Annotated in this window: 54 protein-coding genes (2 of these 54 cut by a window edge); 28 read left to right on the top strand and 26 right to left on the bottom strand. The window is 64.3% G+C overall.

All coding sequences use genetic code 11. The features are described 5' to 3' along the window. From EUU22_RS23190 to EUU22_RS23180, 3 genes are all read right to left on the bottom strand, one after another. Positions 1-639, bottom strand: partial view of a GNAT family N-acetyltransferase gene (locus tag EUU22_RS23190; RefSeq protein ID WP_129334328.1) — the 5' portion only. The gene continues 54 nt to the left of window position 1, outside the view; 639 of the gene's 693 nt are visible here — the first part of the coding sequence; the start codon lies at positions 637-639; the stop codon falls past the left edge of the window. Between the two features lie 81 nt (positions 640-720). Next, on the bottom strand, positions 721-1,419 hold the full coding sequence (locus EUU22_RS23185) for a tellurite resistance TerB family protein (RefSeq protein WP_129334327.1): 699 nt from the start codon (positions 1,417-1,419) through the stop codon (positions 721-723). Between the two features lie 84 nt (positions 1,420-1,503). Next, complete coding sequence (locus EUU22_RS23180) at positions 1,504-2,142, bottom strand: 2-dehydro-3-deoxy-phosphogluconate aldolase (protein ID WP_129334326.1); 639 nt, start codon at positions 2,140-2,142, stop codon at positions 1,504-1,506. A 157-nt stretch (positions 2,143-2,299) separates the two neighbouring features. Here EUU22_RS23180 and EUU22_RS23175 point away from each other — a divergent pair, with 157 nt between their 5' ends. The 4 genes from EUU22_RS23175 to EUU22_RS23160 all read left to right on the top strand — a co-directional run bounded on the left by EUU22_RS23175 (position 2,300) and on the right by EUU22_RS23160 (position 4,908). Next, entirely contained in the window at positions 2,300-2,788 is a 489-nt protein-coding gene (locus tag EUU22_RS23175; protein WP_129334325.1) for a CYTH domain-containing protein, read from the top strand. Next, on the top strand, positions 2,772-3,680 hold the full coding sequence (locus EUU22_RS23170) for a CHAD domain-containing protein (protein WP_129334324.1): 909 nt from the start codon (positions 2,772-2,774) through the stop codon (positions 3,678-3,680). The genes EUU22_RS23175 and EUU22_RS23170 overlap by 17 nt, the downstream gene beginning before the upstream one ends. Before the next feature lie 87 nt (positions 3,681-3,767). After that, complete coding sequence (locus EUU22_RS23165) at positions 3,768-4,463, top strand: helix-turn-helix transcriptional regulator (protein WP_129334323.1); 696 nt, start codon at positions 3,768-3,770, stop codon at positions 4,461-4,463. A gap of 70 nt (positions 4,464-4,533) precedes the next feature. Continuing rightward, positions 4,534-4,908 carry a VOC family protein gene (locus EUU22_RS23160; RefSeq protein WP_129334322.1) on the top strand — a complete coding sequence of 125 codons (375 nt, stop codon included), beginning with the start codon at positions 4,534-4,536 and terminating at the stop codon, positions 4,906-4,908. Positions 4,909-4,985: 77 nt separating this feature from the next. Here EUU22_RS23160 and EUU22_RS23155 read toward each other — a convergent pair whose 3' ends face one another. The 4 genes from EUU22_RS23155 to EUU22_RS23140 form a co-directional block, all read right to left on the bottom strand. Continuing rightward, positions 4,986-5,765 carry a MetQ/NlpA family ABC transporter substrate-binding protein gene (locus EUU22_RS23155; RefSeq protein ID WP_129334321.1) on the bottom strand — a complete coding sequence of 260 codons (780 nt, stop codon included), beginning with the start codon at positions 5,763-5,765 and terminating at the stop codon, positions 4,986-4,988. Positions 5,766-5,800: 35 nt separating this feature from the next. After that, positions 5,801-6,469, bottom strand: coding sequence for a methionine ABC transporter permease (locus EUU22_RS23150; RefSeq protein WP_129334320.1), 669 nt, complete (start codon positions 6,467-6,469; stop codon positions 5,801-5,803). Further along, the gene (locus tag EUU22_RS23145; protein ID WP_129334407.1) at positions 6,459-7,499 is read right to left on the bottom strand and encodes a methionine ABC transporter ATP-binding protein; all 1,041 of its coding nucleotides are present in this window, start codon (positions 7,497-7,499) and stop codon (positions 6,459-6,461) included. The genes EUU22_RS23150 and EUU22_RS23145 overlap by 11 nt, the downstream gene beginning before the upstream one ends. A gap of 397 nt (positions 7,500-7,896) precedes the next feature. Further along, positions 7,897-8,529: an NAD(P)H-dependent oxidoreductase gene (locus EUU22_RS23140; protein WP_129334319.1), complete on the bottom strand. Its 633-nt coding sequence runs from the start codon at positions 8,527-8,529 to the stop codon at positions 7,897-7,899. Positions 8,530-8,689: 160 nt separating this feature from the next. Here EUU22_RS23140 and EUU22_RS23135 point away from each other — a divergent pair, with 160 nt between their 5' ends. Then, a complete protein-coding gene (locus EUU22_RS23135) occupies positions 8,690-9,088 on the top strand; it encodes a winged helix-turn-helix transcriptional regulator (RefSeq protein ID WP_129334318.1) in 399 nt (132 codons plus the stop codon). Positions 9,089-9,164: 76 nt separating this feature from the next. Here EUU22_RS23135 and EUU22_RS23130 read toward each other — a convergent pair whose 3' ends face one another. From EUU22_RS23130 to EUU22_RS23100, 7 genes are all read right to left on the bottom strand, one after another. Then, on the bottom strand, positions 9,165-9,722 hold the full coding sequence (locus tag EUU22_RS23130; protein ID WP_129334317.1) for an NADPH-dependent FMN reductase: 558 nt from the start codon (positions 9,720-9,722) through the stop codon (positions 9,165-9,167). A 56-nt stretch (positions 9,723-9,778) separates the two neighbouring features. Next, positions 9,779-11,152, bottom strand: a complete 1,374-nt coding sequence (locus EUU22_RS23125; RefSeq protein WP_129334316.1) for a GH1 family beta-glucosidase — start codon at positions 11,150-11,152, stop codon at positions 9,779-9,781. 269 nt (positions 11,153-11,421) lie between these two features. Beyond that, on the bottom strand, positions 11,422-12,594 hold the full coding sequence (locus EUU22_RS23120) for a Gfo/Idh/MocA family protein (RefSeq protein WP_129334315.1): 1,173 nt from the start codon (positions 12,592-12,594) through the stop codon (positions 11,422-11,424). Positions 12,595-12,776: 182 nt separating this feature from the next. Further along, positions 12,777-13,829 carry a sugar phosphate isomerase/epimerase family protein gene (locus tag EUU22_RS23115; RefSeq protein ID WP_129334314.1) on the bottom strand — a complete coding sequence of 351 codons (1,053 nt, stop codon included), beginning with the start codon at positions 13,827-13,829 and terminating at the stop codon, positions 12,777-12,779. Between the two features lie 130 nt (positions 13,830-13,959). Further along, positions 13,960-14,904 carry a substrate-binding domain-containing protein gene (locus EUU22_RS23110; protein ID WP_129334313.1) on the bottom strand — a complete coding sequence of 315 codons (945 nt, stop codon included), beginning with the start codon at positions 14,902-14,904 and terminating at the stop codon, positions 13,960-13,962. Positions 14,905-14,970: 66 nt separating this feature from the next. Beyond that, the gene (locus tag EUU22_RS23105; protein WP_129334312.1) at positions 14,971-15,981 is read right to left on the bottom strand and encodes an ABC transporter permease; all 1,011 of its coding nucleotides are present in this window, start codon (positions 15,979-15,981) and stop codon (positions 14,971-14,973) included. Between the two features lie 63 nt (positions 15,982-16,044). Further along, entirely contained in the window at positions 16,045-17,571 is a 1,527-nt protein-coding gene (locus EUU22_RS23100) for a sugar ABC transporter ATP-binding protein (RefSeq protein ID WP_129334311.1), read from the bottom strand. Between the two features lie 178 nt (positions 17,572-17,749). On the opposite strand from EUU22_RS23100, the gene EUU22_RS23095 reads away from it, so the two are divergent. Both EUU22_RS23095 and EUU22_RS23090 read left to right on the top strand, forming a co-directional pair. Beyond that, the gene (locus EUU22_RS23095; RefSeq protein WP_129334310.1) at positions 17,750-18,769 is read left to right on the top strand and encodes a LacI family DNA-binding transcriptional regulator; all 1,020 of its coding nucleotides are present in this window, start codon (positions 17,750-17,752) and stop codon (positions 18,767-18,769) included. A 132-nt stretch (positions 18,770-18,901) separates the two neighbouring features. Next, positions 18,902-19,654 (top strand): Crp/Fnr family transcriptional regulator, encoded by a 753-nt coding sequence (locus tag EUU22_RS23090; protein WP_129334309.1) that lies wholly within the window; start codon positions 18,902-18,904, stop codon positions 19,652-19,654. A gap of 7 nt (positions 19,655-19,661) precedes the next feature. On the opposite strand, the gene EUU22_RS23085 is transcribed toward EUU22_RS23090, so the two are convergent. Continuing rightward, a complete protein-coding gene (locus EUU22_RS23085) occupies positions 19,662-20,384 on the bottom strand; it encodes a cysteine hydrolase family protein (RefSeq protein WP_129334308.1) in 723 nt (240 codons plus the stop codon). 245 nt (positions 20,385-20,629) lie between these two features. Between EUU22_RS23085 and greA the strand changes: the two genes are divergently transcribed. Then, the gene (gene greA / locus EUU22_RS23080) at positions 20,630-21,112 is read left to right on the top strand and encodes a transcription elongation factor GreA (protein WP_129334307.1); all 483 of its coding nucleotides are present in this window, start codon (positions 20,630-20,632) and stop codon (positions 21,110-21,112) included. A 217-nt stretch (positions 21,113-21,329) separates the two neighbouring features. Here the strand turns inward: greA and xylA are convergent, their stop codons facing one another. The 5 genes from xylA to EUU22_RS23055 all read right to left on the bottom strand — a co-directional run bounded on the left by xylA (position 21,330) and on the right by EUU22_RS23055 (position 28,285). Then, a complete protein-coding gene (gene xylA / locus EUU22_RS23075; protein WP_129334306.1) occupies positions 21,330-22,640 on the bottom strand; it encodes a xylose isomerase in 1,311 nt (436 codons plus the stop codon). Positions 22,641-22,806: 166 nt separating this feature from the next. Next, positions 22,807-24,261, bottom strand: a complete 1,455-nt coding sequence (gene xylB, locus EUU22_RS23070; RefSeq protein ID WP_129334305.1) for a xylulokinase — start codon at positions 24,259-24,261, stop codon at positions 22,807-22,809. A gap of 22 nt (positions 24,262-24,283) precedes the next feature. Further along, on the bottom strand, positions 24,284-25,309 hold the full coding sequence (locus EUU22_RS23065; protein WP_129334304.1) for a LacI family DNA-binding transcriptional regulator: 1,026 nt from the start codon (positions 25,307-25,309) through the stop codon (positions 24,284-24,286). A 161-nt stretch (positions 25,310-25,470) separates the two neighbouring features. Next, positions 25,471-27,060 (bottom strand): DHA2 family efflux MFS transporter permease subunit, encoded by a 1,590-nt coding sequence (locus EUU22_RS23060; protein WP_129334303.1) that lies wholly within the window; start codon positions 27,058-27,060, stop codon positions 25,471-25,473. Between the two features lie 19 nt (positions 27,061-27,079). Next, positions 27,080-28,285 carry an HlyD family secretion protein gene (locus tag EUU22_RS23055; protein WP_129334302.1) on the bottom strand — a complete coding sequence of 402 codons (1,206 nt, stop codon included), beginning with the start codon at positions 28,283-28,285 and terminating at the stop codon, positions 27,080-27,082. A gap of 189 nt (positions 28,286-28,474) precedes the next feature. Between EUU22_RS23055 and EUU22_RS23050 the strand changes: the two genes are divergently transcribed. The 5 genes from EUU22_RS23050 (at position 28,475) to lysS (ending at position 35,539) form a co-directional block, all read left to right on the top strand. Beyond that, positions 28,475-29,155, top strand: a complete 681-nt coding sequence (locus tag EUU22_RS23050) for a TetR/AcrR family transcriptional regulator (protein WP_129334406.1) — start codon at positions 28,475-28,477, stop codon at positions 29,153-29,155. Between the two features lie 107 nt (positions 29,156-29,262). Further along, positions 29,263-30,018 carry a TerC family protein gene (locus EUU22_RS23045; protein ID WP_129334301.1) on the top strand — a complete coding sequence of 252 codons (756 nt, stop codon included), beginning with the start codon at positions 29,263-29,265 and terminating at the stop codon, positions 30,016-30,018. A gap of 167 nt (positions 30,019-30,185) precedes the next feature. Beyond that, positions 30,186-31,958: an SLC13 family permease gene (locus EUU22_RS23040; protein ID WP_129334300.1), complete on the top strand. Its 1,773-nt coding sequence runs from the start codon at positions 30,186-30,188 to the stop codon at positions 31,956-31,958. A 459-nt stretch (positions 31,959-32,417) separates the two neighbouring features. Further along, the gene (gene gltX / locus EUU22_RS23035) at positions 32,418-33,875 is read left to right on the top strand and encodes a glutamate--tRNA ligase (protein ID WP_129334405.1); all 1,458 of its coding nucleotides are present in this window, start codon (positions 32,418-32,420) and stop codon (positions 33,873-33,875) included. Between the two features lie 167 nt (positions 33,876-34,042). Beyond that, positions 34,043-35,539 (top strand): lysine--tRNA ligase, encoded by a 1,497-nt coding sequence (gene lysS, locus EUU22_RS23030; protein ID WP_129334299.1) that lies wholly within the window; start codon positions 34,043-34,045, stop codon positions 35,537-35,539. A gap of 81 nt (positions 35,540-35,620) precedes the next feature. Here lysS and EUU22_RS23025 read toward each other — a convergent pair whose 3' ends face one another. Beyond that, positions 35,621-36,295, bottom strand: coding sequence for a hypothetical protein (locus EUU22_RS23025; protein WP_245485262.1), 675 nt, complete (start codon positions 36,293-36,295; stop codon positions 35,621-35,623). Between the two features lie 205 nt (positions 36,296-36,500). Between EUU22_RS23025 and EUU22_RS23020 the strand changes: the two genes are divergently transcribed. The 5 genes from EUU22_RS23020 to arsA all read left to right on the top strand — a co-directional run bounded on the left by EUU22_RS23020 (position 36,501) and on the right by arsA (position 41,814). After that, positions 36,501-37,391 carry a metal ABC transporter substrate-binding protein gene (locus tag EUU22_RS23020; RefSeq protein ID WP_129334297.1) on the top strand — a complete coding sequence of 297 codons (891 nt, stop codon included), beginning with the start codon at positions 36,501-36,503 and terminating at the stop codon, positions 37,389-37,391. 2 nt (positions 37,392-37,393) lie between these two features. Next, complete coding sequence (locus tag EUU22_RS23015; RefSeq protein ID WP_129334296.1) at positions 37,394-38,275, top strand: manganese/iron ABC transporter ATP-binding protein; 882 nt, start codon at positions 37,394-37,396, stop codon at positions 38,273-38,275. Continuing rightward, on the top strand, positions 38,259-39,116 hold the full coding sequence (locus EUU22_RS23010; protein WP_129334295.1) for a metal ABC transporter permease: 858 nt from the start codon (positions 38,259-38,261) through the stop codon (positions 39,114-39,116). Before EUU22_RS23015 ends, EUU22_RS23010 begins: the two co-directional genes overlap by 17 nt. After that, positions 39,113-39,970, top strand: coding sequence for a metal ABC transporter permease (locus EUU22_RS23005; protein ID WP_129334294.1), 858 nt, complete (start codon positions 39,113-39,115; stop codon positions 39,968-39,970). Before EUU22_RS23010 ends, EUU22_RS23005 begins: the two co-directional genes overlap by 4 nt. A gap of 89 nt (positions 39,971-40,059) precedes the next feature. Further along, positions 40,060-41,814: an arsenical pump-driving ATPase gene (arsA, locus tag EUU22_RS23000; RefSeq protein ID WP_129334293.1), complete on the top strand. Its 1,755-nt coding sequence runs from the start codon at positions 40,060-40,062 to the stop codon at positions 41,812-41,814. A 20-nt stretch (positions 41,815-41,834) separates the two neighbouring features. On the opposite strand, the gene EUU22_RS22995 is transcribed toward arsA, so the two are convergent. Then, positions 41,835-42,734 (bottom strand): DMT family transporter, encoded by a 900-nt coding sequence (locus EUU22_RS22995; protein ID WP_129334292.1) that lies wholly within the window; start codon positions 42,732-42,734, stop codon positions 41,835-41,837. 209 nt (positions 42,735-42,943) lie between these two features. On the opposite strand from EUU22_RS22995, the gene EUU22_RS22990 reads away from it, so the two are divergent. From EUU22_RS22990 to EUU22_RS22955, 8 genes are all read left to right on the top strand, one after another. After that, the gene (locus EUU22_RS22990; RefSeq protein ID WP_129334291.1) at positions 42,944-43,852 is read left to right on the top strand and encodes a LysR family transcriptional regulator; all 909 of its coding nucleotides are present in this window, start codon (positions 42,944-42,946) and stop codon (positions 43,850-43,852) included. A gap of 282 nt (positions 43,853-44,134) precedes the next feature. Next, a complete protein-coding gene (locus EUU22_RS22985; RefSeq protein ID WP_129334290.1) occupies positions 44,135-45,295 on the top strand; it encodes an ABC transporter substrate-binding protein in 1,161 nt (386 codons plus the stop codon). A gap of 154 nt (positions 45,296-45,449) precedes the next feature. Then, entirely contained in the window at positions 45,450-46,439 is a 990-nt protein-coding gene (locus tag EUU22_RS22980; protein WP_129334289.1) for an ABC transporter ATP-binding protein, read from the top strand. Then, on the top strand, positions 46,436-47,386 hold the full coding sequence (locus EUU22_RS22975) for an ABC transporter permease (RefSeq protein ID WP_129334288.1): 951 nt from the start codon (positions 46,436-46,438) through the stop codon (positions 47,384-47,386). The genes EUU22_RS22980 and EUU22_RS22975 overlap by 4 nt, the downstream gene beginning before the upstream one ends. Then, a complete protein-coding gene (locus EUU22_RS22970) occupies positions 47,376-48,188 on the top strand; it encodes an ABC transporter permease (protein WP_129334287.1) in 813 nt (270 codons plus the stop codon). The genes EUU22_RS22975 and EUU22_RS22970 overlap by 11 nt, the downstream gene beginning before the upstream one ends. Positions 48,189-48,216: 28 nt before the next feature. After that, positions 48,217-49,641 (top strand): gamma-aminobutyraldehyde dehydrogenase, encoded by a 1,425-nt coding sequence (locus tag EUU22_RS22965; RefSeq protein ID WP_129334286.1) that lies wholly within the window; start codon positions 48,217-48,219, stop codon positions 49,639-49,641. A 242-nt stretch (positions 49,642-49,883) separates the two neighbouring features. Continuing rightward, the gene (locus tag EUU22_RS22960; RefSeq protein WP_129334285.1) at positions 49,884-50,201 is read left to right on the top strand and encodes an antibiotic biosynthesis monooxygenase family protein; all 318 of its coding nucleotides are present in this window, start codon (positions 49,884-49,886) and stop codon (positions 50,199-50,201) included. A gap of 139 nt (positions 50,202-50,340) precedes the next feature. Then, positions 50,341-51,048, top strand: coding sequence for an SH3 domain-containing protein (locus EUU22_RS22955; RefSeq protein ID WP_129334284.1), 708 nt, complete (start codon positions 50,341-50,343; stop codon positions 51,046-51,048). A 63-nt stretch (positions 51,049-51,111) separates the two neighbouring features. Here the strand turns inward: EUU22_RS22955 and tal are convergent, their stop codons facing one another. From tal to EUU22_RS22940, 3 genes are all read right to left on the bottom strand, one after another. Further along, positions 51,112-52,068, bottom strand: coding sequence for a transaldolase (gene tal / locus EUU22_RS22950; protein ID WP_129334283.1), 957 nt, complete (start codon positions 52,066-52,068; stop codon positions 51,112-51,114). Between the two features lie 124 nt (positions 52,069-52,192). After that, positions 52,193-53,095: a methylated-DNA--[protein]-cysteine S-methyltransferase gene (locus EUU22_RS22945; protein WP_205687962.1), complete on the bottom strand. Its 903-nt coding sequence runs from the start codon at positions 53,093-53,095 to the stop codon at positions 52,193-52,195. A 69-nt stretch (positions 53,096-53,164) separates the two neighbouring features. Then, the gene (locus EUU22_RS22940; protein WP_165351277.1) at positions 53,165-53,659 is read right to left on the bottom strand and encodes a DUF2244 domain-containing protein; all 495 of its coding nucleotides are present in this window, start codon (positions 53,657-53,659) and stop codon (positions 53,165-53,167) included. 22 nt (positions 53,660-53,681) lie between these two features. Between EUU22_RS22940 and nth the strand changes: the two genes are divergently transcribed. Continuing rightward, complete coding sequence (gene nth, locus EUU22_RS22935; RefSeq protein ID WP_129334281.1) at positions 53,682-54,458, top strand: endonuclease III; 777 nt, start codon at positions 53,682-53,684, stop codon at positions 54,456-54,458. Here the strand turns inward: nth and EUU22_RS22930 are convergent. After that, the gene (locus EUU22_RS22930; protein WP_129334280.1) at positions 54,439-55,026 is read right to left on the bottom strand and encodes a TetR family transcriptional regulator; all 588 of its coding nucleotides are present in this window, start codon (positions 55,024-55,026) and stop codon (positions 54,439-54,441) included. The two genes, nth and EUU22_RS22930, sit on opposite strands and share 20 nt — an antisense overlap. Positions 55,027-55,106: 80 nt before the next feature. Here EUU22_RS22930 and EUU22_RS22925 point away from each other — a divergent pair, with 80 nt between their 5' ends. Beyond that, positions 55,107-55,227 carry the 5' end (the start) of a VOC family protein gene (locus EUU22_RS22925; RefSeq protein ID WP_129334279.1) on the top strand. Its footprint extends 305 nt past the window's final position, so only the first 121 of its 426 coding nucleotides appear in the window; the start codon lies at positions 55,107-55,109; its stop codon lies beyond the right edge, outside the window.

Here is a 55,227-nt window from a genome sequence, read left to right as displayed (position 1 = left end):
CCGGCCTTCAGCATCGAAATTGTCGGGGTGCAGCCAGGTCTCGAACGCCGCCTTCACCAGCGGCCAGTCGCCGTCGATGATCGAAAACCAGGCGGTGTCGCGGTTCTTGCCCTTCGAAAGCATGTGCTGGCGGAACACGCCCTCGAAGGTGAAGCCGTAACGGCGCGCGGTCGTCTTGCTCGCCTCGTTCTCGTTGTGGCACTTCCACTCGTAGCGGCGATAGCCGAGATCCTCGAAGACGTGCTTCGCCATCAGGTAATGGGCCTCGGTCGCAAGCGGCGTGCGGCTCATCGCCGGACCGTGGGCGACGCCCCCCACCTCGACGACGCCGTTAGCCGGGTCGGCGCGCATGTAGTTCGCCATGCCGACGATCTTGCCGGAGGCATTGTCCCGGAAGACGTGCGTGAGCCAGCCACCCTTGGTGCGGGCATTGTCGAGCCAGCTCTCGAAGTCGACGATGCTGCCGAAGTCCGGCTGGGTGAAATAGGTGAGAAGCGGATTGATGCCTATGCCACCGAGGCCGTCCCAGAGAGCCTGGAGGTGCTTGTCCTTGTCATAGGGCTCGACCGTCACAAAACGGCCTTCGAGCCTTACCGGCGTCGGCGCCGGACAGCCTTTGAATGTCGATAGATCGCGCATGCCTGCCTCACGGAATGTTCCGGCAAAGCAGTAGGCCAGCCGCCCGGCAAAGGCAACCGGCCATCCGAAGGCGTCATGACCTCAGACGGTGGCACCCGCGACTGTCGCCTCGATATGGTCGACCAGACCGTCGGCAAGGCCGAGCCGTCCGGCGAGCATGTCGAGATAGCCGCGTTCGGCCCGGCTGTCCGGATCGATCGCGAGCCGCGACGCCGTGAAGAGCTCCACTTTCTGGGCTTCGGTCTTTGCCGCCGCCACCAGCGCCTCGACATCCGTCGGCCGGGCGAGCTCCTCGGCGATGAAGGCCTCGGCCTCCGCATCGAGCGCGGTGGAGTGGATCTTGTCCAGGATGCGGGCGCGCTCAGCATCATCGACGTGACCGTCGGACTTGGCGGCCGCGATCATCGCCCGGACCAGCGTCAGCGCAAACTCGTTCCCCGCGGCCGTGGCCTCCGGGCTGAACGGCGAATCGGCCGGCGGGGGAAGCAGAACGGGCTCTGAGGCGGCGGGCGCCGTCTGCGGCGCCTTGCCGGCCTGATAGTTCTTGTAGGCCTGGTAACCGAGACCTGCGATCGCGGCGAGGCCGCCGATGGTCGCGACATTGCCGGCGAGCTTGCGTCCCGTCTTGGTGCCGAGAACAGCAGCGAGGATCGCGCCGGTTGCGAGCGGATTGTCCTTGGCGAGCCGGGTGATGTCGCCTGCCTTTTCCTTGACCGTCCCGGTAGTCCCTGGAACCTGCGAACCGAGGAATTGATCCAGAAGCTTCTTCGCGTCGAGCATCGCCATCTCCGTGTTGTGCACTCGTTCAACGCTACATAGGTAGCCGATCGTGACAATGCAAAGATGGCGACGCCGCCTGCCCGATCAGCCCCGCAGAGCCGCCGCCTCCGAAGCAAGCCGGGTGATGCCTGCCCAGTCGCCGGCGGCGACCATCTCCTTCGGCGCCACCCAGGAACCGCCGACGCAGACGACGTTCGGCAGCGACAGATAGTCCATCGCGTTCTTGAGCGAAATGCCGCCCGTCGGGCAGAAGAGCGTGCCGGCGAGCGGCGACGACAGCGCCCTCAGGTAAGCGGCGCCGCCCGCCTGTTCGGCGGGGAAGAATTTCAGGACCTGATAGCCTTCCTCGCGCAACTGCATGACTTCGCTCGCGGTCGCAGCACCGGGAAGCAGCGGAATATCCGAAGACCGCGCGGCGTGGATGAGCTCGCGCGTCGTGCCGGGGCTGACGATGAACTGCGAACCGGCTTCGACGGCCGCTTCGAAATGCGCGGGATTGAGGATCGTGCCTGCGCCGACGACCGCACCCTCGACTTCGGCCGCCACGCGGCGTACGGCTTCCAGCGCGGCATCGGTCCGCATGGTAATCTCGATCGCCTTCAGCCCGCCGGCGACCAATGCCCGCGCGAGCGGCACCGCCGTCGCCGCATCCTCGACGATCAGCACCGGCACCACCGGCTGCAGTTTCAGGGTCGAAAGAAGCTTTTCGGTTTTGGCGCCCATGGTCCGGCTCCCTTTCTTAAAACGATTGAAATTGACAGATCGATATAGCGACAGGCCCGCCTTGTCGAGACAAATGCGCACGCTCATGCCCGCGCCGTTTGACGGATTTCAGACTTCCTGTACGGTAACCCCGCAGGGCGGAAACCGGAACGGGTCCATGGCCAAGGAGATAGAGCGGAAGTTCCTCGTGGCAAACGACGATTGGCGGGCGCTCGCGACGACCGCGACGCCGATGCGTCAGGCCTATGTCGTTCTCATGCAAGACCGCTCCGTCCGCGTGCGGACGAAGAATGGCACCTCGGCGCAGCTGACGGTCAAGATCGGCCAGAATTCGCTGATCCGCGACGAGTTCGAATATCCGATCGCCCTCGAGGACGCCGAGGAGATGATCGCACTTGCCGTCGGCAACGTGATTGAAAAGGTGCGTTACACCGTCGAGCATCACGGCTTCATCTGGGAGATCGATGTCTACGAGGGCGCCTACCAGGGATTGGTGATCGCCGAGGTGGAACTGCGCAACGAAAGCGACGCCCCGTCCCTGCCCCACTGGATCGGGCGGGAAGTGACAGGAGACCGGCGCTATTCCAATCAGGCTCTGGCGACCGAGAAGCTGCAGCAGGACGCGCTTTATGGCCTACCGAATTAGGCCGGACCGTCCCTTCACCAGGGAACTGCGCAAGGCGGCAGGCGGGCAACTCGAGCGGGCAATCACCCTCATCACGGAGCAGCCCGAGGGCCTGCACGAAGCCATCCATCAGGCCCGCCGGAAGCTGAAGCGCGTGCGCGCGCTCTACCGTCTGGTGGCGGCGGACGCGAAGGATTTCCAGAAGCAGGAGAACACGCGCCTGCGGGAAACCGCCCATGCCCTCTCATTGGTGCGCGATGCGACCGCCCTCATCGAGACCGCGGCCTATCTCGAAGACCATGCGCTCAACGCCGAGGAGCGGGAGGCGCTCGCTCATGCCCGGACGGCCCTCACGGCAAGAAGGGACGCCATGTCGGAGAACGAAGTCGACCTTCCACAAAAGGCGGAAGCCGCCGTCGTGGCATGCCGCGACGCGATCCGGGCGCTCGACGAGCTTTCCTTCGACGACGGCCGGCAGGCGACGGCGAAGCGCATTGCCGGGGGATGGCGGAGCAATCTTTCACGCGCGAGAGACGCCGGCGCGGCCTGCCGGACAGATGCCCACGAAGAAGTCTTCCACGAGCTGCGCAAATGCGCGCAGGACTATTCGATGCACCTCGCCCTCCTGCGCGACCTGTGGCCTTCCGCAATGGCCGCCAAGCTCGCTGAGGCCAAGGCGCTCGTTGCCGTCCTCGGTCACGAACACGATCTGGCGCTACTGGTCGCCCTTCTCGACCGTGAGCCCGATGTCCTGAACGGCGGCGCGGAGCTTGCACACCTGTTGGGTGCGGTCATCCGCCAGCAACAGGCGCTGCGGCGCGAGGCGCTGGAGAGCGCCGAACGCCTCTTCGCCGATCCACCGAAGGCCGAAGCCCGCATCATCGAGGCCCTCTGGCTCGAAGCCAGCCGCTGAGTGCGATGTTTTCCTCCGGCTCACGGACTGGTCAAATGCGTGGAGTTGCCCTATTCCTGCTGACAAAATCTGCCAGCAGGAATACCGATGAGCCGTTCCGAACGCCTCCTGCAACTGCTTCAGGTCCTGCGCCAGCATCGCCGGCCGGTGAGCGGCCGCGTGCTTGCGGAAACGCTCGGCATATCGCTGCGCACGCTTTACCGCGACATCGCCTCGTTGCAGACGCAAGGCGCCGACATCGACGGGGAAGCCGGCGTCGGCTACATGCTGCGCCCCGGCTACATGCTGCCGCCCCTGATGTTTTCGCCGGAAGAGATCGAGGCGCTCGTCCTCGGTTTCCGCTGGGTGGCGAGCCGCGGCGACGGCGGGCTTAACGACGCGGCACACAATGCCCTTGCCAAAATCGAGGCGGTGCTGCCGACCGATCTCCGGCAACACCTCTCGACATCTGGCCTGATGGTCGGGCCCGGCGGAAAGACGAACGACGGTATCGTCGACGTCGCGCTGGTGCGGCAGGCCATCCGCGCCGAGCACAAGCTGCGGATAGGTTATCGCGACGGCGACGGCAGCTCGAGCGAACGGGACATCTGGCCGATTGCGCTCGGCTATTTCGACAGCCAGCGGATCATCGTCGCCTGGTGCGAGATGCGCGAAGGCTTCCGCCATTTCCGCACCGACCGCCTGACGGCGCTTGAGAACCTCGCCGTGCGCTACCCGAAACGAAGGCTCCAGCTCGTCCGCGAGTGGCGGCAGTTGCAGGGAATAAGTGCGCCTCCGTTCTGATGCTGACAAAAATTGGCAGCAGCTTCACATAAAGTCCGGTCATTCCGAAACGAAAACCAGAGAAACGGAAATGACTGCACGAGCCTACGCCCTCCTCTATGTCGCCAACCCGATGAAAAGTGCCGAATTCTACGGCCGCCTCCTCGGCAAGGCGCCCTTCGAGGCACACCCGACCTTCGTCAGCTTCGAAATCAACGACGGGCTGCTGCTCGGCCTTTGGTCGACGTCGAGCACCGACATATCCTCGCCGACACCCGCCGGCGGCAGCGAGGTTGGCCTCGTCGTTGCGACACCCGCCGACGTTGACCGCCGCTTCGAGGAATGGAAGCGCGCCGGCGCGACGATCCTCAATGAGCCGGCGGACATGGTGTTCGGCCGCACCTTCCTCGCCGCCGATCCGGACGGCCATCGCCTCAGGGTGTTCAACGAAGGCGACGCGAGCTGACGGCGCAAGCGCCACGCTGAAACGAAAACCCCCTCCGCGAGGAGGGGGCTCTGTCGTCTGCCGATTGTCCAGAAGGATCAGAACGCCGGGATGAGGGCGCCCTTGAATTCCTCGTTGATGAAGGCCTTGATGCTGTCGTCATGATAGGACTCGACCAGCGTCTTCACCCAGGGCGCGTCCTTGTCGGCGGTGCGCACCGCGATCACGTTGGCATAGGGCGACTTCTCGCCTTCGATGGCGATCGCATCCTTCTTCGGGTGCAGGCCGGCTTCCATCGCGTAGTTGGTGTTGATCACGGCGGCGTCGACGTCGTCCAGCGAGCGCGGCAGCTGGGCGGCGTCGAGCTCAGCGAACTGGATGTTCTTCGGGTTCTCGGTGACGTCGGCCGGACCGACCTTCAGGCCGGCTTCGGAGTTGACCTTGATGAGCCCCTTCGAGGCGAGCACGAGCAGCGCGCGGCCGCCGTTGGTCGGGTCATTCGGGATCGCGACGGTCGCACCGTCCTGCAGCTCGTCGAGGCTCTTCACCTTCTTGGAATAGACGCCCATCGGGGTGGTGATGGTCGTGCCGACGCTGACGATGTCGAAACCGCGGTCGGCGATCTGGTTGTCGAGATAGGGTTGATGCTGGAACGAGTTGGCATTGAGGTCGCCGTCTGCCAGCGCCTGGTTCGGCACGACGTAGTCGGAGAACTCGACGATATCGATGTTCAGGCCCTTCTTCGCAGCGATTTCCTTGACCTTTTCCATGATCTGGGCGTGCTCGCCGGCGGTCACGCCGACCTTGATGTCTTCGGCGAGCGCCGCACCGGCGGAAAACAGGGCTGCGATAGCGGCAGCGACGATCAGTTTCCTCATTGTCTTTTCTCCTTGGGTTTCCTGAAAGGGAGGTTTCAGTTCTTTCGGCTGCGCTTGTCGAAGCGCCGGGCGAGCGCATCGCCGGCGCTCTGCACGGCCTGGACGAGCAGGATGAGCACGACGACGACGGCGAGCATCACTTCGGGCATGAAGCGCTGGTAACCATAACGGATGCCGAGATCGCCGAGCCCGCCGCCACCGACCGCGCCGACCATGGCGGAGTAGCCGATGAGGCTGACGACCGTCAGTGTCAGCGCGAGCGTGATCCCGGGCCTGGCCTCGGCGAGCAGCACCTTCATGACGATCTGGACTGGTGTCGCGCCCATTGCACGCGCCGCCTCGATGAGCCCCTTGTCGACCTCGCGGATCGCCGCCTCGATCAGGCGGGCGATGAAGGGAATGGTCGAGATCGTCAGGGGAACGATCGCGGCGATCGTGCCGATCGAGGTGCCGGTGATGAACCGCGTCAGGGGAATGATCGCAACCACGAGGATGATGAAGGGCGTCGAGCGCAGCGCGTTGACGACCAGACCGACGATGCGGTTGGTGAGCGGCGCCTCGAAGAGCTCTCCCCTGCCGCTGGTCGCGAGAAAGATCCCCATCGGCAGGCCGACGAGCGTGCCGATGAGACCGGCGGCAGCGACCATCTGCAATGTCTGCAGCAATGCCTTGAAGAGAAGGCCGGCGAGCATGTCAGGCGCCATAGCCGAGCACCTCCGTGGTGAGACCGGTTTCGCGGTAGAAGCGCCCTGCCCGCTCCAGCGTCGCCGCGTCGGCAGGATAGGAAACGACGAGCGAGCCGAACGGCTCGCCGGCAATCTCGTCGATCGCACCCGCAAGGATGTTGAGGTCGGCGCCGATCTCGGCGGCGAGCCGTGCGGTCAGCGGCTGGAAGGCCGTCTCTCCGAAGAAAATGAGCCGCACGAAGGCCCGGTCGCCGGGGTTCGGCGCGCTGGCGAGATCGCTGCTGATCCACTCCGGCAGTTTCACGCCGACCGCGGCCGAGAGCAACGCCCTCGTTGTTTCGTGCTGCGGGCGCGTGAAGACATCGAAGGTCCGCCCCTGCTCGACGATGAGACCCTGATCGATCACCGCCACATCGGAGGCGATGGTCTTCACGACCTCCATCTCATGGGTAATCAAGAGCACGGTGAGGCCAAGCTCGCGGTTGATCCGCTTCAGGAGATCGAGGATGGATTGCGTGGTCTCGGGGTCGAGCGCCGACGTCGCTTCGTCGGAGAGCAGGAGCTTCGGCTCCGTTGCAAGCGCCCGTGCGATCCCGACCCGCTGCTTCTGCCCGCCGGAAAGCTCGGCCGGATAGCGCTTCGCCTTGTCGCCGAGGCCGACCAAGTCCATCAGCGGCCCGACCTTCGCCTCGATCGTCCGGGCGTCGACGCCGGCGATTTCGAGCGGCAGCGCGATGTTGTCGCGCACGGTGCGCGAGGAAAGCAGGTTGAAGTGCTGGAAGATCATTCCGATCTGCCGCCGCAGCGATCGCAGGCCCGCCTCGTCGAGCGCACCGACATCGACGCCGTCGACCGTCACGCGGCCGGTGGTGGGTGTCTCCAGTCCGTTGACCAACCGGATCAGTGTCGACTTGCCCGCCCCGGACCGGCCGATGATGCCGGTAATCGAACCGCGCGCCACGGCAAAGTCCACACCGGCGAGCGCGGAAAACGTGGGACGGCCGGCGCTGCCGCCGAAGCGCTTTGTGACACCTTCGAACGTCACCATCGGCTGCGTGCCGGCCTTCGGGAGATGTGCGACGACCGACATCACGCCCCCTCCGGCACGAGCGAGATCCCGCTGCTTCGTCTGTTCATGAAATTTCTCTTCGGTAGAAGGCCGCAAATGGGCCACGGATGGGCGTTCTCTCGGTACTTACCGCGAGCAACACATTCGACGCATGAGACGCCGGTCTACCATTCCCTACCATTCCCTTTCAAACTCGCGGCCTGCATAGGTGCCATGCATCCGCGAACGATGGCCTCTTATCGCACCATCATACCGGCTTGCCGAGCGACGTTATTTCCCTCTTCCGCCTTACGGCGCAAAATATGACCAAACGTCCCTGGATAGCCACAGGCGTTCAGGCGCGCCGCCTTGGGAGGATACGGCGCGCCTTCGTCGTTCAAGCGACGACGCTGACGAAGCTGTCCTTCGGACGACGAACCTTCTTGAGGTTTACCAGCCAGTCGCTTTCCACCTCACGGTAGCCGAGCGGCATGATCGTCACCGAGCGAAGGCCGCGTTCGCGCAGACCGAGGATTTCGTCGAGCTTGTCCGGCTCGAAGCCTTCCATCGGTGTCGCATCCACGCCCTCGAACGCGGCAGCCGTCAGCGCCAAGCCAAAGCCGATATAGGCCTGCCGGGCGGCATGCTGGAAATTCACCTCCGGATCGCGCTGCGGGTAGTTGTTGAGCAGCATCTGACGGTAGTTTTCCCAGCCCTCGTTCCTGAAGCCGCGCTCCTCATTGACGAGGTCGAACATCTGGTTGATCCGCTCGGGCGTGTAGTTGTCCCAGGCGGCGAAGACGAGCAGGTGCGAGCCGTCGGTGACCTGAGCCTGGTTCCAGGCGACCTCGCGAATGCGGGCGCGCACCTCCGGGTTGGTGACCACGATCACTTCATAGGGCTGCAGGCCGCTGGACGTCGGCGCCAGCCGAGCAGCTTCGAGTATCCGCTCGACCTTGTCGTCGGGGACGACCTTGGTCGGGTCCATCTTCTTGGTCGCGTAACGCCAGTTGAGCTTGTCGAGGAGCATGAGAGTACCTTTCTGGTCTGGTGGTTTCCGAAGCGCCGGCCATTCTGGCGAGGCACCTTCTGAAACCTGGTAACGAAACGTAACCAGACCTAAATATGTAACTCTACACGAGACACAAGAAGGCACATGCGTTATACCAAGTCACATGGAGGTAAGTGTAATGTGTTCGAGCTTTGACCCAGGCAAGTGTCCGACCGTCAGCGAAATGCTGTCACGGCTCGGCGACAAATGGACCGTTCTCATCATCATGGTGCTCAGAAACGGCCCGCAGCGCTTCAGCGACATCAAGCGCACGGTCGTCGGTGTATCGCAGCGCATGCTGACGCTGACGCTGCGCGCGCTTGAGCGCGACGGCATGGTGCGTCGAACCGTCTACGCGACGGTGCCGCCGCGGGTCGAATACGAACTGACCGAACTCGGCCGGTCCTTTTCCGAGCCGATCCAGGCGTTCGGCGGCTGGGTTTTCGAGAACTATAACCAGATCCACGCCGCCCGCGCCGAATTCGATGCCCGCAGCGAGGCGGAACGCGGTAACGACAAGTTGATCAAGATCGGTTGAACGAAGTTCGCCGCCCGGCCTCGAGGCTTCCCGTCGAGCGGGCGTCTCAGAGGGAGCGAACGTCAATGCGCCCGCACTATCGTGACGCCGGGTTCACAGAAACCACGTCCGCGAAACGCACAAGGGCTGCGCGAATGGCGTCTTCCGTCTCCGGCGCGCCGAGAATGGCCGCGATTTCGTCCTCCGATTTGCCGAGCAACGGCACGCGCAGGAAGGTCTCGGGTCTGAGATCGGTCGCGATCGTCTTCAGCACTTCCGTCAGCGCTTCCAGCGCGAAATCGCCCCGATGCGAGGCATGCACGAGCATGACGGGCTTGCCGGGGATTTCGAAGCGCGACACCAGCCAGTCGAGGGCGTTCTTCAGCCCACCCGGAATGCCGTGGGCATATTCCGGCGCGCTGACGATCAGGCCGTCCGCCGTCGCGATCTCTCGCGCAAAGGCCAGCACCGGCGCGGGCGTAAGATCGCCTTCCAGGTCGGGATTGAAGATCGGCAGCAGGCCGATCAATCCGGAGATTTCGACCTCCACGCCGTGCGGGGCTAGACGCCGGATCGCTTCGAGCAGCGCGCGATTGGTGGAGCGTGTCCGCAAGGAACCGCAGAGCGCGTAGAGGCGTTTGGCCGGGACCGACATGTGGGCGTGCCTTTCAGGAGAATCGGAGCGCCATCATCTCACGTCGGCCGACCGTGTCACCCCGCCTTGAAGTTTCCCTTCGGAAACTGCGAGGCGAGAGCGCTGTACCATTTGCCGCTCTTCTTCACGATACGTTCCTGGGTCTCGTAATCGACATAGACGAGACCGAAACGCATGCGATAGCCCTCCGCCCATTCGAAATTGTCCATAAGGCTCCAGGCGAAATAACCGCGCATCGGAAAACCTTCGCGGATCAGATCGGCGACGACGCCGAGGTGCTCGGCGTAGTAGTCGAGCCGCGGCTGGTCGTCGACCTCGCCGTTCTGCGGGCCCATGTTGTAGCAGGCGCCGTTCTCGGTGATGTAGCAGGCGGGCAGATCGTAGCGGTCGTAAAGCTCGGTGACGAGCGACTTCAGCGCCGGTGCGTAGACCTCCCAGCCGATATCGGTCTTGACCTTCGAAACCGGCGGAGCGCCCGCGGTCGCCGGAAACTCGGCGTCGGGCACAGGATCGGCGGCAACCCGCATCGGCGTGTAGTAGTTGAGCCCCCACCAGTCGAGGCTCTGGCCGATCACCTCCATGTCGCCATCCTCGATCGCCGGCATGCGGCCGCCCAGCGCGTCCATGAACTGATCGGGATAGGCGCCATTGAAAACCGGATCGAAGAAGACGCCGTTGTGGAACTGGAAGGCGCGCTCGACCGCCGCCTTGTCGGCATCACTGTCGGAAGCCGGGATCACCGCGTGCGCGTTGATGACGAGGCCGGCCGGCACCTGCGGCGCCACCTGCCGGATGGCGTCGATCCCGAGGCCGTGGGCGAGGTTGGTGTAGTGGAGTGCGTGCAGCGCCGCATCCATGTTCCGCTCCCCCGGCGCATGCACCCCGTAGAGATGGGAGAGCCAGACCGAGCACCAGGGCTCGTTGAAGGTCGCGACGGCATCGAGCCGGTCGCCGAGCCGCGCCATCACGATTTTCGCATAGCGGTGGAAGGCATCCGCCGTCGAGCGCGCCGTCCAGCCGCCGTCACCCATCAGCACCAGCGGCAGATCCCAGTGGTAGAGTGTCGCGAAGGCCTTGATGCCCCGCGCCTTCAGTCCGTCGAGCAGCTTGTCGTAGAAATCGAGGCCCTTCTCGTTGACACGGCCCGTGCCCTCGGGGATGACCCGGGGCCAGGCGATCGAGAAGCGGTAGGCCGAAACGCCCATCTCCTTGATGAGGTCGAGGTCCTGTTCCCAGCGGTGGTAATGGTCGCAGGCGACATCACCGTTATGCCTCTGGTAGACGCGTCCCGGCATGTTGGAAAAGGCATCCCAGATCGACGGCTTGCGGCCGTCCTCCTTCGTCGCCCCTTCGATCTGAAAGGAGGCTGTGGCTACCCCGAAAACGAAATCGCCGGGGAACCGTTCGGCAAGCTTCTTCGGATCGATCATGGAAACACCCCGTCACTCTGGATCACAGCACGCGCGGCCGGAAGGGATGGCGCACGGCCTGCGCGAAAACATCGAAAGCGGTTTAAACCAATCCGCAACGGGGAAAAAGACCGCCGGACGAAAAACTGCAACGTTGCAGTTGAACGACACCCTCCCCTGAAGGGGAGGGTCGGACCGCAGGTCCGGGGTGGGTGGGGAGACTGCGGCTTTTCACCCCCACCCGCCGCTTCGCGGCGACCTCCCCCCTCAAGGGGGAGGTGGATGAACAATCACACCCTCACCCACGCCCCGTTCTGCTTCGACGAAGCGATGCAGGCCTCGACGAAAGCGACGCCCCTCACCCCGTCGTCGATGGTCGGATAGACCACGGCGGGATCGACCGCCGTACCGGAGCGGGCAGCCGTGATGGCGGCAGCCGCTTCCGTGTAGATCGTCGCGAAGGCTTCGAGATAGCCTTCCGGATGGCCGCTCGGAATGCGGGTGACGCGCGCTGCGGCCGCACCGGCGCCGGCGCCCGCACGGGTGATGAGCTGCTTCGGCTCGCCGAGCCGGGTGAACCAGAGATAGTTCGGATCGGCCTGCGTCCACTCGATGCCGCCGCGGCTGCCGTAGACGCGCAGTTTCAGCCCGTTCTCGTGGCCGGTCGCAACCTGGCTGCACCAGAGCATGCCCTTCGCCCCACCCTTGAAGCGCAGCATGACATGGGCGTTGTCGTCGAGCTTGCGCCCGGAAACGAAGGTATGGACGTCGGCCGCCAGTTCATCGAGCTCCAGCCCGGAGACGAAGCAGCCGAGATTGTAGGCATGCGTGCCGATGTCGCCAGTGGAGCCGCCCGCCCCCGACTGCTTCGGGTCGGTCCGCCACGCCGCCTGCTTCTGGCCGGTCTGCTCGATCGGTTCGGCGAGCCAATCCTGCGGATACTCCATCTGCACGACGCGGATTTCGCCGAGTTCGCCGTTGAGTGCGAGTTCCCGCGCGTGGCGAACCATTGGATAGCCGGTGTAATTGTGGGTGAGGATGAAGAGCGCGCTGCTCTTGTCCGCCACCTCTTTCAGTTTCTTGGCGTCCTCCAGATTGGAGGTCAGCGGCTTGTCGCAGATGACGTGGATGCCGCGCTCCAGGAAAGCCTTGGCGGCCGGATAGTGCACGTGGTTCGGCGTGACGATCGACACGGCCTCGATGCCATCGGGCCTTGCCGCCTCCTTCTCCGCCATCTCTTCGAAGGAACCGTAGCAACGCGCCGGGTCGAGGCCGAGTTCACGGCCCGAAGCCAGCGACTTCTCCGCCGTCGAGGAGAGCGCGCCGGCTACGAGATCGAAATGATCGTCGAGCCGGGCGGCCATCCGGTGCACCCCACCGATGAAGGCGCCCTGCCCGCCGCCCACCATGCCAAGCCTGATCTTCGCCGTCCGCATTCCCTCGTCCTTGCCTTCGATTGCCATGGTGTTGTTCTCCTTAAGATGAGTGAAAGCCCCCTCTGGCTCCCGCCATCTCCCCCACAAGGGGGGAGAGCGATCGCCGCCATGGTCCCGCTCGTAGTGGTAAGGTCACCGTAGAGCTCAAACGTTGGCGGCAAAGCCCCTCCCCCTTATTGGGAGGGGTTGGGGAGGGGAATAAGCGCCTGTTACAGCCCCAGCATCCGGCGGTTGGCCGCCTCGTCGGTGCCGCCGGAGGCGAAGTCGTCGAAGGCCTTCTCCGTCACGCGAATGATATGCGCCTTCACGAACTCGGCGCCTTCACGCGCGCCGTCTTCCGGATGCTTCAGCGCGCATTCCCATTCGACAACCGCCCAGCCGTCGAAATCGTTCGCCGCCATCTTCGAGAAGATCGCACCGAAATCGACCTGGCCGTCGCCGAGCGAACGGAAGCGGCCGGCCCGCTCGACCCAGCCCTGATAGCCGCCATAGACGCCCTGCCGGCCGCTCGGGTTGAACTCCGCGTCCTTGACGTGGAACATCTTGATGCGGTCCTTGTAGATGTCGATGTTGTCCAGATAGTCGAGGCATTGCAGCACATAGTGCGACGGGTCGTAGAGCATATTGGCGCGGGGGTGGTTCTTCACCCGCTCGAGGAACATCTCGAAGGTCACGCCGTCATGCAGGTCTTCGCCGGGGTGAATTTCGTAAGCGACGTCGACGCCCTGCTCCTCGGCATAGTCGAGGATCGGCAGCCAGCGCTTGGCGAGTTCATCGAAAGCGGTTTCGATGAGCCCGGCCGGCCGCTGCGGCCACGGATAGACAAACGGCCAGGCGAGCGCACCGGAGAAGGTCGCATGCGCCTTGATGCCGAGGTTACGGGAGGCCTTCAGCGCGTACTTGACCTGCTGCACCGCCCATTCCTGCCGCGCCTTGGGATTGCCACGCACTTCCGGCGCCGCGAACCCGTCGAAGGCCTCGTCATAGGCGGGATGAACTGCAACCAGCTGCCCCTGCAGATGAGTGGAAAGCTCGGTCACCTCGACGCCGTTCTGCCGCGCGACACCGGCAAATTCCTCGCAATAGTCCTTGGATTCGGCCGCCTTTTTCAGATCGATCAGCTGTCCCGCCCAGGTCGGCACCTGCACGCCGGCATAGCCCTTCTCGGCGGCCCATTTCGTGATTCCGTCCCAGGAATTGAATGGCGCCGCATCGCCGGCGAACTGCCCGAGAAAGATGCCAGGCCCCTTGATCGTCTTCATGAATGCTCCTCCACATCTGCAACGTTGCCGTTAACAATCACAGCATTATACGCCGGAGACAACCGGCCAGATTTCGCGGGATGGCCCGCCCGGAATATCCGGGCAGGCGCAGTCTCGTTCGCGCCCGTGATCAGAATGGCGAGTCCGGGAAGTAGTAGTTCTTGGCATTGCCCGACGTGATCAGGGTCGCATCCAGCGTATAGGTGCCGTGCACGGGAACCTGGTCGTAAATGGCGGCCGCCGTCAGCTCCATCGCGGTGCCGACCATCGCCGGCGGATAGAGCACGTCGACCGGGATCATCTTGTCGCCGTCCATGACCTTCTTGATCATGTCCTTCGAACCGGCGCCGGCGACGACATACTGGATGTCGGTGCGCTTGGCCTGTTCGATCGCCTGCAGCACGCCGACGGCCATGTCGTCGTCCTGGCACCAGACCACGTCGATCTTCGGGTATTTGGTCAGGTAGTCCTGCATGACCTTGAAGGCGTCGTCGCGGTTCCAGTTGCCGAACTGTCGGTCGAGGATCTTGACGTTCGAGCCCTTGATGCCCTCGTCGAAACCGTCCTGTCGCTGCTGGTCGATCGGGATCGGCAGGCCGCGGATGACGACGACTTCCGCGTCGGGCGTGTTCTTGGCGATATACTCGCCGGCGACGCGGCCGAGCGCCGGGTTGTTGCCGGCGACATAGAGATCGCGGACAGTGGCATCGTTGACGCTCGGCGCCCGGTCGACGATCGAGACGAACGTGCCCTTGTTCTTCACTTCCTTGATCGCGTTGACGAGCGGATCCGGATCGGTCGGCAGGATCACCAGTGCGTCGATCCCCTGCGTTTCGAGGTCCTGCAGGGCATTCGCCTGGCTCGCCGGGTCGGGCGAGGTCTTGACGATGACGTTGAGGCCGGGATGCTCCTTCATCAGAAGCTCGGCCACACGGTTCGCGTGGTAGACGACGCCCGCCGTCCAGCCGTGGTCGGCCGCCGGAATGGAAACGCCGATCGTCTTTGCATCCTGGGCGTGGGCGGCGCCGAACATCGCCGTCATGGCGACGGCAAGGCCCAAGAGTCTCTTGTGCATGTCTTTCCTCCCGATAGTCACTGGGGTGTCGGTTTGCGAGCGGGCCACCCCTTCAGCCCGGCCCTCTCACGGTCTGCGCGTCAGCGAGCGCTGGACGAGCATCGCGATGATGATGATCGCGCCCTGGATGGCCCCGATCAGGTATTCGCTGATGAAGTTGGAGAGCAGCATGATGTTGCCCACCAGTTCGAGGATGAAGGCGCCGCAGATGGTTCCCCAGACACGTCCGACGCCGCCTTTCAGCGCGGTGCCGCCGATGACGACGGCGGTGATCGCCTGGAGCTCCCAGAGAATGCCGGTGGTCGCCGACGTCGAGCCGAGGCGCGGCACGTAGAGCAGCACCGCGATCGCCACGCAGATGCCCTGGATGACGAAGGCGAGCGTGCGCACCCTGTCGACGCCGATGCCGGAGTAGCGCGCCACCTCGCGGTTCGAGCCGACGGCGACGACGTGCCGGCCATAGCGTGTGCGATAAAGGATGAAGGCAGCGATCGCCGTGACCGCCAGAATGACGAGGATCGGAACCGGCACACCGAGGATAGACCCGAAATAGGCCGGCCGGTACATCTCCTGGATCTCGGGCGAACGCAGCGTGATCGCGCCACCCTGCGAGAGCCAGGTGGTGAGGCCGCGATAGATGCCCATGGTGCCGAGGGTGGCGATGAACGGCTCGATGCGGCCGACCGTCGTGATGAGGCCGTTCGCCAGCCCGCAGAGCGCCCCGATGACCGTGGCGAGCGTAACCGCGGCGGCGAGCAGCAGCGACGGGTCGGCAATCGCCCCAGAATTCAGGAAAAGGATCATCAGGCTCGCCACGAAGGCGACCATCGAGCCGACGGACAGGTCGAGATCGCCGGACGAGATCACGAAGGTCGCCCCGACCGCGATGATCGCGATGAAGGCACTGCGCGTCGCGACATTGGCGAGGTTGTTGATACCGATGAAGTTCGGATTGACCAGTGCACCGACGACCAGCAGCAGGGCCAGCGCCGCGAACGGCGCGACCGCCCTCAGATCGATGCTCCTGCGTCCCTTGCGAACAGCCGCAACCGCTCCACCCTCTTCACTCCTCGACATCGTCACTCTCTTCCTCCCGGCCGGCGCGTCCTGCGGCCGGCATCCTCTCTTGTCCGATCCCGATCAGCCCGCCAGTTTCCGTTTCAGGCCGGCGGCGTAGCGCATGATCACCTGTTCGGAGACCTCCTCGCCTTCCAGCATCCCGACGATCCGCCCCTCGCGCATCACCGCGACGCGGGTACAGAGCCCGATCACCTCCTGCATTTCCGAGGAGACGACGATGATCGAGCGCCCCTCGCGGGCGAGCGCGGCGATGAAGTGGTAGATCTGCTGCTTGGTGCCGACGTCGATGCCGCGCGTCGGCTCGTCGATGATGATGACGTCCGGTTCGGTTTCCATGATCTTGGCGAGCAGCAGCTTCTGCTGGTTGCCGCCGGACATCCGCCCGACCATGACGTTGTCGTCGCGCACGCGGATGTCGAAGCGGCGGCGGGCACGCGCGAGTGCCTCAGCCTCGCTCGACGGGTCGAGATAGCCGTGCCGGACATGCCGGTCGAGCGACTGCAGCGTGAGATTGGTCGCCATGCCCTCGCCGAGCAGCAAGCCGCGGCCCTTGCGGTCCTTGGTCATGTAGGCGAGGCCGTTCGCCTTGGCCGAGAGGAAATCGCCGGAGCCGATTGCATGTCCCTTGAGCACGACCTCGCCGGACAGGCGCGGCCTGAGGCCCGCGACCGCCTCCATGAATTCGGTGCGGCCGGAGCCGATAAGCCCGGAAAAGCCGAGCACCTCACCCTTGCGCAGCTCGAAACTCGCATCCTTCACATATCCCGTGGTCAGCGAACGCACCGAGAGCGTGACCTCCTCGTCCACATCCGGCTCGTGCTTGGCGGGATAGAGGCTCGCGAGCTCGCGCCCGACCATCAGCTGTGCCATCGACTCGGCATCGAGCAGTGATGTCGGCGCCGTCTTGATCCACTGGCCGTCGCGCAACACCGTCACCCGGTCGGTCAGTTCGATGACCTCGTCCAGCTTGTGGGAGATGAAGACGAAGCTGGTGCCCTTGGCGCGGAGCTTGCGCACCTGGTCGAAGAGGATGTCGGTCTCGTCACGCGAGAGCACAGCCGTCGGCTCGTCCATAAAGACGACCCGCGCGTCGCGGCTGATCGCCTTGGCGATCTCCACCATCTGCTTGTCGGCGACCGAGAGCGACGAGATCGGCGCATCCTCGTCGATCGACGAGCCGAGGATGTCGAGGACGCGTCGCGTCTCCTCGCGCATGAACCGGCGGTCGAGCACGCCGAAGCGGGCCACCTCGCGGCCGAGGAACAGGCTCTCCGTGACGGTGAGGTGCTCGGCGAGATTGAATTCCTGATGGATGAGCACGATACCGAGCGCCTCGGCCCGGCCGTTCGAAGGAAGGGTGACCGACTGCCCGTCGAGAAGGATCTGCCCGGAGCTCGCCTGCTCGAAGCCCGTCAGGATTTTCGCGAGCGTCGACTTGCCCGCCCCGTTCTCGCCGATCAGCGCATGGACCTCACCCGGAAGCACGTCGAAATCCACGCTGAAGAGCACCTGCACCTCGCCGAAGATCTTCGAAATGCGTTCAGCGGCAAGCACCGGCACGGCAATACCGCCCTCATGGCTGTTCATGCTGTCCTCCCCGCGGCTCCTCCACCGCTTATGTTGCATTGTGTAAACCTTTACACTCGGTATGTAAAGGTTTACATCTTCCGAAATGTGGGGATGACCACTACCGGGCCGGCTTTCGCCCGAAAGGAGCCGGCGATAATGTCGCGAGCGATTCCGGAAGGATAAGGGGGCTCCGCCCGTGTCGAACATCACGCCCGCAACGATCGAGGACGTCGCGCGTCTCGCCGAGGTTTCGATCGCGACCGTCAGCCGGGCGATTCACACGCCGGAGAAGGTCGCCAAATCGACGCGCCAGCGGGTCAACCAGGCGATCGCCATCACCGGCTACACCACCAACGCCATGGCCCGGTCGCTGCGCATGGGCCGCTCCAACATGATCCTGGTGCTGGCACCGGACATCGGCGACCCGAACTTTTCGAGCATTCTGGTGGGGCTCGAGAACGAGGCGCGCGCCCATGGCTACGGCGTGCTGATCGGTCATACCCAGAACGATCCCGAACGCGGGCTCGAATACCTGAAATTCCTGAGTTCCGGCCAGGCGGCCGGCCTCGTGCTCTTCACCGGCCACGAGCCCTTCGGCCATCAGGCGCTCGGCCAGCGGCTGCCTCCGACCGTCGCCGTGTTCGAGCCGGTCTTCGGCGCGCGGACCTCGTATGTGGGCGTCGATGACGTGGCCGGTGCCCGCAAGGCCGCCGAATACCTGCTCTCGGCCGGCCATCGCTCGATCGCCTTCATCGGCGATTCGAAAACGCGCCTCGGTCAGGCACGCCGCCGCGAGGGCTACGACGTCGCGCTCAACGCGGCACGCATTCCGGCCGACAGACGGATCATCGTCGAGGGCGACGGCACGACGGAAAGCGGCCGCCTCGGCCTCGAACAACTCTTCATGCGCGACACGCTGCCGACCGCCTTCATGTGCGTCAACGACGCGACCGCGGTCGGCGTGATGAACGGGCTCGCTGCCCGCGGCTACGACCTGCCGCGCGACTTCTCCGTCATCGGCTTCGACGACGTGCCGCAGGCGACCTACCTGAACCCGGCGCTCACCACCATCCGCCAGCCGCGCACGGCGATCGGCAGGCAGGCGATGGCCCTGCTTCTCGAAACGCTCGCCACACCGCTCTCCGAACCGAAGGAAATCCTGATCATGCCCGACCTCGTCGTCCGCGGTTCGGTGACGGCGCCCGCGAGAAGGTGAAGGGGAGCAGGCCGGCGTAGTTAAGTTGCGATCACGCAACGCAGCCGGTGATTTGATGCAGGTCATTCCAGGCTGGCGCAGACAGGCTAGAAAAGGCAAAGTCCAAGCCCATTGCCGGAGAGACAAGCGGGAATGCCGTGTCCAGTCGAAGCGCTGGATGATTTCGCCTTCATTCGCGAAATGCGTCCGGAAACGCGCAAGCGTCTCAGTTCCAAGATTACGCTGACAGCCTTGCCACCCACGGCCAGCGTTCTACGCCTCGGCGACGTGGTGGACGGCGTTTATCTCATCCGCTCCGGCAGTATTCGCGTCTATTATCTTGACGCCGACGGTCGCGAAGGAACCCTCTATTGGATCGAAGCCGGACAGAGCTGCATCCTGGCTTTGAACAGCCTGTTCACGGAGATTCCTTACCCCGCGTGGGCAGAGGCCGAGGCAGACGGCGTCGAGATCCTCACGGTTCCGGGGCCACTCTTTCGTGAACTTTTTGCCGGCGAGCCTTCTGCACAGCGTTTCCTGTTCGAGCAGCTGTCGGAACGGGTCTTCGAGTTGCAGAAGTTGTTGGAGCGGACCATGCGCCTGCCGCAGGAACAGCGGCTCATCCTTCTGCTTCTGGCTCACGCCGATGAGAACGGAACTGTCCATTTGTCTCAGGAGAAGCTGGCGCGGCATCTGGGAACCATTCGTGAAGTCGTGGCCCGCCTTCTGCGCCATCTCGCAAGTCAGGGGCTCGTCGCAACTGCGCCGCGCCAGATACGGCTGCTGGACAGGCGCAAGCTCATGAAAATCGCTGCGGCCGAAGATGAAGCGGCCTTGCCTCTGTGGCCCGCGATGCCTCGATGCGGTACGGCGCCCGGACAAGTCCGAGCGCCGCTGACCGACTGATCTCGGTCTACTTGCGCAGCGCGTCCACGGCGTCCTTTGTGGTCAGGACGCCGTTGGCGATCATGCCGTAGTTGACGAGCGCGGCCTTGTAGGCATCGGCGCCGGGAGCCGCGACGGCATCCTTCACGACATAGACCTTGAAGCCGTTCTCCATCAGCGCGCGCATGTGCGAGTCCACGCAAAGGTTGGCGACCATGCCGCCGAGGATGACGGTGTCGATGCCGCGAGCACGAAGCTGGTAGATCAGGTCATTGCTTTCCGGCCCGTACATCTTGTGCGGAGCCACAACGATTGTCTTGCCGTCGTAGATATAGGTCTTGTACGGCTCGTAGAAATCGGCACCGGATCCTTCGAAGCCCTTGGGATCGTTGAGCGACACGCGCTGCAACGCCTTCATGTCGAGAAGCTGGCGCTGCAAGGCCCCTGCCTGCGACCAGTCCACGTCGAGTGCGTTGTAGACCAGCGGGTCGACGGCGAGCGCGACGCCGCTCGACTTCGCCGTCTTCATCAGCGTCTCGATGTTCTTGATCGTGCCGAGCTCCTTGAGATTGTCGGCGAGAAGGCCGTAGAGCTTTCCGTTCTCCGCCAGAAAGTCGTTCTGCGGATCGGTGATGACGATGGCGGTGTGCGCCTTGTCGAAATGCGGGAGAGCGGGCTCGGCGGCGGAAGCAACAGCCGCCGAGAATGCGAGCGGGAGGCCGACTGCAAGCGAGAGGAGGAGATTTTTCATTGTCATTGTCCTTGATAAGCTGATGATATCGGTCATCGCTCGTCCGTGGACGCTATCGATGACGCCGAACGGTTACGCCTCTCGCCAAATCGCCGATGTAACAATTGTTGCGTCCCGAAAGCCGGTCGCCTATCCCGCGATTTGCCCGCCCGACCCCGCCTGTCGTATAGACTATCTGTTCGCCATCCGGGGCACTCACCCCGAGCGCAGCATTGTCACCGCGAGAAACGGAACGGAGATCGAGTTTGAGTGTCGCTTTCGTCAAGGAAGAGAGTGCCGAGGCGGCATCGGAAACGCTTTTGCCCGACCGCCCGATATCGCCACATCCGAACCTCGTGACGGAGGCGGGCCTGAAGGCGCTGGAAGCTCAGTTGCAACAGGCCCGCGAGGCCTATGAGGCGGCCAACACGATCGAAGACGTCAACGAGCGGCGCCGGCAATCGGCGAGCCCCTTGCGGGATCTCCGCTATTTTTCCGAGCGGGTGCGCACGGCCCAGCTCGTTCCGCCGCCGGTCGCGACGGAGACGGTCGCCTTCGGAAGCCGGGTCACCTTCGAGCGCAGCGACGGGCGGGTGCAGACCTACCGGATCGTCGGCGAGGACGAGGCCGACCCGAAGGCCGGATCGATTTCCTATGTCTCCCCGGTCGCGGCGCTGCTTCTCGGCAAGGCCGTCGGAGACGTCGTCAGCGTCAACGGCCAAGAACTGGAGATCACGGCGATCGCATGAGGTTGCCGTCATGCCGGCCTTCGAGCCGGCATCCAGCGCGATCAAGTCCTTGATCGCCGAAAGACTCTTTCACGGCGCAGACGCGCCGTGGCTGGATGCCGGGTCAAGCCCGGCATGACGGCGAATGAGGAGCCGCGGCGGCGGCAGCAGTCTCTGTCAGTGGTTCAGGGCCGGAGCGCATGCACGCCCGGCCCATCTTTCACTTCGGCCTTCCGCCTCAAACGTAGCGGTTGACGACGTTCTCCAGATATTCCTGACGGCCCGACTTCGGCTCGGGATTGATGTTTTCCCGCTCCACCATGCCGGCGATCTCGTCGAGGGAATATTCGCCACGCAGCATCTTCTGCGCTTCCGGGCTCTCCCACCTGGCGTAGCGCTCCTCGAGTGGCTTCGAAAGCGCCCGGTCCTCGATCATCTTCGCCGCCGCCTTGACGCCGCGGGCGCAGCAGTCCATGCCGCCGATATGGCCGATCAGCAGGTCCTGCGGATCGAGCGACTGGCGCCGCAGCTTGGCGTCGAAGTTGGTGCCGCCGGTCTTGAAGCCGCCGCCCGCAAGGATGTGGTAGTAGGCGAGCGCCATTTCCGGCACGTTGTTCGGGAACTGGTCGGTATCCCAGCCGGACTGGTAGTCGTTGCGGTTCATGTCGATCGAACCAAAGATGCCAAAGGCGTTCGCCATGGCGATCTCGTGCTCGAAGGAATGGCCGGCGAGGATCGCATGGCCCTGCTCGATATTGACCTTCACCTCGTTTTCCAGCCCGTTCTTCTGCAGGAAGGCATAGACGGTGGCGACGTCGTAGTCATACTGGTGCTTGGTCGGTTCCTGCGGCTTCGGCTCGATCAGGATCGTGCCCTTGAAGCCGGTCTTATACTTGTATTCGACGACGAGGTTCAGGAAGCGGCCGAGCTGGTGGAGTTCGCGCGTCAGGTCGGTGTTGAGCAACGTCTCGTAGCCCTCGCGGCCGCCCCAGAGCACGTAGTTCTCGCCGCCGAGCCGCTGGGTCGCGTCCATGCAGGTCTTCACCGTCGCCGCCGAGAAGGCGAAGACGTCCGGATCGGGATTGGTGGCAGCGCCCGACATGAAGCGGCGGTTGGAGAAGAGGTTCGCCGTGCCCCAGAGCAGCTTGACGCCGGTCTCGGCCTGCTTCTTTTCGAAATAGTCGACGATCTCGCCGAGGTTGCGGGTGTTTTCCGCGAAGTTCGTGCCTTCCGGCCGCACATCCGCGTCATGGAAGCAGTAGTAGGGCACGCCGAGAAGCTGGAAAAATTCGAAGGCGACGTCAGCCTTGAGCTTCGCCGCTTCCATCGTGTCGGAGAACCACGGCCGCTGGAAGGTCTGGCCGCCGAAGGGATCGCCGCCCGGCCAGGTGAAGGTGTGCCAATAGGCGATCGCGAAGCGCAGATGGTCCTCCATCCGCTTGCCGGCGACGACCTCATCGGGGTTGTAGTGGCGGAAGGCGAGCGGATTGGTGCTCTCCGGGCCTTCGTATTTCACCTTGGCGATATCGCCGAAAAAGCCTGTGCTCATGGGTAGTCCTCCTTTGTGCGTGTTCGAATGCCGTGAAAGTCGCGTTTCTGGCTCCCCCTCACCCTGCCCTCTCCCCGCTGGGGAGAGGAGGGTCCCGGCGCCTGCCGCAGATCTCTTCTCCCCAGCGGGGAGAAGGTGCCGGCAGGCGGATGAGGGGGCGCCCCTGTCAATGAGCCAGCGATTTGATCGCCGGATAGAGCGCCCGGTAGCGCCGGTAGGCGTCCTCGTAGGCGCCCGCCAGACCGGCGACCGGCCCGATCGTTTCTGCCGTCTTCGGCGCCGTGCAGACGGAAAGCGGGTTCGCTCCCGTCGCTGCGATCAGGCCGAGGCGGGCGGCGCCGAAGGCCGCGCCGAAATCTCCGTCGGCCGGGACGTCGACCGGAATGCCGAGTGCGGTGGCGATCGAGGCGAGCCAGTAGCGCGAGCGCGAGCCGCCGCCGATCGCCGTCACCCGTCTGATCGTCGTGCCGGCCGATTTCAGCGCCTCGAGATTGTCGCGGATCGCGAACGTCACGCCTTCAAGCACGGCCTGGGTCAGCACTGCGCGCGCGCTCTCATGGCCGAGGCCGATGAAGGCGCCGCGGATCTTCGCGTCGTTGTGCGGCGTGCGCTCGCCGGAGAGGTAAGGCAGGAAGGTGACGCTGCCCGGCGCCTTCAGCATGTCGCCGAGTTCGGCCGTCAGCTCCCCCGCAGACTTGCCGGTGACGCCCGAATGCCAGTTCAGCGCATCGGTTGCCGAGAGAATAACACCCATCTGGTGCCAGGTTGCGGGCAGCGCGTGGCAGAAGGCGTGCACGGCGCTCTCGGGTTTCGGCAGGTAGCTGCCGTTCGCCGCAAAGAGCACGCCGGAGGTGCCGAGCGAGACGAAAGCCTGGCCTTCCGCGACCGTGCCCATGCCGCAGGCAGACGCCGCATTGTCGCCGGCACCGCCGGCAACGACGACACCCGCCGCCATCCCCCATTCGCCGGCAAGCTCGGCCCGTAGCCGTCCGGCCTCGTCGGTTCCCTCGACCAGTCCCGGCATCTGACTTTCCGACAGGCCGGTGGCCGAGAGCAGCTCCGCCGACCACCGGCGCGCGCCGGTGTCGAGCCAGGACGTGCCAGCCGAATCCGACATGTCGGAGAGATATTCGCCGGTGAGCCAGAGCCGCAGATAGTCCTTCGGCAGCAGCACCTTCGCAACCTTGCCGAAGACGTCCGGCTCATGCTTCGCCACCCAGGCGAGCTTCGGCGCGGTGAAGCCGGGGAAGACGATGTTGCCGGTGATCGCGCGGAACCGGGGATCGGCGTCGAGCGCCGCCGCCTCGGCATGGCTACGGGTATCGTTCCAGAGAATGCACGGCCGTAGGACCCGGTCCTCGGCGTCAATGAGCGTCGCCCCGTGCATGTGGCCGGAGAGCCCGATGCCCTTCACTGCCGCGAGCTCGGCCGGATGCTTCGCCTTGAGGCCGGCAACCGCTTCCCTGGTCGCCCGGATCCAGTCGGCCGGATCCTGTTCCGACCAGCCGGGATGCGGCCGCGAGACGTCGAGCGCGCCGGTCGCCGAGCCGACGACACGCTGGTCGCCGTCGATCAGCATCGCCTTGACGCCCGAGGTCCCCAAATCCAGGCCGAGATACATGTGTCACTCCATCCTTTGGCCGTTACGGCAGATTGTCCCGCAGAAAGATGTCGAGACGGATGCGCTCCTGCGCCTCGACGACCGATTGCCCGTCCGCCGTCGCCTTCAGGACGCGGATCGCGCTTCTGACCTCATGGCCGGCATCCTGGTTGAGCACCGCGTCGATCAGCCCGTCCGTCAGCGCTGCCCGCGTCGTCTCGGTGAGCTCGTGGGCGATCACCGCCGGCCGGCGATCGCGGCGCACCTCTTTGAGGAGACGCATGAGACCGCGATTGCCGGCCCCGAGGCTGTAGATGCCGGCGATGTCGGGGTGGGCGGCAAGTGCTGCGCGCAGCACCTGTTCGGCGGTCGCGGGGTCGTCCCGACCTTCGAGAACGGGCAGCAGATGCAGATGGCCGAATTCCGCAGCCATGACGGCGCGAAAACCCTCGAAGCGCTCCCGATGGTCGCGCACCATCAGCGAACCGGCGAGAACCGCGACGCTGCCCGCTTCTTGTCCGAGAAACCGCCCCATGAGGCTCGCCGCCGTGCGGCCGGCCGCAATATTGTCGATCCCGGCATAATGCTGACGCGTCGACCCCGGCAGGTCGGAGACCACCGTCACGACGGGGATGCCCTCCCCGGTTAGTTCGTCGACGGCGGCACGCACCTCCGGCGCATCAACTGCCACCAGCGCGACGCCGGCGGGTCTATCCCGACCCGCCTCCCTCAACGCGGCGACCAGCGCCGGCGGATCGAAGGCGGGAACCTCGATGATGCGGATCGCCAGCCGTTCGACCGCCGCCCGGGTGACCGCGTCGCCGACGGCCGCCGCGAGCCCCCGCATGAAGGAATTGTCGTTGGAAGGCAGGATGAAGGTCAGCGGATAGACGCGGCTCTTCGCAAGATTGGCCGCGGCCATGTCCCGGACGAATCCCAGTGCCGCAACGGCGGCATCGACCTTCGCGCGCGTCTCCTGCCGCACGCCGGGCCGGTTGTTCAGCACCCGGTCGACGGTCGCGAGGCTCACGCCCGCATGGATGGCAATGTCGTGGACGGTTGGCTTCATGTCTCCTCCGGCGCGACTCTGTACCGGAGTTCTTGAGGTACGTAAATCATATTCTGAGATACGTACCTCACAATTTTCAAAATGCGTGCCGGAAAAAAGAAGGACCGTCGCTTTGAGGGCGACGGTCCAGGGCGCTGCGGTGGATCTTGGAGGTAGGAGGATCAGTGGCCGCTGCCGGCGGGCGCCGCTGCGGCTGGCCGCTTGATCAGCAGGGTCAGGAAGATCAGCGAGAAGAACAGGAGCGTGAGCCCCATGAAGACGTCGATGAAGGAGAGGAGCCACGACTGCTGGGTCACCACGCCTGCGAGCTTCTTCACCGCCGCCGAAGCGCCGTCGAGGCCATAGCTGTCGTAATTGCCGCCGACGTTGTTCAGCCAGTTGAGTGCCGCCGGATTGCTCCAGGTGATGTGCTCGGAAAGGCGGGCATAGTGCTCGTCCGAACGTTGGGTCAGCATGGTGTTGATGATCGCCAGGCCCACCGCACCGCCGAGATTGCGCGTCAGGTTGAAGAGACCCGAGGCATTCTTGATGCGTTCCGGCGGCAGTGTTCCGAGCGCGATATTGTTGATCGGCACCATGCAGAGCATCAGCGAACAGCCGCGCAAGATCTGCGGCAGTAGGAGTTCATAGAAGTCCCAGTCAGCGGTCATGCCGGTCATGAGCAGCGTGCCGGCGGAGAAGCCGCCGAAACCGATCATCATCATCACGCGCGGATCGAGCCGGCTCGACAGCGCTCCGGCGACGGGTGCAGTCAGGAACATCGCCGCACCCGAGACGAACATCGTCTCGCCGATCATCAGCGAATCGTAGCCGCGGATACGCCCGAGATAGAGCGGATAGAGGTACGTGAGGCCGTAGAGGCCGACGCCCATGACGAAGGAGAAGAGCGAGCCAAAGGCGAAGTTGCGGTTGGCGAAGGCCCTGAGATCGACGACCGGGAACTCCACCCTGAACACCCGGTAGAAGAATACCGCCGCCCCGATCAGCATCGCGATCGTGCCGAGAACGATATGCTCGTCGTTGAACCAGTCCTTGTTGTTGCCCTCTTCCAGCACGTATTCGAGCGTACCGAGGAAGAGCGCCATGGAGGCGAGCCCCCACCAGTCGAACTTCTTGAACAGGCTGAGTTCGGGCTCGTCGAAGTCGATGAGGCTCCAGGTTACGGCGGTCACCAGGATGCCCGGAATGACGTTGATGAGGAACAGCCAGTGCCACGACATCGCATGGCTGATATAGCCGCCGATCGTCGGTCCGATCGTCGGCGCGAGCGTCGCAACGAGGCCGATGATGGGCGAAACGATGTTTCGCTTGGAGGGCGGGAAGATCGTGAAGGCCGCGGCGAAGACCGACGGGATCATGCCGCCGCCGATGAAGCCCTGGATCGCCCGGTAGACGATCATCTGCTCGATGTTGGTGGCGGTCGCGGCAAGCGCGCTCGCCATCGTGAAGCCGGCGGCCGACAGTGCGAACAGAACCCGCGTCGAGAGGATGCGCGCCAACACGCCCGAAAGCGGAATCATGATGACTTCGGCGATCAGGTAGGAGGTCTGCACCCAGGCGATCTCGTCCGCGCCGGCGCCGAGACCGGCCTGGATTTCGGCAAGCGACGCGGAAACGATCTGGATGTCCAGGATCGACATGAACATGCCGAACACCATCGCGAAGAACGCGACGACGCGCTTCGGGTCCATCGGCTGGTCCGCGGCGGGCACCGCCCCGCCCGCATTCCTCACTGTCGCCGTCGCAGCCATGCTCTTACCTCGACATCCGTCACTTGGCCGCGAGCGCGTGGCCGGCCGGCGCAGTGCGCGTGTCGACGTCGACGACGACGCTCAGGCCCGCCCGGAGCTTGCCGCTGTCGAGAGCCTCCTTCGGCAGGGAGATGCGTACCGGCACGCGCTGGACGACCTTGGTGAAGTTGCCGGTCGCGTTCTCGGCCGGCAGCATCGAGAAGACGGAACCCGATGCCGGCGCGATCGAGGTGACGGTGCCGACGAGCGGCTCCTCGTCGAAGGCGTCGACATGGATGTTGACCTTCGATCCGGGCGCGAGATGGGCTATCTGCGTCTCCTTGAAGTTCGCGTCGATGAAGAGATCGCTCACCGGAACCAGTGCGGCGAGCCGCTTGCCGGCCGAGACGAGGTCGCCGGTCTGGACGGAGAGATTGCCGACCACGCCGTCATAGGGCGCCTTGAGGACAGTAAATCCCAGGTCGCGCTTTGCCTTTTCGAGAGCCAGCTCGGCGGAACGGATCGCCGCCTCTGCCTCTGCACGTTGCGCCTTGAGGACGGCGATCTGCGCCTCGGCCGCGGCGATGTTCGCGTCCGCGGCGCTCACATTGGCCTGCGCCTGTTCGAGCTGCGTCTTCGCACTGTCGAGGTCCGCGGTCGACACTACCTTCTGCGCCTGCAGGCCGCTCGCCCGCTTGAAGGAAAGCTGCGCGAGGTCGAGGCTGGCGACGGCCGCCTGCTTCTGGGCCTTCGCCTGCAGCAGGCTCGCCTCGGCGCCCTTGATCTGCGCGTCAACGCGGTCGAGCGTCAGGTGCTGGCTCTTCACCTGCGCCTCGGCCTGCTCCGCGGCGATACGGTAATCGCCGTTGTCGAGGGTCACGAGCGGTTCACCCGCCTTGACGATCTGGTTGTTGGTGACGTTGACCTTCTCGACATAGCCGCCGACCTTCGGCGAGATGATGGCAATGTCGCCTTCGATGTAGGCATCGTCCGTGGACACCATGAAGCGGCCTTCGGTCCACCAGTTATAGCCGTACCAGGCGGCACCGGCGAGAAGCGCGAACGCCACGACCGGCAAAACCGGACTGCGCCGCTTCTTCGCCTTCATCGGCTCCTGCAACTGTGCGGGAGCGGAAGTCTCGTCCTGACGGCCTTCGACGGTCTCCGGGGCCGTCGTCTCGACGACCACCGGATCGCGCCCGGTGTCGACCGAGCGGATTGCATTGCTTCTCTGGGAGCCGGACATTGTCGTTTCCATCTTTTGAATTGACAGGTTTCGTTTCGGGTCAGGCATACAAAAGTGCATTTATATTGAACTGAACCGTTCGGTTCGGTTGACTTAGAGCGTTTCATCCCACATATCAAGAGAGATCGAACCGTCGAGTTCGATTTCGTTAGTTTTTTGAGTACCCGAAAGAGACGCGTGAGCAAGAAAATGTCCGAAACGCCGAACCCGATCCCGGAGACCAGCCTTTGTTCCGTAGGGCGCTTCGCCGCCGGTGAAGATCCAGTGAAGCGCGAGCAGATCCTCGACGGCGCCCGCTCCGTCTTCATGCGGGTGGGTTTCGACGCGGCGAGCATGAACGACGTGACGCGGGAGGCCGGAGTCTCCAAGGGAACCATCTACGTCTATTTCGACAGCAAGGAAGAACTGTTCGGCGCGCTGATCGAGAGAGAAAAAGGCCGCTTTACGGAATTCCTGCGCGACATCCTGGCAGAGAGCAGCGATGTCCACGACGGGTTGCGCCGTTTCGGCATCGCCTTCGCCCGGCATATCATCAACTCGGACATGATCCCTGCAATGCGCATCCTGCTCGGCGTCGTCGACCGCATGCCGAGTCTCTGCAAGCGCTTCTTCGCCTCCGCCCCAGCCAACGCCCGCACCGTTCTGCGGACCTTCATTGAGCAGCAGGTCGAGGCCGGAGCGCTGAAGGTGGAGGATACCGATCTTGCCGCCCGCCAGTACATCGAGCTTGCGACCGGCCAGTTCTTCCGTCAGCGCCTATTCGGCGAAATGACCGCGCCGCCGGAAGAGACTGAAATCGAGTATGTCGTGGACAGCGGCCTCAAGGTCTTCATGGCGGCCTACGGCACCGAGGCCCGGGCAGACGGCTAACCGACGAAATCAGCGTAATTTTCCGGAACAGGCCAGGATCCGGGCCTTGTCGTTTGGCGGTACTTGGGCCATTTGTGCTTCCACGAACCACCAACCGGAAGAAGTTCATGCAGGATCTCGCTCTTCTCGTCCAGGACCCCGCCGCCTGGGTCGCCCTGATCACGCTGATCGTCATGGAGGTCGTCCTCGGGATCGACAACCTGGTGTTCATCTCGATCCTCACCAACAAGTTGCCCGCCGCCCAGCGTGTGCCGGCGCGCCGCATCGGCATCGGCCTGGCGCTGGTCATGCGTCTCGTCCTGCTCGGCACCATCGCCTGGATTGTCCAGCTCACAACCCCCGTCTTCGAACTCTTCGGTCACGGCTTCTCCTGGAAGGACATGATCCTGATCGGCGGCGGCCTGTTCCTAGTCTGGAAGGCCACCAAGGAAATCCACCACAATGTCGACCCGATCGACCACGATGAGGATTTCATCGCATCCTCGGCAACCGGCACGCTCGCCGCCGCCATCGGCCAGATCCTCCTGCTCGACCTCGTCTTTTCCGTCGACAGCATCATCACCGCCGTCGGCATGACCGATCACCTGCCGGTCATGATCATCGCCGTCGTCGTGGCCGTCACGGTCATGCTGCTCGCCTCGAACCCGCTGGCGAACTTCATCGAGAAGAACCCGACCATCGTCATGCTGGCGCTCGGCTTCCTGCTGATGATCGGCATGACGCTGATCGCCGACGGCATGGGCTTCCACGTCCCGAAGGGCTACGTCTACGCGGCAATGGCCTTCTCGGCGCTGGTCGAAGGCCTCAACATGCTGGCGCGCCGCAAACGCCGCGCCGAGGCCGGAAAGAAGACGCTGCACTGAGGGGCGAACACCCGGATCGATCGGCCCGCGCGGCATCCCCGCGCGGGCCGATCGCATTTCAAGGCTCCTGCGTCTTCGTTCGGAACAAAGCAGAGCACCCTGCATTGGAGGGATTGATCGGTACCGCCTGATCCGGAATACTCGAGGTCAAACGGCAGCGGAGTCTCATGTCAACCGAGCAGATTCTGGCTTTCGCGGTAATCGGCACCATGATGGGTTTCTTCATCTGGGATCGCTTCCGCTATGATGTGGTGGCCTGCACTGCGCTCATCGTCGCCGTCGCTCTCGGGCTCGTACCGGCCGACAAGGCCTTTTCCGGCTTTTCCAACGACATCGTGGTCATCGTCGGCAGCGCCCTCGTCGTCAGCGCCGGCGTCGCCCGCTCGGGCATCGTCGATGCGGCGATCAAGCGCTTCTTCCCGAAGCTCGAGTCGGTCCGCGCGCAGATGGTCCTGCTGCTCCTGACCGTGGCCGTGCTCTCAGCCTTCATCAAGAACATCGGCGCGCTGGCGATCATGATGCCGGTCGCCTTTCAGTTCTCCCGTCGCTCCGGCACGTCTCCGTCGATCTTCCTGATGCCGATGGCGTTCGCCGCCCTCCTGGGCGGCCTGATGACCCAGATCGGCACCTCGCCGAACATCGTGGTCTCGCAGCTTCGCCACGAGATCACCGGCGAGAGCTTCAGCATGTTCGATTTCACACCGGTCGGAGCGGTGCTCGCCCTCACCGGCGTCCTCTTTCTGATCTTCTTCTACCGGCTGGTGCCGGAGAGGGAGAACCAGGCTTCGTCCCTACAGGAGACGTTGGAGAACTCGAGCTACGCGACCGAGGCCAGGGTCACGAAGCAATCGTCCTTCGGGGGCAAGAAGCTGAGTGACCTGCTGACGCTCTCCGGCGGAGAGGTGATCGCGACCGGCATCCTGCGCGGCCATGTCCGCATCGCCCCCTTTCCCGATGTGCAGATCCGGGAAAACGACATTCTTCTCCTCGAAGGCCCGTCCGAGGCGCTCGACCGGGTCGTCTCCCAGGCGTCACTGGCGCTTTCCGGAAGGCCGCTCGCCCAGGACGGAGAGAAGAACAGCGACATCGGCGCAATCGAGGCGGTCATCGCCCACGACTCCTTCCTGATCGGCATGACCGCACGCGAGCTGTCGATCTTTCACAGCTACGGCGTCAACGTGATTGCCGTAAGCCGACCGGGAAAACGAACGGGCGAAAGCATGGGCGAGATGACCCTGCGCGCCGGCGACGTCGTCGTCCTCCAAGGCAGGAGGAACACGCTGCCCGGCCTGCTTCAGGAACTCGGTTGCCTTCCGCTTGCCGAACGCGAAATCCTGCTCGGTACTCCGCGCAATGCTGCCGTGCCGCTCGCGATCCTGGTCGCCGCGATGGGTGCGACCGCGCTCGGGCTCGCTCCCATCGGCATCGCTTTCTTCGCGGCAGCACTCGGCATGGTGATGCTGCGCGCCATACCGCTCAGCGAAATCTACCGGGCGGTGGACGGTCCCATCCTGGTGATGCTCGCGGCACTCATTCCGGTGAGCGACACCTTGCGCACGACCGGCGCGAGCGATGTCGTTGCCGCCTGGCTCGGTCATGTGGCGGTCAATCTTCCCACCTATGGCGCGCTGGCGCTGATCCTCGTGACGGCCATGCTGGTCACGCCGTTCCTCAACAATGCCGCAACCGTGCTCGTCATGGCGCCGATCGCGGCGAGTTTCGCGGCCAACCTCCACTACAAACCGGAGGCTTTCCTGATGGCGGTTGCGGTCGGCGCGGGTTGCGACTTCCTGACGCCGATAGGCCATCAGTGCAACACGCTCGTGTTCGGCCCGGGCGGGTACCGCTTCAGCGACTACCCGCGGCTCGGTTTGCCGCTTTCGGGTCTGATCGTACTGGTCAGCGTGCCGACCCTGCTCCTCGTCTGGCCGGTGTCGTGAAGCCGCACGGAAAAAAGCAAAAAAGAAGAGCCGGCATTGGCGGAATGCGGCTCTTCAGTGCGGGGACTAGGGATGAGGAACGCGGGCCGGACGGGTCAGAGCTCGTCTGCCGTTTCGTTGGCCACGGTGAGAAACCGGAAAAATCACCGTGTTCTCGTTCCCGTCGCGTCCGGTTGGCACGGCCCGTGTTCTGCAGGGTCAAACGCAACCGGCAGCTGAAGGTTCCCGACGACCGTATTTTTTCATCGGTTTCTCCTTCACCGCCGCCGTGGCACCCGCCGCCCTGCCGCAGTGTGTCTTGACGCCCGCGGCCGAATGTGGCCTAAGGCCACGGAATGAAAAATCGCGGGATTTCCCGCTTTAGGCGGTTTTCGACGCGGTTTTTCGCTTTTCGACACCCCGTCCGTGACCACGCGGTTTTCCGCCCGGTCACTCGCACGTCACCAGAGCAAGAATCCGATGACCACTTCCGGCGTCCGCGTCCGTATTGCACCTTCCCCGACCGGCGAGCCGCATGTCGGCACCGCCTACATCGCGCTGTTCAATTATCTCTTCGCCAAGAAGAACGGCGGCGAGTTCATCCTCCGCATCGAGGATACCGACGCCACCCGCTCGACCGCGGAGTTCGAGGAGAAGGTTCTCGACGCGCTGAAATGGACCGGCCTCAAGTGGTCGGAAGGCCCGGACGTCGGCGGGCCTTACGGCCCTTACCGCCAGTCGGAGCGCAAGGACATCTATCGTCCCTTCGTCGAACAGCTCGTTCGCGACGGCCATGCCTTCCGCTGCTTCTGCACGCCGGAACGGCTGGAAATGATGCGCGACGCGCAGCGCGCCAAGGGCATGGCGCCGAAATATGACGGCCTCTGCCTCCACCTGAGCGCCGAGGAAGTGACCGAGCGCATGGAGGCGGGTGAACCCTCCGTCGTGCGCATGAAGATCCCGACGGAAGGCTCGTGCAAATTCCACGACGGCGTCTACGGCGACGTCGAAATCCCGTGGGACAGCGTCGACATGCAGGTGCTCCTGAAGGCCGACGGCATGCCGACCTACCACATGGCAAACGTCGTCGACGACCACCTGATGAAGATCACCCACGTCGCCCGCGGCGAGGAGTGGCTGGCCTCGGTGCCGAAGCACATCCTGCTCTACCAGTATCTCGGCCTCGAACCGCCGAAGTTCATGCACCTGTCGCTGATGCGCAACGCCGACAAGTCGAAGCTGTCGAAGCGCAAGAACCCGACCTCGATCTCGTACTATTCCGCGCTCGGCTACCTGCCGGAAGCGCTGATGAACTTCCTCGGCCTGTTCTTCATCCAGATCGCCGAGGGCGAGGAACTGCTGGCGATGGACCAGCTTGCCGAAAAGTTCGATCCGGAGAACCTCTCGAAGGCCGGCGCCATCTTCGACGTGCAGAAGCTCGACTGGCTGAATGGCCGCTGGATCCGCGAAAAGCTGACGCCGGAGGATTTCCTCTCCCGCATCTTCGACTGGGCGTCAGAAAACGACCGCCTGACCGAAGGCCTGAAACTGGCGCAGAGCCGCATTTCCAAGCTCGGCGAACTGCCGCCGCTCGCCGGCTTCCTGCTGGCGAACGACGTCGGCCTCACGCCTGCCTCCTTCGCCGGCCTGAAGACCTCGCCCGCCGAAACGCTGGAGATCATCAACACCGTGCAGTTCGACCTCGAAAAGATCGTCGAATGGAACGTCGCGACGATCGAAGAGGAACTGCGGGCGATTTCCGACCGCCTCGGCAAGAAGCTGCGCGTCGTCACGCCGCCGCTCTTCGTCGCCGTTTCGGGAAGCCAGCGCTCACTGCCGCTCTTCGATTCCATGGCGCTGCTCGGCCGTTCGGTCGTGCGCCAGCGGCTGAAAGTGGCAAGCCAGGTGCTGACCTCGATGGTCGGTAGCGGAAGCTGAAATTGAAGTAGGCCCCTCGTTCGCCTGCCTGCACCTTCTCCCCGCAAGCAGCGAGAAGGGAGCAAGAGGCGCCGCAGCCAGTCCCCTCGCCCCGCTTGCGGGGAGAGGGTTAGGGTGAGGGGCAATTTACACGGCGCAAGGCCAAGAGCCGCCACAGGAACTGAACGATGAACGAAGCGAAGACAGAAACCGCCCTTTCCTCTGATGCGACCGAAGTGCGCCGACAAAAGCTGGGGCTGCTGCGCGACAAGGTGGGCGACGTCTATCCCGCACACTTCCACCGCACGATGACCAACGAGGAACTGGCGGAGAAATATGCCCATCTCGAGCCGGACACCGAATCCGGTGACGTGGTGACGGTGGCGGGCCGCGTCTATTCCTCACGCAATTCGGGCATGTTCATGGATATCCATGACGCCTCGGGCAAGATCCAGATCTTCTCCCACAAGGACACCACGCCGGAAGAGGCCCGCAGCCTGCTGCCGCTCATCGACCTCGGCGACATCATCGGCGTGACCGGCGCGGTCCGCCGCACCAAGCGTGGCGAACTGACGATCAACGCCCACGAGATCGTCATGCTGACCAAGACGCTGCTGCCGATGCCGGAGAAGTATCATGGCCTCGCAGATATCGAGACGCGCTATCGCAAGCGCTATCTCGACATCATGGTCAACGAGGAATCCAAGCTGCGCTTCCAGCAGCGCAGCAAGATCCTCTCGGCGCTGCGCCGCTTCCTCGAGGACGACGGCTTCATGGAAGTCGAAACCCCGATGCTGCAGGTGATCTACGGCGGCGCGGCGGCAGAACCCTTCAAGACCCACCACAACACGCTCAAGCTCGACATGTACCTGCGCATTGCGCCGGAACTCTACCTGAAGCGCGTCCTGGTCTCCGGCCTCACCGACAAGGTCTTCGAAGTCAACCGCAACTTCCGCAACGAAGGCGTCTCGACCCGGCACAATCCCGAGTTCACCATGATGGAGTGCTATTGGGCCTATGCCGACTACGAGGACATGATGAGCCTCGTAGAACGGCTGTTCGAAAGCCTGGCGCTCGCCGTCCACGGCAAGACCGAATTCGCCTTCACCGACAAGGAGCTCTCCTTCAAGGGGCCGTTCCGCCGGATCTCCATGCCCGATGCGGTCAAGGAGGCGACCGGCATCGATTTCCTGTCGCTCAAGACCGACAAGGAAGCACGCGCCGCCGCTTACAGCGCCGGGTTCGAAGTCGAGAAGGACGCGACCTGGGGCGAATGCCTCGCCTATGTCTTCGAGGAGAAGGTCGAAGCGACCCTGATCCAGCCGACCCACGTCATCAACTTCCCGAAGGATATTTCGCCTTTCGCCAAGGAAGTGCCGGGCGAACCACGCCTCGTCGAACGTTTCGAGAGCTACTGCAACGGCTGGGAAATCGGCAACGCCTTCTCGGAGCTCAACGACCCAGTCGAGCAGCGCAACCGCATGGTCGAGCAGCTCAAACAGGCCCATGAGCGCGGCGAGACCGAAAAGGAACTGGACGAGGACTTCCTCGAAGCCATGGATCAGGGCATGCCGCCGGCGGGTGGCCTCGGCATCGGCGTCGATCGCCTGATCATGCTTCTGACGGACTCACCGTCGATCCGCGACATCATCCTGTTCCCGGCCCGCCGCCACAAGGGCGACTGAGCCGACCGATCTGCAGACAAACGAAGCCCCGGGATACAGCGTATCCGGGGCTTTCGTTTTTCTCTGACTTCGTGCAGGGCGTCAGCCGTGACCGCCTGCCTCCGCCGGAGCCGGTTCACCGTGACCGGAAGACTTCTCTGCGGGAGCGGCGTGAGCATCGCCGCCGTGGCCACCGGCAGCCGCCGTCTCGGGGGCACCATCCGGTTTCGCGCAGTCGAACTTGTCGTCCATCAGCGCCGCGATGCGTTCGACGTCTTCGCTCGGAACGACGATCTTCTCACCGTAGAAGAGACCGCTCTCGTTCGCGGGGCGGTCTATGTAGCGTGCGGTGAAGACGTCAGCGCCTTCGACCTCCGGCACGCGCGACGGATCGGGGATGTAGACGACATCCGCGCCGATCGCATGACCACGCATGTTCGCCCGGTCCTTCGGCCCGTCGTCATCGATCACCACCACCTGCACGAGGTCAGGCTTCTGTTCCTCGAATGTCTTCTCCGCGACCCGCAGCGCCGTCTTCAGGCGGGAAAGACCGTCTCCACCGTTGGTCGAGACGTATTTGCGGATCCACTGGCGATCCTTCTTCTTGATGAGGACCGTCTTCACCTCGGTGCACTTCTGTCCGTTCGCCCCGCGAAAGGTCGATCCGAGTAGCTTTTCAGCACCGATATAGACGGCTGCAGAGCCCGTCGCACCGCAAAAAACCAGAATGCCGCCGAAGACGAGTGCCAGCTTCCGGGACGGGCGGAATATGTTCAAAAGCCCCTTCAACCCCACGATACCACCATCGGACCACTCCCGGTTACGCAATACCAACGGCTTTTGCTAGCACGCCGATCTTGAGGAAGTTTTAATCGCATGGCGCAGTTTGCAGGAATGTTGCGAATGATTTGCAGTTGCGTTGACATTCACGAAAGTGAAGCTACTTTGAAATGAGAATGATTTGCAAAAAGGGTAAGCCTGCATGAAGCGCACGATCATCGGCCTGCTTGCCACCATTACGCTTTCCGGATGGGCCGGGATGGCGGTCGCGGCAGAGAAACCGAAGGTGATTACGACCTTCACGGTCATCGCCGACATCGCACGCAACGTCGCAGGCGATGCTGCCGAAGTCGACAGCATCACCAAGCCGGGCGCCGAAATCCATAACTACCAGCCGACGCCGCGCGACATCCTGAAGGCCGGCGACGCCGATCTCGTGTTGTGGAACGGGCTCAACCTCGAGCGCTGGTTCGAGAAGTTCCTCGCCAATCTCGGGAACGTGCCCGAAGCCGTGGTCAGCGAAGGGGTCACGCCGCTGAGCATTTCCGGCGGCGCCTATGACGGAAAGCCCAATCCCCATGCCTGGATGTCACCGGACAACGCCCTGATCTACGTGGAGAACATCCGCAAGGCACTCACCGCGATCGATCCCGATCATTCCGACGTCTATGCCGCCAACGCGAAGGCCTATGCCGAAAAGATCAGGGCCGAGATCGAACCGATGAAGGCCGAGATCGCCGCCCTGCCCGAAGAGGAACGTTGGCTCGCGACGAGCGAAGGCGCATTCTCATACCTTGCGCGCGACCTAGGCCTGAAGGAAGTCTTCCTCTGGCCGATCAATGCCGACAGTCAAGGCTCGCCGCAGCAGGTCCGTGCCGTCATCGATGCGGTGCGCGCGCACAAGATCAAGGCGATCTTCAGCGAAAGCACGGTTTCCGACAAGCCTGCCCGGCAGGTGGCGGCGGAAACCGGTGCGCTCTACGGCGGCGTTCTCTATGTCGATTCCCTCAGCGAGGCCGACGGCCCGGTCCCGACCTATCTCGATCTTCTGAAGGTTACGGTGGCGACGATTGCGAAAGGACTTGCGGGATGATCATGGGCAGCAGTTCGCGCAGCCGCTCTTCGGGGCTCCTTGTCGACGGTGTCTCCGTCACCTACCGCAACGGCCTCACGGCGCTGAAGGCGGCGAGCTTCGACATCCCCAAAGGCACCATCACCGCCCTCGTCGGCGTGAACGGTGCGGGAAAGTCGACCCTCTTCAAGGCGATCATGGGGTTCGTCCCACTTGCTGCCGGTAGCATCTCCATCCTCGGTGTGTCGGCGCGGGAGGCGCTCCGCCGCAACCTCGTCGCCTATGTGCCGCAGAGCGAGGAGGTCGACTGGAATTTCCCCGTCCTCGTCGAGGACGTGGTGATGATGGGCCGCTACGGCCACATGAATTTCCTGCGCATCCCCTCCCGCCGCGACCATGCCATGGTTACCGATGCACTCGCCCGCGTCGGCATGGCCGATTACCGCAAGCGCCAGATCGGCGAACTCTCCGGCGGCCAGCGCAAACGCGTCTTCCTTGCCCGTGCGCTCGCCCAGGAAGGCCAGGTGATCCTCCTCGACGAACCGTTCACCGGCGTCGACGTCACGACCGAGGAACAGATCGTCGCCCTCATGCGGGACCTGAGGGCCGAGGGGCGCGTCATGCTGGTGTCGACCCACAATCTCGGCAGCGTGCCCGACTATTGCGACCGCACGATCTTCGTCAAGGGAACGGTGCTGGCTGCCGGACGGACGACAGAAGTCTTCAACGAGGAGAACCTGAAGCGCGCCTTCGGCGGAGCTCTCCGCCATTTCGTGCTCGCCGGATCCGACCTGCACAAGGATGCGGATGCCCGCGAGGTGAAGGTCATCACCGACGACGAACGGCCCTTCGTCATATACGGCGCGCCGCGTGGGCAGGAGGCGTCCGATGAACACACTGCTTGAGCCCTTTTCCTACGGTTATATGGTCAACGCGATCTGGGTGAGCGGCCTGGTCGGCGGCGTCTGCGGCTTCCTCTCCGCCTATCTGATGCTGAAGGGGTGGTCGCTGATCGGCGACGCGCTCTCGCATGCGATCGTGCCGGGCGTCGCCGGCGCCTACATGCTCGGTCTGCCCTTCGCCTTCGGCGCCTTCCTCTCCGGCGGGCTCGCCGCCAGCGCCATGCTTTTCCTCAACCAGCGCACCCGGCTCAGGGAGGACGCCGTCATCGGGCTCATCTTCACCTCCTTCTTCGGGCTCGGCCTGTTCATGGTCTCGCTCTCGCCGGTCTCGGTGAACATCCAGACGATCGTGCTCGGCAACATCCTCGCCATCACGCCGGAAGACACATTGCAGCTCGTCATCATCGGCAGCGTCAGCCTCTTGATCCTCGCCCTGAAATGGAAAGACCTGATGGTCACCTTCTTCGACGAGAACCACGCCCGCTCGATCGGCCTGCGCCCCGGCTTCCTCAAGGTACTGTTCTTCACCCTGCTCGCCGCCTCCACGGTGGCGGCGCTGCAGACGGTCGGCGCCTTCCTCGTCATCGCCATGGTGGTCACCCCCGGCGCGACCGCCTATCTCCTGACCGACCGCTTCCAGCGGCTGATCACGCTCGCCTTCGCAATCGGCGCGCTGACGAGCATCGTCGGCGCCTATCTGAGCTATTTCCTCGACGGCGCGACCGGCGGCATCATCGTGGTGCTCCAGACGGTGCTTTTCCTCGCAGCCTTCGTCTTTGCCCCGAAGCACGGCCGCCTCGCCGCACGTCGCCGCGCTCGCGCCGCGCTGGAGGTGACAGCATGAGCGATTTCATCGACCTCGCAATCCTGCCTTTCCGGCTGCCCTTCATGCAGTCGGCCTTCGCCGTCACGCTGATGATCGCCGTGCCGATGGCGCTGCTCTCCTGTCTCCTCGTGCTCAAGGGCTGGTCGCTGATGGGCGACGCGGTCTCCCATGCCGTTCTGCCCGGCGTCGTGATCGCCTATGTCGTCGGCCTGCCGTTCGCCGTCGGAGCCTTCGCCGCCGGCCTCGTTTGCGCGCTGCTGACGGGCTACCTCAAGGAGAACAGCCGTGTGAAGGAGGACACCGTCCTCGGCATCGTCTTCTCCGGCATGTTCGGCCTAGGGCTGGTGCTCTACGTGAAGATAGAGAGCGACGTGCACCTCGACCACATCCTCTTTGGCGACATGCTGGGCATCCTGCCCGCCGACCTCGTCGAGACGGGCCTCATCGCGCTTGCCGCGACGGCCTTCCTCGTCCTGCTACGCAAGGACCTGCTTCTGCACGCCTTCGACCCGATGCACGCCCGCGCCATCGGCCTCCCGGTTAGGCTCCTCCACTACGGCCTTCTCATCGTCCTGTCGCTGACCGTCGTCGGCGCTCTGAAGGCCGTCGGCATCATTCTTTCCGTTGCGCTTCTCGTCGCACCGGGCGCGATCGCCTTCCTCGTAACCCGACGCTTCCAGACGATGCTCCTCGTCGCACTCGCCGTCACCCTCGTCTCGTCCTTTGCCGGCATCTATCTGAGTTTCATCATCGACAGCGCCCCGGCACCGACGATCGTGCTGCTGATGAGCGGCATCTTCGTTCTGGCCTTCATCCGCACCGTCTGGCAGGCGCACCGCAGACCGGCTACGCGAGAATCTGTCTCGAGATAGATCGCCCTCCAGACTTGCTGGAGATCAAGCCGCGGATTGTCCATACTTGATATTGAGGTACCATCGAGTCCCCTCTCCGGAAGGCGTTCATGTCCCCGTTCAGCGCACTGAAAGACCCGACCCGTTTCCTCTTCTTCACCGGCAAGGGCGGGGTCGGAAAGACTTCCCTGAGCTGCGCGAGCGCCATAGCGCTCGCCGATCGTGGTCTTCGTATCCTCCTCGTCAGTACCGACCCGGCCTCCAACCTCGACGAGATGCTCGGCGTCAACCTGTCGGACACCCCGACGCCCATCCCCGGGGTCCCGGGCCTGTCGGCCATGAACATCGACCCGGAGCAGGCCGCCGAGGACTACCGCGAGCGCGTCATCGAACAGCTCGGACCGGAGGCCGACAGCCAGGAGGTATCGACCGTCCGGGAGCAGCTTTCCGGCGCCTGCACGACCGAGATTGCGGCTTTCGACGAGTTCGTCGGCCTGCTCGCCGACGATGCCCCCGAGTTCGACCACATCATCTTCGACACTGCGCCGACCGGCCACACGCTGCGTCTCCTCAGCCTGCCGAAGGCGTGGACCGGTTTCCTGGAGACCAACGAGCGCGGTGCCTCATGCCTCGGCCCGCATTCCGGGCTGAAGATGCAGGAGGATCGCTTCCGCAGCGCACTTCGTTGCCTCGGAGACCCAGCGCGCACGATGATCGTGCTCGTGACCCGCCCCGACAAAGGTGCGATCCGCGAGGCCGCACGCACGTCGGACGAACTCGCCGAACTCGGGTTGTCGAACCAGCTGCTTGCAATCAACGGCCGCTTCCGGGCCGCGGACCCGACTGATCCGGTGGCGGCCGCCCTCGTGCGGGAGCAGGACGAGGCGCTCGCGAGCATGCCCTCCTCGCTCGCAGCCCGCCCGCGTGACGAATTTCCGCTGCTCGGCTTCGACATGGTCGGTATTCCCGCCTTGCGGGCGCTGCTGTCTCCGTCTTCCGCAGCTCCGGCGCAGATGGAGGACGTGCCGAATGCGGCGGGCGACTTGCCGGGGATCAACAGGCTGGTGGATGAGATCGCTGCCGGCGAAAAGGGCCTCGTGATGGTGATGGGCAAGGGCGGAGTCGGCAAGACGACGGTCGCGGCCGCGATTGCCGTCGGGCTGGCGAAGCGCGGCCATGCGGTGCACCTTACGACCACCGATCCGGCGGCCCATCTCTCCTTCGTCGTCGCAGGCGAGATGCCGGGACTCACGGTCGACCGCATCGATCCCGTCGTCGAAACGGAGCGCTACATCGAGAAGATCATGGCGACCCGCGGGCGTGGTCTCGACGACGAGGGCAAGGCCCTCCTGCGCGAGGACCTCGCCTCTCCCTGTACCGAGGAAGTGGCCGTCTTTCACGCCTTCTCGCGCGTGGTCGCCGAAGCGCGCAGCTCCTTCGTCGTCATCGATACGGCGCCGACCGGGCACACGCTGCTGCTCCTTGACGCCACCGGCGCCTATCACAGGCAGATGACGCACCACCTCGATCCCGATGCGCCCGGAAGGGTCGTCACGCCGCTGATGCGCCTGCAGGATGAGAACTACACGCGGGTGATCCTGGTGACCCTTCCGGAGACGACGCCGGTGTCCGAAGCGGCCGCCTTGCAGGGTGACCTGAAGCGCGCAGGCATCGAGCCCTATGGCTGGGTGATCAACAAGAGCATGGCTGCAACCGGCACCCGCGATCGGCTGCTGCGCTCGCGCCTGAAAGGCGAACATGAGCAGGTCGACCGCGTGCGGGAGAAGTATGCGAAGCGCGTCTATGCCTTGGACTTCCGCCCGGAACCGCCGGTCGGACTGGACGAACTTCGCAGCCTGAGCTGACACGCTCGGGTTTCGAGGCCTCAAGCCGCCGGCGCATCCTGCGCCGCCTGTGCGGCCCTGCGGGCGAGCACATTCTCGCGCCAGACGGTGAAGAGGCCGGCGCCGACGACGATCAGCGAGCCGACGATCATGTTCGGCTTCAGCGTCTCGCCGAAGACGCTCACCGCGAGGATCGACCCCAGCACGAGCTGGAGGTAGGAGATCGGCTGCACGGCGACGGCGGTGAGATTGTCATAGGCCTTGATGAGCAGGAGATGCGCCGTGATGCCGGTAAGGCAGAGCAGGATCATCCACTTCCAGTCGGAGGCGGAAATCTCCGTCCAGAAGAAGGGGCCGGCGATTGTCAGCGCCACCGCGCCGACGGCACCGATATAGAAGAAGCTCGTCGTCGGCCCGTCCACCCGGCTGACGAGACGGGTACACAGTCCGTAGAGCGCGCCGATCAGCGCAACGAGGAGCGGCAGGACGACCAGAGCATTGAAGCCGGCGGTGCTCGGGCCGAGGATCAGGAGGACGCCGCAGAGCCCGACGACGATCGCCGTCCAGCGCCGCCAGCCGACCTTCTCGCCGAGAATCGGCACCGAGAGCATCGCGACGATCAGCGGGCCGGAGGCGAAAATCGCCTGCGACTGCGCAAGACCGACCCGCGTGAACGCGGTGATCGCGATCGGGATTTGCACGGCGAGCAGCAGGCCCCGCAGGATCTGCAGCCACGGCCGCTGCGTGCGGATCGCCGCCGAAAGTCCGCCGCGTCCGCGCATCGCGAGAAGCACGGCGAAGAGCGCGAAGGCCCAGTAGCGGATCATCGCCACCAGCACCGGCGGATAGGCGCTGCCGAGATGCTTGGAAACCCCGTCCTGCACCGAAAAGATCGCAAAGGCGAGCAGCGCGAAGAGGTATCCGATAGGTGTGGATTTCATGGAGCGACTGACGGGACAGGCCCGCCGCTTGTCGCGAGGGCAGAGAGAAATCGAAACATCGGATAGTATACGTCCCTTGACGTTTGCAAAGACCGCATCTCCGCAAGCCTGCCTTGCAGGAAACGCGGGGCGCGCAGCTCCGTGAGCCGAAGGTGCCTCGCCCGGTGCAATGCTTGCTCCCGGACCCGCAGTCGTGCTCTAAAGGCGCCATGGCCTTCACCCTCCGCCAGCTGCAGTATTTCGTCGCCGTCGCCGAGCAGGGTTCGGTGACGCGGGCGGCCCAGAACCTCTCGATCTCGCAATCCTCGGTGACCGAGGCGATCAAGGAACTGGAAGGCGACCTCGGCGTCGAGCTCTTCGACCGCCATCCGCGCGGGCTTTCGATCACCCACAACGGCCACCAGTTCCTGCGCCATGCGACGAAGATTCTCGCGACCGTCTCGGACGCGCGCAATTCCTTCTCGACGACGCGCAAGAGCGAGGGCGGCACGCTCAACATCGGCGTCACCTCGCTGGTCGCCGGCTATGTGCTCTCCGACCTGCTGGCACGCTACCGCCGCGCCTGCCCCAATGTCGAGGTGAGCGCGATCGAGGACAACGGCTCCTATCTCGAGCACCTCCTCATCGGCGGTGAGCTCGACGTCGCCGTCATGGTCATTTCGAACCTGCGCGACCGCCTGGCGCTGCAGGCGGAGATCCTCGAAACCTCGCCTTACCGCCTCTGGCTTCCGATGGGGCACCCGCTGGTTTCCGCCGACATCATCTCGGTCGCCGACATCGCCCGCGAGCCCCTGATCATGCTGACGGTGGACGAGATCGAGGAGAATACCGGAAAGCTGCTCTCCGCCCTCGGCGCCCGTCCGCATGTCGCCTTCCGCACCCGCTCGGTCGAAGCGGTGCGAAGCCTTGTCGCGACCGGCGCCGGCGTGGCGCTGCTGCCCGATCTCATCTACCGGCCATGGTCGCTGGAAGGTGACCGCATCGAGAGCCGCGACGTCTCCGGCGCGCTGCCCGTAGTGCAGGTCGGCATGGTCTGGCGCAAAGGTTCCAGCCTGCCGCAATCGGCGCGCGACTTCGTCGGCATCGCCGAGACACTCCGAAGCGGGCGCGGACGTTAAGGCTTCAATCATTGGTGAACTCCCCCTCTGGCCTGCCGGCCATCTCCCCCACAAGGGGGGAGAACACTTGCGGGAGCGCTTTGCCACAGACCTGCCGTGGCTTTCGAGGGAAAAGCCCCTCCCCCTTGTGGGGAGGGGTTGGGGAGGGGCCTTGACCCACATGTTTCGGAAAAACCGATAACGTCTTTCTGATAAATGAATTTGCGAATGCGGCCCTTTCGCGGCACGCTGCCAGGCGGGAACATAGGCTGCAGAATGCCGCCGCGAACCGGGAGAAATCAGATGAAGCAAGTCCTGAAGTCCTGCACTGCCATCACCGCCATTTTCAGCTTTGCCACAGCCACCCTCGCTCAGGAACCGCTGAAGGAACTCGGCAAGGGCGAAGGCGCGCTCTCGATCGTCGCCTGGGCCGGCTACATCGAGCGCGGCGAGACCGACAAGAATTACGACTGGGTCACCAAGTTCGAGCAGGAGACGGGCTGCAAGGTCACGGTGAAGACCGCCGCCACCTCCGACGAAATGGTCGCGCTGATGAACGAGGGCGGCTTCGACCTCGTCACCGCCTCGGGTGACGCCTCGCTTCGTCTCGTCGCGGGAAAACGCGTCCAGCCGATCAACATCGATCTCATCCCGAGCTGGAAGACGATCGACGAGCGCCTGCAGAATGCGCCCTGGCACACCGTCGGTGGCACCCATTACGGCACGCCCTACGTCTGGGGCCCGAACGTCCTGATGTACAACACCGAAGCCTTCAAGGATCAACCGCCGAAGAGCTGGAACGTCGTCTTCGAAGAGATGACGCTTCCCGACGGCAAGTCCAACAAGGGCCGCGTGCAGGCCTATGACGGTCCGATCTACATCGCCGACGCCGCCCTCTACCTGATGGCCCACAAGCCGGACCTCGGCATCAAGGACCCTTACGAGCTCAACGAGGACCAGTACAAGGCCGCCCTCGACCTGCTTCGCGGCCAGCGCCAGCTCGTCGGCCGCTACTGGCACGACGCGATGATCCAGATCGACGACTTCAAGAACGAAGGCGTCGTCGCGTCCGGCTCCTGGCCCTTCCAGGTGAACCTGATGAAGGCCGAGGGCGCCAAGATCGACTCGACCTTCCCCGAGGAAGGCGCGACCGGCTGGGCCGACACCACCATGCTGCATGTCGACAGCGAACACCCGAACTGCGCCTACATGTGGATGGAGCACTCGCTTTCCGCCAAGGTCCAGGGTGACGTCGCCGCTTGGTTCGGTGCTGTTCCCTCGGTTCCGGCCGCCTGCAAGGGCAACGAACTCCTGACCGATGAAGGCTGCGCCACCAACGGCTTCGACAACTTCGAGAAGATCAGCTTCTGGCGGACCCCGGTCAGCAAATGTGAAAGCCAGGGCGAGTGCGTCCCCTATCACCGCTGGGTCTCCGATTATATCGGCGTCATCGGCGGACGGTGATATCCCTTCTCCCCGACGGGGAGAAGGTGCCCGAAGGGCGGATGAGGGGGCAGAGCGTGCCGCCCCCTCATCGCCTCGCATACGCTCGGCACTTCTCCCCGCCGGGGAGAAGAGGGCGTCACGTCGAGGCCAACCAAAACCATCCGGAGTACCTATGACCGCAGCCGTTTCCTTCTCGCAGGTGTCGCGCCATTTCGGCCCGGTGAAAGCCGTCGACGCGGTCGACCTGAAGATCGCGCCGGGCGAGTTCTTCGCCATGCTCGGACCGTCCGGCTCCGGCAAGACGACCTGCCTCAGGCTGATCGCCGGCTTCGAACAGCCAACCTCCGGCCATATCGAGATCTTCGGCGAAACGGCCGAAGGCGTTCCGCCCTATCGCCGTCAGGTCAATACGGTCTTCCAGGACTACGCGCTCTTTCCGCATCTCAGCATTCTCGACAACGTCGCCTACGGACTGATGGTCAAGGGCGTCGGCAAGGCGGAGCGCCACCGCCTCGCCGAGCAGGCGCTGGATCTCGTGAAACTCCCCGGCTACGGCGCCCGCAAGCCGGGGCAGCTTTCCGGCGGCCAGCGCCAGCGCGTGGCACTCGCCCGGGCGCTGGTCAACAAGCCGAAGGTGCTCCTTCTCGACGAGCCGCTCGGCGCTCTCGATCTGAAGCTCCGGGAACAGATGCAGGAGGAACTGAAGAGCCTGCAGCGCTCGCTCGGCATCACTTTCGTCTTCGTCACACACGATCAGGGCGAAGCACTCTCGATGGCCGACCGCGTCGCCGTCTTCAACAACGGCGGCATCGTCCAGGCCGGCACGCCGCAGGAAATCTACAATCGCCCGCGGAACCGTTTCGTCGCCGATTTCGTCGGCTCCTCCAACGTCATCGCACCGGCCAACATGCAGCGCCTCGGCGGCGAGACCCGTTGGGCGAGCCTGAGGCCGGAAGCGATCCGCCTCGTTTCCGAAGGCGGCATCGCCGCGACCGTGATGTCGGAGAGCTTCCTCGGCAGCGCCACTCGCCTCCATCTGCGCGCCGGAGAGATCGCCCTCAACGTCATGGTGCCGGCCGGCCAGGCCACGCCGAAACCCGGCGAAGACGCGAGGGTCTCTTGGCTACCGACCGATCTCCACTACATGGACGGCGAGGCATGAGCGACGTATCGACCGCCTCCATCCTGCCCGGCAGATCCGGCGCCTTCGGTCGCCTCTCCGACGTCTTCTGGCGTCGCCCGGCGCTGTTGCTGGCCGTGATGCTCATCCCGCCGCTTCTGTGGCTCGGCATCATCTATGTCGGGTCGCTCATCGCGCTGCTGCTGCAGAGCTTCTTCTCGATCGACGATTTCTCCGGGCTCATCAACTACGAGCTGACTCTCTCCACCTATCGCCAACTCCTGGTGCCGACCAATTTCGACATCATCGTGCGGACCATCGTCATGGCCGCCGCGGTGACGCTGGCCTCGGCCGTGCTCGCCTTCCCGATCGCCTACTATGCCGCGCGCTATGCGACCGGCCGCTGGAAGGCCTTCTTCTATCTCGGCGTCATGCTGCCGCTCTGGTCGAGCTATCTGGTCAAGGTCTATGCGTGGAAACTGATCCTCGCCAAGGAGGGCATCCTCACCTGGGCGTTCGATCGTCTCGGCCTTTCCTGGCTCCTCGACGGTATCCTCGCGCTACCGGTGATCGGCGGCAACTCGCTATCGATCAGCTACATCGGCACCTTCCTCGTCTTCGTCTACGTGTGGCTGCCCTTCATGATCCTGCCGATCCAGGCCGCACTCGAGCGTGTTCCCGGCAACCTCATCGAGGCCTCCTCCGACCTCGGCGCCCATCCCGGCCAGACCTTCCGCAACGTGCTGCTTCCGCTCGCCATGCCCGGCATCGTCGCCGGCTCGATCTTCACCTTCTCGCTCACGCTCGGCGACTACATTATTCCGCAGATCGTCGGTTCCTCGCGGCTCTTCATCGGCCAGGCGGTCTATGCCCAGCAGGGAACGGCCGGTAACGTGCCGCTCGCCGCCGCCTTCTCGGTCGTACCGATCGCCATCATGGGCGTCTATCTGTGGGCCGCCAAACGCATGGGGGCCTTCGATGCGCTCTGACCGCTCCTCGGCCGGATGGCCGCTCAAGATCGCCGCGGCCGGCGGGCTCCTCTTCCTGCACCTGCCGATCGTCTTGATCTTCGTCTACGCCTTCACGACGGAGGAAAAGAGCTTCCAGTGGCCGCCGCCGGGCTTCACCACCCAGTGGTTCGCCGTCGCCTGGAACCGACCGGACGTCTGGGAAGCGCTGACGCTCTCGGTCAAGGTCGCGAGCATCGCCACGCTGATCGCCCTCGTGCTCGGCACGCTCGCCGCAGCCGCCGTGGCGCGCTCGGCCTTCTTCGGCCGCGAGGCGATCTCGCTTCTCGTCATCCTGCCGATCGCGCTCCCCGGCATCGTCACCGGGATTGCGCTCCGCTCGGCGTTTTCGCTGGCGGAGATCCCCTATTCGATGTGGACGATCATCCTCGGCCACGGCACCTTCTGCATCGTCGTCGTCTACAACAACGCCGTCGCTCGCTTCCGCCGCACCTCGGGATCGCTGATCGAGGCGTCGATGGATCTCGGCGCCGACGGTTTCCAGACCTTTCGCCACGTGGTGCTGCCGAACATCGCGACCGCGCTGCTTGCAGGCGGCATGCTTGCCTTCGCGCTCTCATTCGACGAGGTCATCGTCACCACCTTCACCGGCGGCCAGCAGGCGACATTGCCGATCTGGATGCTTGAGGAACTCATTCGCCCGCGCCAGCGGCCGGTCACCAACGTCGTCGCCATGCTGGTGGTGATCGTGACCTTCCTGCCGATCCTGGCGGCCTATTATCTCACCCGCGACACCGACCGGATTTCGGGAAGCGGCAAATAACCCGACAAACCAGATGAGGGAGAACAACATGGACACCCAGATGCTGATCGACGGCCGCTTCGAAAAGGGCACAGAGATCGAGGAGAAAATCCTCAATCCGAAGACCGGCGAGACCATTCTGGAGCTTCCGGAGGCTTCGCTCGCGCAGGTCGACGCCGCCGTCGACGCCGCGGAAAAGGCATTCGACAGCTGGTCGGCGACAACGCCCTCGCAGCGTGCCGCCTACCTGCTCGCGATCGCCGACGCCATCGAGAAGGACGCGACCGGCTTCGCCGCACTGGAATCATTGAACTGTGGCAAGCCGATCAACGCCGTCATCAACGACGAGATCCCGGCGATCGTCGACTGCTGGCGCTTCTTCGCCGGCGCCGTCCGCTCGCTGCATGCACCCGTCGCCGGGGAATATCTGCCGGGCCACACCTCCATGGTCCGCCGCGATCCGATCGGCGTCGTCGGCTCGATTGCGCCGTGGAACTACCCGCTGATGATGATGGCCTGGAAGCTGGCGCCGGCGATCGCCGGCGGCAACACCGTGGTCTTCAAACCGTCGGAACAGACGCCGCTCACCGCGCTGAAGATGGCGAAGCTCCTCGCCGACATCCTGCCGGAAGGCGTCGTCAACGTCGTGCTCGGCCGTGGCGAGAGCGTCGGCAACGCGCTGATCAACAATCCGAAGATCGGCATGATCTCAATCACCGGCGATATCGCCACCGGCAAGAAGATCCTCGCGGCCGCCGCCAAGACCGTCAAGCGCACGCATCTGGAACTCGGCGGCAAGGCACCGGTCATCGTCTATGACGACGCCGATCTCGAAGCAGTCGTCGCCGGCATCCGCACCTTCGGCTTCTACAACGCCGGCCAGGACTGCACCGCCGCCTGCCGCATCTATGCGAGCGACAAGGTCTACGACCGGTTCGTCGCCGACCTCGCCTCCGCCGTTTCGACGCTGAAGTTCAACCAGGCCGACGACACCGAAAACGAGATCGGGCCGCTGATCTCGAAGCGCCAGCGCGACCGCGTCGAGAGCTTCGTCACCCGCGCTTCCGAGCACAAGCACATGGAGATCGTCACCGGCGGCAAGGTCGCCGGCGAAAAGGGCTTCTTCTATACGCCGACCGTCGTCGCCGGTGCGCTACAGGACGACGAGATCGTCCGCCGCGAAGTCTTCGGTCCGGTCGTCTCGGTTACCCGCTTCTCCGATACCGACGATGCGATCGCCTGGGCGAACGACAGCGATTACGGCCTTGCCTCCTCCGTCTGGACGAAGGACATCTCGCGCGCCATGAAGACCGCGGCACGGCTCCGCTACGGCTGCACCTGGATCAACACCCACTTCATGCTCTGCAACGAAATGCCCCATGGCGGCCTGAAGCAGTCGGGCTACGGCAAGGACATGTCGGTCTACGCGCTCGAAGACTACACCGCAGTCCGCCACGTGATGATCGCACACTGAGGTGCGCGGGGGCGTCGGCCGAAGCTTGACGCCCCCTGCCTCGGCAGGCATGATCGCGTCGTCGAAAAGGACGTTGGCCGGCAGAGGTAACCCCGGCCACTTCTCCTCATGGGAAGCTCCGTGTCGCCATCAGGCGAACCCGCGACAAGCAACCGGCCATGCCAGCCGGGAGGCTTGTCGTGACGCATATGCGCACGCCTCGGCTCCCGTAGGGCATCGCCTCAAGTGTCGAGGAGAAACCAATGCCCATCATTCGCGCCAGTTCAGGCATCATCACCCAGATCAACGTCTTCACCGTACCCGACGGCGGACAGCAGCCGCTGATCGATCTGCTCACGGAATCCGCCGCATTCGCCAGCTCGGTTCCGGGATGGATGTCCGCGAGCATCCACCGCAGTCTCGACGGCACCCGCGTCGTCAACTACGCCCAGAGCGAGAGCCTCGAGGCATCGCAACGCATCATCGACCGCTTGCGCCTGGAAGGCTTCCTCGAGCGCAACAAGCGTCTCGGACAAGCCAGTCCGGGGCTCTATGAGGTCGTGTGCACGCTGGAGCGTTAGGCACGGCAAGTCCGGCTTCCAGCGAACGGCAGAGTGCCGTGGCCGTTCCGATAGGGCCGCGGACTTGCATGCAACCGCGTAATCCGATGGCACGGCGATCCGGCTCATACTATTGTCGGCCAAATCACGGAGACCATGTATGCGCCGCATCATCCCTGTCTTGGCTACAGCCATCTGCCTTGTTCTGCCGCCGCCCTCCTTCGCCGGGGATTTGTCTGTCGCTCGTCCGCTGCCGCCCAATCGCCACGATCGGCTCGTGATCTCGGTGCAGCAGCCCGGCTACAACGACCCCGACGATCCTTATGTCTGGCACGTCTACGGTCTGCCGCCGGGCGGTCTCCTTGCGATCCGCTCCGGCGCCGGCATGAATTTCCGGGTGATCGGCGAACTGGCGGAGGGCATGCCGGTGAAGAACCTCGGCTGCCTCGAACAGGACAGCGGCTACTGGTGCCGCATCGCCACCACCGACCGGCCGCGCGTGAGCGGCTGGGTGAACGGCCGCTTTCTCGTCGAGGACTGGGGCTCAAACCCGCCGCCCTATCCGGACGACGGCTATCTGCTGCCGGGCCACCCTTACGACGCCACGGGCAGGCTTCGCTGCCGGCTGCCGGGCTTCGACGGCTTTGCCTCCTGCGATTACGGCATCGTCCGCAACGGCCCCATGGCGACGATCGAGATCACCGCACCCGACGGTTCGCGCCGCCGCCTCGACTACCGTGCCGGCCGCTTCACCGGTAGCGAGGGCTCCGACATCCGCAGCCGCAAGCAGGGCGGCGACGCTGTGGTCACGGTGGACGGCGCCGAGACCTACTACGTCCCCGATGCGGTGGTGATGGGCGACGACTGACGCTCTACGAAAAAGGCGCCCCGTTTCCGGAGCGCCTTCCATTTGTCCGGCAGGATTGCCGGCTTATTCGGCGAGCGCCTTGGCGACCTTCTCGCGCAGGGCGACGAGATCCTTGTAGAAGCTGCGGATGCCCTCTGCGAGCTTTTCCGTCGCCATGGCATCCTCGTTGAGCATCCAGCGGAAGGCCTTCTCGTCGAGCGAGACCCGCGGCTCCGGAACGGTCGCCTCGGGGGCGAGCTTGCGTTCGAGTATCCCCTTGTCGGCGTCGAGTTCGTCGAGCAGTGCGGGCGCGATCGTCAGCCGGTCGCAGCCGGCGAGCGCTTCGATTTCGCCTGCATTGCGGAAGGAGGCGCCCATGACGACCGTCTTGATGCCGTTCGCCTTGTAGTAGTTGTAGATCGAACGGACCGAGAGAACGCCCGGATCGGTTTCCGAGGTGTAGGTGTCGCCGGTCGACTTCTTGTACCAGTCAAGGATACGGCCGACGAACGGCGAGATCAGGAAGACGTTCGCCTCCGCACAGGCGATCGCCTGAGCCTTGGAGAAGAGCAGCGTCAGGTTGCAGTCGATACCTTCGCTCTGCAGGACTTCCGCCGCGCGAATACCTTCCCAGGTCGAGGCGAGCTTGATCAGAACGCGCTCGCGCTCGATCCCGAGCTCCTTGTAGCCGGAGATGATCTCGTGCGCCTTGGCGATCGAGCCCTGCATGTCGAAGGAAAGATCGGCGTCGACCTCCGTCGAGACACGGCCCGGTACGATCTTCGCGAGCGCTGCGCCGACGGCGACGGCCAATCTGTCCGCGACGGCGGCGGCGGCGGCCTCGCTGGAACCGCCCTTCGACTTGCCCCAGGCGATCGCCTCCTTGAAGGTGTCGTCGAACATGTGCGTGCCGAGCGCCTTCAGGACGATGGTCGGGTTGGTCGTGCAGTCCACCGGTTTCAGACGGGCCACAGCCTCGATGTCGCCGGTGTCGGCGACGACGGTGGTCATGGAACGAAGCTGCTCGAGTTTGGAAGTCATGATCCTATTCCCTGTTCTATCCGGCTGCCGGAAATGTGCCCGACTATCACCAGCCGAAGATGGCAAAGTCAAGAACGGGGCGGTCACGATTTCAATCGATTTACGGAATGGATTTCCGCCCGGCTTACCCGTTCAGCTGGCCGGCCTCCCAGCCGAGCATGGCCCGCTTGCGCGTCAGCCCCCAGTGATAGCCGGTGAGCGCGCCGCCCTTTCCGAGCGCGCGGTGGCAGGGCACCACAAAGGAGATCGGATTGCGTCCGACGGCCGCCCCGACGGCGCGGCTCGCCGACGGCTGGCCGATGTCGCGGGCGATGTCGGAATACGTCACGGCCTTGCCGAGCGGGATGCGCAACAGGCTCTGCCAGACGCGGAGCTGGAAATCCGAGCCGATCAGCACCACCCTCAGCGGCTGTCCGCCGCTCCACCGGGAGGGATCGAAAATCCTCGACGCATAGGGCGCCGTCGCCGCCTGGTCGGCCACGTAGTGCGCATTCGGCCAGCGCGACGCCATGTCCTCAAAGCAGGCGGTTTCGTTGCCGCTCTCGGCAAAGGCGAGGCCGGAAAGACCTCTCTCCGTCGCCATCACCAGTGCCAGCCCGAAGGGCGATGAATGAAACCCGTAGCGGATCGTCAGCCCCTCGCCCTTCTGTTTCCACTCGCCGGGCGACATCGCCTCGTGGGTCACGAAGAGATCGTGCAGCCGTCCGGGACCGGAAAGCCCGAGTTCGAGCGAAGTTTCGAGGATCGGCATCTCTTCCTCGCGCAGCAGGCGCTTGGCGTGATCGAGCGTCACCGCCTGTAGGAAGGCCTTGGGCGAAAGCCCCGCCCAGCGGCTGAAGGTCTTCTGCAATTGCGTCGGCGATTGGTTGAGCCGCGCGGCGATCGTCTCCAGCGACGGCTGGTCACGATAGTCGAGCGTCAGCATCTCGATGACCCGGCGCACCGTCTCGTAATCGCCACCCTCGGGCGTGACATCGACAGGCGCGAGTTCACCGGCGGAGCGGGATATCATCTGTGCAATGGTCATGGCGAACTCCTTTTCGGATGACATCACCATATCGGGCGGGCGCAAACCACCCGTTTCTTGCGCGAGCGGTCAAAGCCTCTGCTTGACCGTCGCCAGCGCCGCATTGAACGCCTTGGCAAAGCTCTCCCGGTCGTCCGGATTGAGGAAGGACCCGATATCGGTTCGCCTACCCTCGCCCGACACCTGCATCGAGACGATACCTATCTCGCTGTGCCGGCGGACAAAGAAACGCGCCCAGAACGGATTGAAGCGGTGCTCGGTCATGCGGCCCGACGGCGTGAACTTCCGGATCGCAAGCGCCGTGCGAGAAACGACGACCTCCTCGCGGGCTCGTCCGGAGCGATAGTTGAGCAGGAACGCACCGTAGAGAAGCAGGAAGTCAAGGCCGAAGAAGAAGCCGATGGGCCAGGCGCCGGTGGCGACGAAGAACACGGCATGAACCGCACAGACAGCACCGGTCAACGCCAGGAGGACGCGGAAACCCCGCCGGCCGAGAGACCGATACGGCGTCAGTTCCGCCGCGAAAATCGCTGGTTCCGTCATGCCCACATTGCCTTCCGTCATGGCGCCCGACTATAGATTGGCAATGACCAATCCGAAGACGAAATCCAGCACCCAAACTTCGCAAAAGTCAAACCGGAACGGTGCGCGGCGCCGGGTCGCGCCGAGGTCCATCTATACCAAGACGGAACTTCAGGAGATGTTCCGTCGCTTCTCGGTGCAGCGTCCCGAACCGAAGGGCGAACTCGAACACGTCAACGCCTTTACCCTTGTCGTCGCCGTGGCGCTCTCGGCGCAGGCGACCGATGCCGGCGTGAACAAGGCGACGCGGTCACTCTTCAAGGTCGCCGATACGCCGCAGAAGATGCTCGACCTCGGCGAGGACCGGCTGCGCGACTACATCAAGACGATCGGGCTTTATCGCAACAAGGCGAAGAACGTCATCGCCCTTTCAAGGAAACTGATCGAGGATTTCGGCGGCGAAGTACCGCGCACGCGCGAGGAACTGGTGACCTTGCCCGGCGTCGGGCGCAAGACCGCCAACGTCGTCATGTCCATGGCCTTCGGCATCCCGACGATCGCCGTCGACACCCACATCTTCCGCATCGCCAACCGGATCAGGCTTGCGCCCGGCAAGACCCCGGACGAGGTGGAGGAGAAACTGATGCGGGTCATCCCGCCAGAATATCTCTTCCACGCCCATCACTGGCTGATCCTGCACGGCCGCTATGTCTGCAAGGCGCGTCGGCCCGAATGCGAGCGCTGCGTCATCGCCGACCTCTGCAAGTCACCGGAAAAGAGCTGCGACGTGCCGGCGCCGTTGGTCGAACTGCCGCCGCAGGTCATCGGGGTGGCCGAGTGACCAGCCCGTCGATGAGGCGGATAATCGCCTGCTCGTAGGCCTCGCGGCTCTCGCCCGCCGCGATCGCCAGAACCGCGCGGTCGAAGGCGGCGGAGAGGACGCGGGTGACGGCGTCGAGCCCCGCGAGGTCCGAACCGGTTTCGCGAAGATAGGCCTCAAGCCCGCTGCGCAGGCTCGCCTCGGCGTGGTCCCGGTCCGTGGCGCGGCCGCTTTCCAGCCCCATGATCGCGGGACCGTCGAGTAGCAGCAGACGGCTGCGGCCCGGTACCGCCATCGCATCGAAGTAGGCGGCGATACCGCGGACGAGCGCATCGCGCGCCGAAGCCGCCTCGCCGGCGGCAGCCGCGATCTCGGCGGCAACCCGCTCCGCTTCCCGTTCCACGACGGCGAGGAACAGGTCCCGCTTGTCCGCAAAATGGTGATAGAGAGCGCCGCGCGTCACGCCCGCGGCCGCGACGATGTCCGGCGTCGCGGTTTCGCTGTAGCCGCGCGCCACGAAGAGTTCACGGGCGTGGTCCATCAGGGTTTGCCGTGTGGCTTCGGTGCGATCCTTGTTCGAGCGGCGCATGCAACCCTCATTTACATACAATCTGTATGTATGTTATAGATACATGCAGATTGTATGTGAAGCCCAGAAGGAAGTGAAGCATGCGCAGCACCAGCTACTATCCCGTCATCATGAGCGAACGCCTGGCGGAAACCCGGGACTTCTATTGCCGCCACTTCGCCTTCGAACCGCTCTTCGAAAGCGACTGGTACATCCACCTGC

The sequence above is a fragment of the Ciceribacter ferrooxidans genome (genome assembly GCF_004137355.1).
GTDB lineage: Bacteria > Pseudomonadota > Alphaproteobacteria > Rhizobiales > Rhizobiaceae > Allorhizobium > Allorhizobium ferrooxidans.
Note: the sequence above shows the minus strand (reverse complement) of the source record. Positions and strands in the feature narration are given on the sequence as shown.

Bases quoted from the DNA above. Each gene is read 5' to 3' on its own strand.
- EUU22_RS23185 (WP_129334327.1), bottom strand. From the start codon at position 1,419: ATGCTCGACGCGAAGAAGCTTCTGGATCAATTCCTCGGTTCGCAGGTT.
- EUU22_RS23180 (WP_129334326.1), bottom strand. From the start codon at position 2,142: ATGGGCGCCAAAACCGAAAAGCTTCTTTCGACCCTGAAACTGCAGCCG.
- EUU22_RS23175 (WP_129334325.1), top strand. From the start codon at position 2,300: ATGGCCAAGGAGATAGAGCGGAAGTTCCTCGTGGCAAACGACGATTGG.
- EUU22_RS23170 (WP_129334324.1), top strand. From the start codon at position 2,772: ATGGCCTACCGAATTAGGCCGGACCGTCCCTTCACCAGGGAACTGCGC.
- EUU22_RS23165 (WP_129334323.1), top strand. From the start codon at position 3,768: ATGAGCCGTTCCGAACGCCTCCTGCAACTGCTTCAGGTCCTGCGCCAG.
- EUU22_RS23160 (WP_129334322.1), top strand. From the start codon at position 4,534: ATGACTGCACGAGCCTACGCCCTCCTCTATGTCGCCAACCCGATGAAA.
- EUU22_RS23155 (WP_129334321.1), bottom strand. From the start codon at position 5,765: ATGAGGAAACTGATCGTCGCTGCCGCTATCGCAGCCCTGTTTTCCGCC.
- EUU22_RS23150 (WP_129334320.1), bottom strand. From the start codon at position 6,469: ATGGCGCCTGACATGCTCGCCGGCCTTCTCTTCAAGGCATTGCTGCAG.
- EUU22_RS23145 (WP_129334407.1), bottom strand. From the start codon at position 7,499: ATGGTGACGTTCGAAGGTGTCACAAAGCGCTTCGGCGGCAGCGCCGGC.
- EUU22_RS23140 (WP_129334319.1), bottom strand. From the start codon at position 8,529: ATGCTCCTCGACAAGCTCAACTGGCGTTACGCGACCAAGAAGATGGAC.
- EUU22_RS23135 (WP_129334318.1), top strand. From the start codon at position 8,690: ATGTGTTCGAGCTTTGACCCAGGCAAGTGTCCGACCGTCAGCGAAATG.
- EUU22_RS23130 (WP_129334317.1), bottom strand. From the start codon at position 9,722: ATGTCGGTCCCGGCCAAACGCCTCTACGCGCTCTGCGGTTCCTTGCGG.
- EUU22_RS23125 (WP_129334316.1), bottom strand. From the start codon at position 11,152: ATGATCGATCCGAAGAAGCTTGCCGAACGGTTCCCCGGCGATTTCGTT.
- EUU22_RS23120 (WP_129334315.1), bottom strand. From the start codon at position 12,594: ATGGCAATCGAAGGCAAGGACGAGGGAATGCGGACGGCGAAGATCAGG.
- EUU22_RS23115 (WP_129334314.1), bottom strand. From the start codon at position 13,829: ATGAAGACGATCAAGGGGCCTGGCATCTTTCTCGGGCAGTTCGCCGGC.
- EUU22_RS23110 (WP_129334313.1), bottom strand. From the start codon at position 14,904: ATGCACAAGAGACTCTTGGGCCTTGCCGTCGCCATGACGGCGATGTTC.
- EUU22_RS23105 (WP_129334312.1), bottom strand. From the start codon at position 15,981: ATGTCGAGGAGTGAAGAGGGTGGAGCGGTTGCGGCTGTTCGCAAGGGA.
- EUU22_RS23100 (WP_129334311.1), bottom strand. From the start codon at position 17,571: ATGAACAGCCATGAGGGCGGTATTGCCGTGCCGGTGCTTGCCGCTGAA.
- EUU22_RS23090 (WP_129334309.1), top strand. From the start codon at position 18,902: ATGCCGTGTCCAGTCGAAGCGCTGGATGATTTCGCCTTCATTCGCGAA.
- EUU22_RS23085 (WP_129334308.1), bottom strand. From the start codon at position 20,384: ATGAAAAATCTCCTCCTCTCGCTTGCAGTCGGCCTCCCGCTCGCATTC.
- xylA (WP_129334306.1), bottom strand. From the start codon at position 22,640: ATGAGCACAGGCTTTTTCGGCGATATCGCCAAGGTGAAATACGAAGGC.
- xylB (WP_129334305.1), bottom strand. From the start codon at position 24,261: ATGTATCTCGGCCTGGATTTGGGGACCTCGGGCGTCAAGGCGATGCTG.
- EUU22_RS23065 (WP_129334304.1), bottom strand. From the start codon at position 25,309: ATGAAGCCAACCGTCCACGACATTGCCATCCATGCGGGCGTGAGCCTC.
- EUU22_RS23060 (WP_129334303.1), bottom strand. From the start codon at position 27,060: ATGGCTGCGACGGCGACAGTGAGGAATGCGGGCGGGGCGGTGCCCGCC.
- EUU22_RS23055 (WP_129334302.1), bottom strand. From the start codon at position 28,285: ATGTCCGGCTCCCAGAGAAGCAATGCAATCCGCTCGGTCGACACCGGG.
- EUU22_RS23050 (WP_129334406.1), top strand. From the start codon at position 28,475: ATGTCCGAAACGCCGAACCCGATCCCGGAGACCAGCCTTTGTTCCGTA.
- EUU22_RS23045 (WP_129334301.1), top strand. From the start codon at position 29,263: ATGCAGGATCTCGCTCTTCTCGTCCAGGACCCCGCCGCCTGGGTCGCC.
- EUU22_RS23040 (WP_129334300.1), top strand. From the start codon at position 30,186: ATGTCAACCGAGCAGATTCTGGCTTTCGCGGTAATCGGCACCATGATG.
- gltX (WP_129334405.1), top strand. From the start codon at position 32,418: ATGACCACTTCCGGCGTCCGCGTCCGTATTGCACCTTCCCCGACCGGC.
- lysS (WP_129334299.1), top strand. From the start codon at position 34,043: ATGAACGAAGCGAAGACAGAAACCGCCCTTTCCTCTGATGCGACCGAA.
- EUU22_RS23020 (WP_129334297.1), top strand. From the start codon at position 36,501: ATGAAGCGCACGATCATCGGCCTGCTTGCCACCATTACGCTTTCCGGA.
- EUU22_RS23015 (WP_129334296.1), top strand. From the start codon at position 37,394: ATGGGCAGCAGTTCGCGCAGCCGCTCTTCGGGGCTCCTTGTCGACGGT.
- EUU22_RS23010 (WP_129334295.1), top strand. From the start codon at position 38,259: ATGAACACACTGCTTGAGCCCTTTTCCTACGGTTATATGGTCAACGCG.
- EUU22_RS23005 (WP_129334294.1), top strand. From the start codon at position 39,113: ATGAGCGATTTCATCGACCTCGCAATCCTGCCTTTCCGGCTGCCCTTC.
- arsA (WP_129334293.1), top strand. From the start codon at position 40,060: ATGTCCCCGTTCAGCGCACTGAAAGACCCGACCCGTTTCCTCTTCTTC.
- EUU22_RS22995 (WP_129334292.1), bottom strand. From the start codon at position 42,734: ATGAAATCCACACCTATCGGATACCTCTTCGCGCTGCTCGCCTTTGCG.
- EUU22_RS22990 (WP_129334291.1), top strand. From the start codon at position 42,944: ATGGCCTTCACCCTCCGCCAGCTGCAGTATTTCGTCGCCGTCGCCGAG.
- EUU22_RS22985 (WP_129334290.1), top strand. From the start codon at position 44,135: ATGAAGCAAGTCCTGAAGTCCTGCACTGCCATCACCGCCATTTTCAGC.
- EUU22_RS22980 (WP_129334289.1), top strand. From the start codon at position 45,450: ATGACCGCAGCCGTTTCCTTCTCGCAGGTGTCGCGCCATTTCGGCCCG.
- EUU22_RS22975 (WP_129334288.1), top strand. From the start codon at position 46,436: ATGAGCGACGTATCGACCGCCTCCATCCTGCCCGGCAGATCCGGCGCC.
- EUU22_RS22970 (WP_129334287.1), top strand. From the start codon at position 47,376: ATGCGCTCTGACCGCTCCTCGGCCGGATGGCCGCTCAAGATCGCCGCG.
- EUU22_RS22965 (WP_129334286.1), top strand. From the start codon at position 48,217: ATGGACACCCAGATGCTGATCGACGGCCGCTTCGAAAAGGGCACAGAG.
- EUU22_RS22960 (WP_129334285.1), top strand. From the start codon at position 49,884: ATGCCCATCATTCGCGCCAGTTCAGGCATCATCACCCAGATCAACGTC.
- EUU22_RS22955 (WP_129334284.1), top strand. From the start codon at position 50,341: ATGCGCCGCATCATCCCTGTCTTGGCTACAGCCATCTGCCTTGTTCTG.
- tal (WP_129334283.1), bottom strand. From the start codon at position 52,068: ATGACTTCCAAACTCGAGCAGCTTCGTTCCATGACCACCGTCGTCGCC.
- EUU22_RS22945 (WP_205687962.1), bottom strand. From the start codon at position 53,095: ATGACCATTGCACAGATGATATCCCGCTCCGCCGGTGAACTCGCGCCT.
- EUU22_RS22940 (WP_165351277.1), bottom strand. From the start codon at position 53,659: ATGACGGAAGGCAATGTGGGCATGACGGAACCAGCGATTTTCGCGGCG.
- nth (WP_129334281.1), top strand. From the start codon at position 53,682: ATGACCAATCCGAAGACGAAATCCAGCACCCAAACTTCGCAAAAGTCA.
- EUU22_RS22930 (WP_129334280.1), bottom strand. From the start codon at position 55,026: ATGCGCCGCTCGAACAAGGATCGCACCGAAGCCACACGGCAAACCCTG.